Source organism: Ancylobacter sp. TW_SC_1, assembly GCF_056836805.1.
Map to the genome: position 1 here is coordinate 1,982,658 of NZ_CM166365.1, position 55,043 is coordinate 2,037,700.

54 protein-coding genes and 1 pseudogene (2 of these 55 cut by a window edge) are annotated in these 55,043 nt (G+C 68.2%); 25 read left to right on the forward strand and 30 right to left on the reverse strand.

Annotated elements, in window-relative coordinates; all coding sequences use genetic code 11:
* Together AC1PZ7_RS09110 and AC1PZ7_RS09115 are read right to left on the reverse strand one after the other, a co-directional pair.
* On the reverse strand, nt 1-91 hold the 5' portion of the coding sequence (locus AC1PZ7_RS09110) for an ABC transporter ATP-binding protein (RefSeq protein ID WP_482359146.1). The gene continues 995 nt to the left of window position 1, outside the view; only the first 91 of its 1,086 coding nucleotides appear in the window; its start codon is at nt 89-91; the stop codon falls past the left edge of the window.
* Between the two features lie 129 nt (nt 92-220).
* Nucleotides 221-1,732: an FGGY-family carbohydrate kinase gene (locus AC1PZ7_RS09115; protein WP_482359147.1), complete on the reverse strand. Its 1,512-nt coding sequence runs from the start codon at nt 1,730-1,732 to the stop codon at nt 221-223.
* Between the two features lie 348 nt (nt 1,733-2,080).
* Between AC1PZ7_RS09115 and AC1PZ7_RS09120 the strand changes: the two genes are divergently transcribed.
* Nucleotides 2,081-3,727 carry a glycerol-3-phosphate dehydrogenase/oxidase gene (locus tag AC1PZ7_RS09120; RefSeq protein WP_482359148.1) on the forward strand — a complete coding sequence of 549 codons (1,647 nt, stop codon included), beginning with the start codon at nt 2,081-2,083 and terminating at the stop codon, nt 3,725-3,727.
* On the forward strand, nt 3,724-4,533 hold the full coding sequence (locus AC1PZ7_RS09125) for a GntR family transcriptional regulator (RefSeq protein ID WP_482359149.1): 810 nt from the start codon (nt 3,724-3,726) through the stop codon (nt 4,531-4,533). Before AC1PZ7_RS09120 ends, AC1PZ7_RS09125 begins: the two co-directional genes overlap by 4 nt.
* 11 nt (nt 4,534-4,544) lie before the next feature.
* On the opposite strand, the gene AC1PZ7_RS09130 is transcribed toward AC1PZ7_RS09125, so the two are convergent.
* Nucleotides 4,545-5,525 carry a sugar-binding transcriptional regulator gene (locus AC1PZ7_RS09130; protein WP_482359150.1) on the reverse strand — a complete coding sequence of 327 codons (981 nt, stop codon included), beginning with the start codon at nt 5,523-5,525 and terminating at the stop codon, nt 4,545-4,547.
* A gap of 227 nt (nt 5,526-5,752) precedes the next feature.
* On the opposite strand from AC1PZ7_RS09130, the gene AC1PZ7_RS09135 reads away from it, so the two are divergent.
* On the forward strand, nt 5,753-7,525 hold the full coding sequence (locus AC1PZ7_RS09135; RefSeq protein ID WP_482359151.1) for a thiamine pyrophosphate-binding protein: 1,773 nt from the start codon (nt 5,753-5,755) through the stop codon (nt 7,523-7,525).
* A gap of 464 nt (nt 7,526-7,989) precedes the next feature.
* On the opposite strand, the gene AC1PZ7_RS09140 is transcribed toward AC1PZ7_RS09135, so the two are convergent.
* From AC1PZ7_RS09140 to AC1PZ7_RS09150, 3 genes are all read right to left on the reverse strand, one after another.
* Nucleotides 7,990-8,712: an ROK family protein gene (locus tag AC1PZ7_RS09140; protein ID WP_482359152.1), complete on the reverse strand. Its 723-nt coding sequence runs from the start codon at nt 8,710-8,712 to the stop codon at nt 7,990-7,992.
* A 13-nt stretch (nt 8,713-8,725) separates the two neighbouring features.
* Nucleotides 8,726-11,224: a glucan 1,4-alpha-glucosidase gene (locus tag AC1PZ7_RS09145; protein WP_482359153.1), complete on the reverse strand. Its 2,499-nt coding sequence runs from the start codon at nt 11,222-11,224 to the stop codon at nt 8,726-8,728.
* A 662-nt stretch (nt 11,225-11,886) separates the two neighbouring features.
* Nucleotides 11,887-12,312, reverse strand: a complete 426-nt coding sequence (locus tag AC1PZ7_RS09150; RefSeq protein WP_482359154.1) for a nuclear transport factor 2 family protein — start codon at nt 12,310-12,312, stop codon at nt 11,887-11,889.
* Between the two features lie 220 nt (nt 12,313-12,532).
* Between AC1PZ7_RS09150 and AC1PZ7_RS09155 the strand changes: the two genes are divergently transcribed.
* From AC1PZ7_RS09155 to AC1PZ7_RS09175, 5 genes are all read left to right on the forward strand, one after another.
* On the forward strand, nt 12,533-13,030 hold the full coding sequence (locus AC1PZ7_RS09155; RefSeq protein ID WP_482359155.1) for a DUF305 domain-containing protein: 498 nt from the start codon (nt 12,533-12,535) through the stop codon (nt 13,028-13,030).
* Nucleotides 13,031-13,040: 10 nt separating this feature from the next.
* A complete protein-coding gene (locus AC1PZ7_RS09160) occupies nt 13,041-14,498 on the forward strand; it encodes a YncE family protein (RefSeq protein ID WP_482359156.1) in 1,458 nt (485 codons plus the stop codon).
* Nucleotides 14,499-14,604: 106 nt separating this feature from the next.
* The gene (locus tag AC1PZ7_RS09165; protein WP_482359157.1) at nt 14,605-15,123 is read left to right on the forward strand and encodes an RNA polymerase sigma factor; all 519 of its coding nucleotides are present in this window, start codon (nt 14,605-14,607) and stop codon (nt 15,121-15,123) included.
* Complete coding sequence (locus AC1PZ7_RS09170; protein WP_482359158.1) at nt 15,120-15,899, forward strand: anti-sigma factor family protein; 780 nt, start codon at nt 15,120-15,122, stop codon at nt 15,897-15,899. The genes AC1PZ7_RS09165 and AC1PZ7_RS09170 overlap by 4 nt, the downstream gene beginning before the upstream one ends.
* A 16-nt stretch (nt 15,900-15,915) precedes the next feature.
* The gene (locus AC1PZ7_RS09175; protein WP_482359159.1) at nt 15,916-16,383 is read left to right on the forward strand and encodes a hypothetical protein; all 468 of its coding nucleotides are present in this window, start codon (nt 15,916-15,918) and stop codon (nt 16,381-16,383) included.
* A 120-nt stretch (nt 16,384-16,503) separates the two neighbouring features.
* On the opposite strand, the gene AC1PZ7_RS09180 is transcribed toward AC1PZ7_RS09175, so the two are convergent.
* From AC1PZ7_RS09180 to ssuD, 5 genes and pseudogenes are all read right to left on the reverse strand, one after another.
* Entirely contained in the window at nt 16,504-17,379 is an 876-nt protein-coding gene (locus AC1PZ7_RS09180; RefSeq protein WP_482359160.1) for an ABC transporter permease subunit, read from the reverse strand.
* Nucleotides 17,376-18,155, reverse strand: coding sequence for a taurine ABC transporter ATP-binding protein (locus AC1PZ7_RS09185; protein WP_482359161.1), 780 nt, complete (start codon nt 18,153-18,155; stop codon nt 17,376-17,378). The genes AC1PZ7_RS09180 and AC1PZ7_RS09185 overlap by 4 nt, the downstream gene beginning before the upstream one ends.
* Nucleotides 18,156-18,275: 120 nt before the next feature.
* Nucleotides 18,276-19,280, reverse strand: a complete 1,005-nt coding sequence (gene tauA, locus AC1PZ7_RS09190; RefSeq protein WP_482359162.1) for a taurine ABC transporter substrate-binding protein — start codon at nt 19,278-19,280, stop codon at nt 18,276-18,278.
* Between the two features lie 278 nt (nt 19,281-19,558).
* Nucleotides 19,559-21,007, reverse strand: a complete 1,449-nt coding sequence (locus AC1PZ7_RS09195) for an FAD/NAD(P)-binding protein (protein ID WP_482359604.1) — start codon at nt 21,005-21,007, stop codon at nt 19,559-19,561.
* Between the two features lie 9 nt (nt 21,008-21,016).
* A pseudogene (ssuD, locus tag AC1PZ7_RS09200) lies at nt 21,017-22,216 on the reverse strand (FMNH2-dependent alkanesulfonate monooxygenase); the annotation flags it as partial.
* 152 nt (nt 22,217-22,368) lie between these two features.
* On the opposite strand from ssuD, the gene AC1PZ7_RS09205 reads away from it, so the two are divergent.
* The 4 genes from AC1PZ7_RS09205 to AC1PZ7_RS09220 are packed head-to-tail and all read left to right on the forward strand — an operon-like array spanning nt 22,369 to nt 25,584.
* Nucleotides 22,369-22,953 (forward strand): NAD(P)H-dependent oxidoreductase, encoded by a 585-nt coding sequence (locus AC1PZ7_RS09205; protein WP_482359163.1) that lies wholly within the window; start codon nt 22,369-22,371, stop codon nt 22,951-22,953.
* Nucleotides 22,953-23,810 (forward strand): ABC transporter permease subunit, encoded by an 858-nt coding sequence (locus AC1PZ7_RS09210; RefSeq protein WP_482359164.1) that lies wholly within the window; start codon nt 22,953-22,955, stop codon nt 23,808-23,810. Before AC1PZ7_RS09205 ends, AC1PZ7_RS09210 begins: the two co-directional genes overlap by 1 nt.
* A gap of 4 nt (nt 23,811-23,814) precedes the next feature.
* Nucleotides 23,815-24,585, forward strand: coding sequence for an ATP-binding cassette domain-containing protein (locus tag AC1PZ7_RS09215; RefSeq protein ID WP_482359165.1), 771 nt, complete (start codon nt 23,815-23,817; stop codon nt 24,583-24,585).
* A gap of 48 nt (nt 24,586-24,633) precedes the next feature.
* Complete coding sequence (locus AC1PZ7_RS09220) at nt 24,634-25,584, forward strand: sulfonate ABC transporter substrate-binding protein (protein ID WP_482359166.1); 951 nt, start codon at nt 24,634-24,636, stop codon at nt 25,582-25,584.
* Between the two features lie 78 nt (nt 25,585-25,662).
* On the opposite strand, the gene AC1PZ7_RS09225 is transcribed toward AC1PZ7_RS09220, so the two are convergent.
* The 6 genes from AC1PZ7_RS09225 to AC1PZ7_RS09250 all read right to left on the reverse strand — a co-directional run bounded on the left by AC1PZ7_RS09225 (nt 25,663) and on the right by AC1PZ7_RS09250 (nt 32,099).
* The gene (locus tag AC1PZ7_RS09225; protein ID WP_482359167.1) at nt 25,663-26,385 is read right to left on the reverse strand and encodes a hypothetical protein; all 723 of its coding nucleotides are present in this window, start codon (nt 26,383-26,385) and stop codon (nt 25,663-25,665) included.
* Nucleotides 26,386-26,390: 5 nt separating this feature from the next.
* The gene (locus AC1PZ7_RS09230) at nt 26,391-28,961 is read right to left on the reverse strand and encodes a vWA domain-containing protein (protein WP_482359168.1); all 2,571 of its coding nucleotides are present in this window, start codon (nt 28,959-28,961) and stop codon (nt 26,391-26,393) included.
* A complete protein-coding gene (locus AC1PZ7_RS09235; protein WP_482359169.1) occupies nt 28,958-29,941 on the reverse strand; it encodes a hypothetical protein in 984 nt (327 codons plus the stop codon). The genes AC1PZ7_RS09230 and AC1PZ7_RS09235 overlap by 4 nt, the downstream gene beginning before the upstream one ends.
* Nucleotides 29,942-30,094: 153 nt before the next feature.
* Nucleotides 30,095-31,216 carry a YeeE/YedE family protein gene (locus AC1PZ7_RS09240; RefSeq protein WP_482359170.1) on the reverse strand — a complete coding sequence of 374 codons (1,122 nt, stop codon included), beginning with the start codon at nt 31,214-31,216 and terminating at the stop codon, nt 30,095-30,097.
* 67 nt (nt 31,217-31,283) lie between these two features.
* Nucleotides 31,284-31,649 (reverse strand): ArsR/SmtB family transcription factor, encoded by a 366-nt coding sequence (locus AC1PZ7_RS09245; protein WP_482359171.1) that lies wholly within the window; start codon nt 31,647-31,649, stop codon nt 31,284-31,286.
* A 54-nt stretch (nt 31,650-31,703) separates the two neighbouring features.
* Nucleotides 31,704-32,099, reverse strand: a complete 396-nt coding sequence (locus AC1PZ7_RS09250; RefSeq protein ID WP_482359172.1) for a hypothetical protein — start codon at nt 32,097-32,099, stop codon at nt 31,704-31,706.
* Nucleotides 32,100-32,204: 105 nt separating this feature from the next.
* On the opposite strand from AC1PZ7_RS09250, the gene AC1PZ7_RS09255 reads away from it, so the two are divergent.
* Together AC1PZ7_RS09255 and AC1PZ7_RS09260 are read left to right on the forward strand one after the other, a co-directional pair.
* A complete protein-coding gene (locus tag AC1PZ7_RS09255; RefSeq protein WP_482359173.1) occupies nt 32,205-32,930 on the forward strand; it encodes a cytochrome c biogenesis CcdA family protein in 726 nt (241 codons plus the stop codon).
* A 23-nt stretch (nt 32,931-32,953) separates the two neighbouring features.
* Entirely contained in the window at nt 32,954-33,511 is a 558-nt protein-coding gene (locus AC1PZ7_RS09260) for a SoxW family protein (protein ID WP_482359174.1), read from the forward strand.
* 8 nt (nt 33,512-33,519) lie between these two features.
* On the opposite strand, the gene soxX is transcribed toward AC1PZ7_RS09260, so the two are convergent.
* Nucleotides 33,520-34,146, reverse strand: a complete 627-nt coding sequence (gene soxX / locus AC1PZ7_RS09265; protein ID WP_482359175.1) for a sulfur oxidation c-type cytochrome SoxX — start codon at nt 34,144-34,146, stop codon at nt 33,520-33,522.
* 11 nt (nt 34,147-34,157) lie between these two features.
* On the reverse strand, nt 34,158-35,027 hold the full coding sequence (soxA, locus tag AC1PZ7_RS09270) for a sulfur oxidation c-type cytochrome SoxA (RefSeq protein WP_482359176.1): 870 nt from the start codon (nt 35,025-35,027) through the stop codon (nt 34,158-34,160).
* A 226-nt stretch (nt 35,028-35,253) separates the two neighbouring features.
* Here soxA and soxY point away from each other — a divergent pair, with 226 nt between their 5' ends.
* From soxY to AC1PZ7_RS09310, 8 genes are all read left to right on the forward strand, one after another.
* Complete coding sequence (gene soxY, locus AC1PZ7_RS09275; protein WP_482359177.1) at nt 35,254-35,718, forward strand: thiosulfate oxidation carrier protein SoxY; 465 nt, start codon at nt 35,254-35,256, stop codon at nt 35,716-35,718.
* Nucleotides 35,719-35,783: 65 nt separating this feature from the next.
* Nucleotides 35,784-36,113, forward strand: a complete 330-nt coding sequence (gene soxZ / locus AC1PZ7_RS09280) for a thiosulfate oxidation carrier complex protein SoxZ (RefSeq protein ID WP_482359178.1) — start codon at nt 35,784-35,786, stop codon at nt 36,111-36,113.
* 82 nt (nt 36,114-36,195) lie between these two features.
* Entirely contained in the window at nt 36,196-37,890 is a 1,695-nt protein-coding gene (gene soxB / locus AC1PZ7_RS09285) for a thiosulfohydrolase SoxB (RefSeq protein WP_482359179.1), read from the forward strand.
* Nucleotides 37,891-37,964: 74 nt separating this feature from the next.
* Nucleotides 37,965-39,242 carry a sulfite dehydrogenase gene (gene soxC, locus AC1PZ7_RS09290; RefSeq protein ID WP_482359180.1) on the forward strand — a complete coding sequence of 426 codons (1,278 nt, stop codon included), beginning with the start codon at nt 37,965-37,967 and terminating at the stop codon, nt 39,240-39,242.
* Nucleotides 39,226-39,906, forward strand: coding sequence for a c-type cytochrome (locus AC1PZ7_RS09295; protein ID WP_482359181.1), 681 nt, complete (start codon nt 39,226-39,228; stop codon nt 39,904-39,906). Before soxC ends, AC1PZ7_RS09295 begins: the two co-directional genes overlap by 17 nt.
* Nucleotides 39,907-39,961: 55 nt before the next feature.
* Nucleotides 39,962-40,483, forward strand: coding sequence for a DsrE family protein (locus tag AC1PZ7_RS09300; RefSeq protein ID WP_482359182.1), 522 nt, complete (start codon nt 39,962-39,964; stop codon nt 40,481-40,483).
* A 3-nt stretch (nt 40,484-40,486) separates the two neighbouring features.
* A complete protein-coding gene (locus tag AC1PZ7_RS09305; RefSeq protein ID WP_482359183.1) occupies nt 40,487-41,770 on the forward strand; it encodes an FAD-dependent oxidoreductase in 1,284 nt (427 codons plus the stop codon).
* Between the two features lie 35 nt (nt 41,771-41,805).
* Nucleotides 41,806-42,204 carry a CBS domain-containing protein gene (locus tag AC1PZ7_RS09310; RefSeq protein WP_482359184.1) on the forward strand — a complete coding sequence of 133 codons (399 nt, stop codon included), beginning with the start codon at nt 41,806-41,808 and terminating at the stop codon, nt 42,202-42,204.
* 54 nt (nt 42,205-42,258) lie between these two features.
* On the opposite strand, the gene AC1PZ7_RS09315 is transcribed toward AC1PZ7_RS09310, so the two are convergent.
* Nucleotides 42,259-43,596: an ATP-binding protein gene (locus AC1PZ7_RS09315; RefSeq protein ID WP_482359185.1), complete on the reverse strand. Its 1,338-nt coding sequence runs from the start codon at nt 43,594-43,596 to the stop codon at nt 42,259-42,261.
* Nucleotides 43,593-44,255 carry a response regulator gene (locus AC1PZ7_RS09320; protein ID WP_482359186.1) on the reverse strand — a complete coding sequence of 221 codons (663 nt, stop codon included), beginning with the start codon at nt 44,253-44,255 and terminating at the stop codon, nt 43,593-43,595. The genes AC1PZ7_RS09315 and AC1PZ7_RS09320 overlap by 4 nt, the downstream gene beginning before the upstream one ends.
* 116 nt (nt 44,256-44,371) lie before the next feature.
* On the opposite strand from AC1PZ7_RS09320, the gene dsbD reads away from it, so the two are divergent.
* Nucleotides 44,372-46,204 carry a protein-disulfide reductase DsbD gene (gene dsbD / locus AC1PZ7_RS09325; protein ID WP_482359187.1) on the forward strand — a complete coding sequence of 611 codons (1,833 nt, stop codon included), beginning with the start codon at nt 44,372-44,374 and terminating at the stop codon, nt 46,202-46,204.
* A 42-nt stretch (nt 46,205-46,246) separates the two neighbouring features.
* A complete protein-coding gene (locus AC1PZ7_RS09330; RefSeq protein WP_482359188.1) occupies nt 46,247-46,867 on the forward strand; it encodes a DsbA family protein in 621 nt (206 codons plus the stop codon).
* Between the two features lies 1 nt (nt 46,868).
* Here the strand turns inward: AC1PZ7_RS09330 and AC1PZ7_RS09335 are convergent, their stop codons facing one another.
* From AC1PZ7_RS09335 to AC1PZ7_RS09365, 7 genes are all read right to left on the reverse strand, one after another.
* Complete coding sequence (locus AC1PZ7_RS09335; RefSeq protein WP_482359189.1) at nt 46,869-48,188, reverse strand: NAD(P)/FAD-dependent oxidoreductase; 1,320 nt, start codon at nt 48,186-48,188, stop codon at nt 46,869-46,871.
* Between the two features lie 35 nt (nt 48,189-48,223).
* A complete protein-coding gene (locus AC1PZ7_RS09340) occupies nt 48,224-49,153 on the reverse strand; it encodes a 2-hydroxyacid dehydrogenase (RefSeq protein WP_482359190.1) in 930 nt (309 codons plus the stop codon).
* 17 nt (nt 49,154-49,170) lie between these two features.
* A complete protein-coding gene (locus AC1PZ7_RS09345) occupies nt 49,171-49,524 on the reverse strand; it encodes a cupin domain-containing protein (RefSeq protein ID WP_482359191.1) in 354 nt (117 codons plus the stop codon).
* 35 nt (nt 49,525-49,559) lie between these two features.
* Nucleotides 49,560-50,270: an ABC transporter permease gene (locus tag AC1PZ7_RS09350; RefSeq protein ID WP_482359192.1), complete on the reverse strand. Its 711-nt coding sequence runs from the start codon at nt 50,268-50,270 to the stop codon at nt 49,560-49,562.
* Complete coding sequence (locus tag AC1PZ7_RS09355; RefSeq protein WP_482359193.1) at nt 50,270-50,980, reverse strand: ABC transporter permease; 711 nt, start codon at nt 50,978-50,980, stop codon at nt 50,270-50,272. The genes AC1PZ7_RS09350 and AC1PZ7_RS09355 overlap by 1 nt, the downstream gene beginning before the upstream one ends.
* Before the next feature lie 77 nt (nt 50,981-51,057).
* Nucleotides 51,058-51,873, reverse strand: a complete 816-nt coding sequence (locus AC1PZ7_RS09360) for a transporter substrate-binding domain-containing protein (protein ID WP_482359194.1) — start codon at nt 51,871-51,873, stop codon at nt 51,058-51,060.
* Between the two features lie 65 nt (nt 51,874-51,938).
* Nucleotides 51,939-53,342, reverse strand: a complete 1,404-nt coding sequence (locus tag AC1PZ7_RS09365; protein ID WP_482359195.1) for an aminotransferase — start codon at nt 53,340-53,342, stop codon at nt 51,939-51,941.
* 170 nt (nt 53,343-53,512) lie between these two features.
* Here AC1PZ7_RS09365 and AC1PZ7_RS09370 point away from each other — a divergent pair, with 170 nt between their 5' ends.
* Nucleotides 53,513-53,986, forward strand: coding sequence for an Lrp/AsnC family transcriptional regulator (locus AC1PZ7_RS09370; RefSeq protein WP_482359196.1), 474 nt, complete (start codon nt 53,513-53,515; stop codon nt 53,984-53,986).
* Between the two features lie 89 nt (nt 53,987-54,075).
* Here the strand turns inward: AC1PZ7_RS09370 and AC1PZ7_RS09375 are convergent, their stop codons facing one another.
* A complete protein-coding gene (locus AC1PZ7_RS09375; RefSeq protein ID WP_482359197.1) occupies nt 54,076-54,768 on the reverse strand; it encodes a YoaK family protein in 693 nt (230 codons plus the stop codon).
* Between the two features lie 101 nt (nt 54,769-54,869).
* Nucleotides 54,870-55,043: the end of an ABC transporter permease gene (locus tag AC1PZ7_RS09380; RefSeq protein ID WP_482359198.1), read on the reverse strand. It continues 678 nt past the right edge of the window; 174 of the gene's 852 nt are visible here — the last part of the coding sequence; its start codon lies off the right edge, out of view — the gene reads right to left on this strand; its stop codon occupies nt 54,870-54,872.

Consider the following 55,043-nt stretch of genomic DNA (forward strand, 5'->3'; position numbering starts at 1 on the left):
TCACCGTGCCACGGTTCAGGGTCATTGCGATGGCGCGCAGGTGGTCCTGCCCACCGACCGTCAACGTGATATCCTCAAGCGACAACGACATCTGAGCCTCGTTACAGGGAGACGTTTCGGTGTGGACCAACCGGACGGGCCGATGAGTGAACTGTCTCTCGCCCGGCCTCGGCTCCGCTCGGTGGGAATGCCGGATCGCCGCAGGGGCGGGCCCTCGTGATCAGGCTTGCGGCCAGTCCTGTGCAAGGGCGCGGGTGAGGCCGAGGAAGCGGGCATATTTGCGGGTGTGGGCGGCGTGCTGCCCGGCCGCGGGTTCCCAGCGCTGGCGTACGCGCACCATGTGGTCGATGGCGGTGTCGAAATCCGTGTAGGCGCCGATCGCCACGGCGGAGGCAATGGCGACGCCGCGCGCCCCGAGTTCCGTCCCGTCGGTGACCTCGACCGGCAGACCGAGCACATCGGCGAAGATCTGCGCCCAGATCGCGCTGCGCGAGGCTCCGCCCGCCAGCCGGATGGTGGTGGGCTGGGCGGCATCATAGCCGGAGAGAAGCCGCTCGATGTCGACGCGGTGGGCGTAGGCGATGCCCTCGAAGATTCCGCGCAGCACGTCGCCAAGCTTGTCGGAGCGTTTGATGCCGAGAAGTCCCGCCGGTGCGCCCCCCGGTCCGCCGAACAGATAGGGGAGGAATAAGATGTCGTTCTCCCGGTCGAGCGCGTCGCGGACATAATCGTTGCACACGTCATAGACCGAGGAGCCGCTGGAGAGGGCCCTGGCGGCCTCGGCATCGAGAATCTCGCGGCAGAACCATTCGAAATTCGAGGCGGACGTGGCCGCACCCTCGGTGGCGAGGACCTGGCCGCCAACGGGGTAGGGCATCTGCAGAAATGGCGCCACCGAGAGCCGTGGCGTCGCATGCAAGGTCGAGTTGATGCTGAAGGTGCCGGCGATCATCGACAGGCGGTCGGGGGTCACCACGCCGGACGCCAGCGCCGCCGAAGCGACATCGGCCATGCCCCGCACCACCGGTGTGCCTTCCTTGAGCCTGGTCTGTCGCGCCGCCTCCTGCGTGACCCGCCCCACGACCTCGGCCGAGGGGCCGATCGGCGGCATCAGGTCGAGCCATGCACCGATGCCGAGGTCGCGAAACACCTCGCGGGCATAGCCGCCCTTCTCGACATCAATGGCCCCGGCGATGCCGGCGTCGGTCGGGTCGGTGGAGAAATCTCCGCACAGCCGCCCGCGCAGGAAATCCTTGCAGAACAGAACGCGCTCGGTGCGCGCCACCGTCTCGGGTTCGTGCCTGGAGAACCAGGCCATGAGCGCGATGGCCTGTCCCGGCCATATGCGCTGCTGGATGCGTCGGGCCGTCACGCCGGCGCGCCCGTTGCCTTCCCACTCCGCGACCATCTGTGCCGCGCGGCTGTCGGTGGAGACGACACCCGGCCGCACCGGGGTGCCGTCCCGGTCCGTGAGATAGATGCCGCTGCCATAACCGGAGCACGACACGCCGAGTACGTCGTCGGGGGACGTGCCGGTGGTCTCCAGCACCGAAGCGATGGATTCGCAGGTCGCCTGCCACATCCGTTCGGGATCGCGCTCGGTGTGGCCGGGCCCGGGAAACAGCATCTGGTTTGGTCGTCGTTCGCAGGCGAGTTCGCGGCCGTCCAGATCGAACAAGGCGGCCTTCGTCATCGTCCCGCCGGCGTCAATGCCGATCAGGCGTTCCCTCATGGCGTCCTCCCGGGGCCGGACTTTGCCGGCACGGCTTCGTTCATCGAAGCTCAACACGTAATTACATGTTAGATCATATCGGTCGCTTTTGCGCCGTCAACATCTTTCGTGATCCGGGAGAAACGCAGGAAATCGCCAAATTTTGTCCCTTAATGGATGGATTGACAGATTTTGTCCGATATGGTCGATCTAACTTGTAATTATAAGTTTGCGATGCGGGGCGACGGTTCGGAGGTCCATCTGTCGCTGGGCTTCTCGTCGCTCGTCCGAGCCTAATTGGAGTGCGCCATGCTGTCCCGCGACGCTATTCTCGCTGCCCTGCGACCGGCACCGGGTTCGGGCCAGGCCGTGCCGGAGGTGCTGATCATTGGTGCCGGCATCAATGGCGTTGGCGTGTTCCGTGATCTTGCGCTGCAGGGCGTGCCAGCGCTGCTCGTCGATATGGGAGACGTATGTTCGGCCACGAGCGCCGCCTCATCGCGCCTGATCCATGGCGGATTGCGCTATCTGGAGATCGGCGAATTCTCGCTCGTGCGGGAGTCGGTGGAGGAGCGCAACCGGCTGCTTCTGGATGCTCCTCATCTGGTCCGGCCGCTCCGCGTGCGAGTGCCGATCACGGACCGTTTCAGCGGCGCCATCGCCTCCGTGGGTCGTTTCCTCGGATGGGTCCAGACGCCGGGACCGAAGGGGGCGATGGTCGTCGCGCTCGGTCTGAGGCTCTATGACCTGTTCAACCGGCGTGACCAGACCATGCCCAACCACCGCATGGTGCCGGAACGCGAGTTCCGGGCCGAGATGCCGGCGCTGACCCCGGCGACCCGCTATGTCGCTGAATATCACGATGCGCGTCTCACCGCCCCGGAACGGCTCGGCGTCGAGCTCGTCGCCCAGGCCGAGGCGGCTTGCCCGGGGGCATGGGCGGCGACCTATCTGCGCGTGGCGGGCCGGGAGGGAGGGCGCGTCCTGCTGGCGGACGTCCTGACCGGCGAGCGCCTCGCGGTTGCGCCGAAATTCGTGGTCAACTGCGCCGGCGCCCGGGTCGACGAGGTAGACGGGCGCTTCGGCATCAACGAGCGGCTGATCGGCGGCACCAAGGGTTCGCATCTGGTGTTGCGGAACCGTGCCTTCGTCGAGGGTCTCGCCGAGTGCATGATCTATTTCGAGACACCGGACCACCGTATCTGCCTCGCCTATCCCCTGGACGAGACCCACGTGCTGGTCGGCACGACGGACCTGCGCACCGACGACCCCGGCGATACGGTCTGCTCGGAGGCCGAGATCGACTATCTTTTCGAGGTGATGGCGCTGGTGATGCCGACGATGCGGCTGGACCGAAGCCAGATCGTTTATACCTATGCCGGCATCCGACCGCTCCCCGCCAGCGAAGGCGTGGCCGGCGCCATCAGCCGTGATCATTCCATCCGCGGCTTTCCGCCTGAGGCCGATCGGCCGTTTCCGATACTGTCGCTGGTCGGCGGCAAATGGACAACGTTTCGCGCCTGCGCCGAGGAGATCGCGGACGAGGTGCTCGCTCATCTGGGCCACGCCCGTCGCTGCTCGACCGCCGGTATCGCCATCGGCGGCGGGGCGGGCTGGCCGCAGGATCGCGAGCTTTACATTACCGAACTGGCCGACCGCTTTGCGCTTTCGCCCGCGCGGGCTCGCGCGTTGTTCGACCGTTATGGAACGGATGCGCTGGTGAAGCTGGAAGGCTTCGCGCCGCAACATGAGATTCCGTTGACGACGCTTCCCGACTATTCGTATCAGGAGATTGTGGCCATTGCCCGCGAGGAGCGTGTCGTTCGGCTGGAGGACCTGGTGCTTCGGCGCACCCACATTGCGCTGCTCGGGCAGGCGACCGCGGAGGTCATCGCCGAACTCAGCGCGGTGGTCGGCGAGGCGCTGGGCTGGTCTGCGACGCGCATCGCGGAAGAAGTGGCCGCGACCACCCATGTGATCGCCACGCGGCATCGCCTGCCGGATGGGACCTTATGAGCCGACCACGCCGCCACGCTACCAGCCCCGAGGCCGATCTTCTGCCGACGCTGCGGCAGCTGGCGGAGCGGGACAATGGCCTGCGCGGCAACGCGTCCGGCCTGCCGCTCTGGTCGCAGGTGAAGACGGCACTGCTCAACCTCATCGTCACCGAGAAGCTGCCGGACAATGCCCGCCTGCCGTCCGAAGCCGAATTGTGCGAGAGCTTCGGCGTCTCCCGCACCGTGGTTCGCGAGGCGCTGAACCAGTTGGTCTCCGAGCGGGTGATCTACAAGCTGCAAGGCAAGGGTGCCTTCGTCGCCGCCAAGCGGGACGATCACGGCTTTCTCGGCTCCAATATCGGCTTTTCCGGTGAGCTTCATCACACCAATCATTCGGTGAGCCGCAGCATTCTCCGGCAAGAACTGGTGATGCCGACGAACCATGTGCGCCAGATGCTGCGGCTGGGTCATGAAGAGCCGGTGGTCGCACTCGACCGCATGCTTAGTGTCGACGGCATGCCGCGCATTCTCGTCTATACCTTCATCAGTCAGCGCCTGACGCCGGGCTTCGAGCAGGTGCCCATGCACAATCGCTCGCTCTACGACACGCTGGCCCGGCGCTACGGCATCACGATGAAGCGTGCCGAGCGCTGGCTTGAAGCCGCCACCGCGACGCCCCAGCAGGCGGAACTGCTGGAAATCCCGACGGGTTCTCCGGTGATCGCGATCGAGTCGGTCACCTACATGCAGACCGACGAGCCGGTGGAATATTACACCGCCGTCTACCGCACCGATCAGGCGCGGCTGCATTTCATCGTGAACTGAACGCGGCGGTTTCAGCGATAATGCGCCAGTATGGCGCGGGCCGTGGTCTCGTCCGTCACCAGCACATTGGCATAGCCGCCGCGCAGCATGGCGGCGATAGCCTCGACCTTCGAAGGTCCGCCTCCGACGCAGATCCGGGTCGGCACGGCGAGGAAATCCTGCCGCGGCATGGAGAGGTGGCGGTCATCGAGGTCGGTGTGCACGGGCTTGCCCTCCCGATCGAAGAAGTAACCTGAGACAAAACCGACCGCGCCATGGGCGCGATAATCGGCCAGCGTCGGCTCGGTCATGAAGCCGCTGTGCATCAGCGACGTGCCCTCGCCGAGATCGGTGACCCCGAACAGGGTGAGACTGCAACTGCGCAGCAGGGCGAAATGCTGGGCGACGATCGGTTCCGCCATAAGGCGCTGTTTCATGTCGGCGCTGGAGACGATGCCCGGGGCGAGCATGTTCACGCAGCGCCCTCCCACTTTCAACGCGATGTTGGTGGTGCACAGTTCCGGCGAGAAATCATAGGTGCCGATGGCGCTGCCGGTGATCTGCGCGATGGTGGTGCTTGGCAGATGCAGCGAGCCGAGAGACTGGGACAGTGCCATGACCGTGCGCCCCCAGGCCACGCCCAACACGCTGTCCGCCCCAATGCGCCGCTCCAGCAGCCTGGCGCCAAGCGCGGCGATGCGTTCGGCCACCGGCCGGTCGCCGCCAATGGCGGGGACGATGTAGCACTCGTCGAGGCCGGTCGCCTCGCTCAGCGTCCGGGCGAGGCGTAGCGCCCGGATCCGGTCGATGTCGATGGACACGCTCACCACGCCCTCATCGCGGGCCTTTTGCAGCAGATTGAACACGGTGGCGCGGGAGATGCCGAAACGGGCCGCGATCTCGTCCTGCTTCAGGCCTTCCTCATAATAGAGCCAGGCCGCGGTCAGAACCGGGTCGAGGGCGAATTGCGTCCCGTCCTGCGCCTTGCCGTCGCGCTCCATCCTCTTCGCCATGCCTCACCTGACCCCTCTGCCGATTTTTCCGCCGGATCATACGATCTCGGCCATCGGCAATATACGTCATGGCATATGCCAAGTGTAGATGAAATACGTCATTGACGAAAGTCATCCGATGGTGAATTATGCCAGACATTGAGGTGGGGCGCTGCCTTGCCCGTGCGTGGAAGCCGGCTCCGCCAGAGCGGCCGCGCGTTCTCACCGTCGATCCCAAGGAGAGTTTCATGGCCCATATGGGTGACCTGGTCGCCGAAATGCTCGCGCGTTATGGCGTCGAACTGGTGTTCGGCATGCCGGGAGGGCAGACCACGGCGCTGCATGATGGCATCTCCCGTCGTACCGACCGCATCCGCCATGTGCTGATGCGCGACGAGCGCAACGCCGCTTATGCCGCCGACGCCTATGCCCGCCTCACCGGCAAGCCCGGCGTGTGCGACGTGACTGTCGGGCCCGGCGCCAACCTGTTGCCGGCCGGCTTCATCGAGGCGTTGAACGCCTCCGTGCCGATGATCGGGATCGTGGGCGAACTGCCGCTCGATTGGCTGTCGCTGAAGGAAAAGGGAATCGCCTCCCAGGGCTTCGACCAGCTGTCCTTCTTCAAGACGATCACCAAGGACAGCTGGCTGGTGCCCTCGCGCGCCGCCCTTCCGGAGCTGATCCGCACCGCCTTCCGGGTCGCCACCTCCCCGCGTCCCGGCCCGGTTGCACTGATCATTCCGCACGACATCTTCGACGCCGATTGGAACGAGGAGGAGATCCGGATCGGCATCGACGAACGCGCCATCCAGGCTCCCTTCCTCCGCTCGGCACCCGTGGCGTCCTCGGTCGCCGACGCAGTGGCACTGATCGGACGGGCGAAGCGCCCGGCCGTCGTCTTCGGCGGCGGTGTCCACGGGGCGCTTGCCTGCACCGAAGCGAGCGAGTTTGCCGAGAGGCTCGGCGGCCTTGCCGTCACCAGCCTCACCGGCCGCGGCGCTGTGTCGGAACTGGCGGACTACGCGGCTGGAACGCTCAATCCGCTCGGCTCCTGGGCGGCGATCGAACTGATCAAGGAAGCCGACCTGGTCATCTGGTGCGGCTCCAAGGCCAGCCAAAACACCGCGATGAACTGGACTTTGCCACTGCCCGAGCAGGCGACCATCACGATCGACTGCGATCCCAACGAGCATGGCCGCACCTTCCTGCCCACGGTGGCGATGCTCGGCGACGTGCGCGAGGCGCTGACCCTGCTCAACGCCGGGCTGGAGCCGCAATCGCACCCCGGCTGGCTGGCGCGCATTGCCGAGCTGAAGGCGGAAGGCGAGCGGCAGAAGCGGCTCGAGATCGAGAGCGAGCAGCTTCCGCTGCACCCGGCGCGGGTAATGGCAGAAGTGGCGGCGCGGCTCGGCGCCGACGATATCGTGGTATCCGATGCCAGCTTCTCGGCCGGCTGGATCGCCAACTACATCCCGGCACGCCGGCCTGGCCGGCAGTTCCTCTATGCCCGCGGGCAGGGCGGCCTCGGCTATTCCACCCCCGCCGCCGTGGGTGCGGCGGAGACCCGGCCGGATACCCGCATCGTCACCGTCGCTGGCGACGGAGCGTTCTCCTACACGATCGGCGAACTGGCGACGCAGGCGCAACGCAACCAGAAGGTCGTCAACGTCGTCCTGAACAATGGCCGGCTCGGCTGGATCCAGCTCTGGCAGGACATCTTCTTCAAGAATGTGCAGTCCGCCCTTTTGGAGAGCCAGAGCTGCCATCCCAATTTCGCGGCGGCGGCGAGCGGGCTGGGACTGAAGGGAATCTATGTCGAGAAGCCGGACGAGCTCGGCCCGGCACTCGACGCCGCCTTCGCCTATGACGGCCCCTCGGTGGTGGAGGTGCGGGTGGATGACCTCGCCACCCCCATCCACAGCTTCAAGCGGCGCCTGCGCGAGGGCGGCGACACGCCCCGCCCGCGTCCGGGCACGGTGTACAAGCTGCGCGACTGGAAGGTGAGCCCGAATCTGCCGTGAGCGGGAGGTGGGACGAGCACCGGGTGCCAGGACTCGTGACGGCGGACCGTGCGGGATTCGAACTGACGTCGCGCTATCAGTCTGCGGCTCGGTCTTCCGGGGAATGACGGTTAGCGAGTGCTCGACGCGGGTCGACTCCAGAGCGGCGTTCGGGCCAATTCCTGGAGGCTGTCTGGACCATGCAATTTCCGCGACATCGGTGAGCGCAGTTTCGGTTTGGCCGCCGCGCGGCGCTCCTTCGGTTCGGCTTCTACGACGGCGGCGTCGAACTCGCGCGGCGAGCGCCACTGGTAACGCGGCAGCGGCGTGGTCCCTTGGCGCGTTTCCGACCCAGGGAGCGCCACGCGATCATTCGCGGCTCGTCCACCAGAGCTTGCCAGCACTCCCCGGCTTCGGTCGGCGGAATCCGGGCGATTGCCAGGCAAAAACGACTTCCCGGTTCCAAGCCGCCCGGCTGCCGCCGCTCAGCGCTTGCGCCAGAGCGCGGCGCCGCCGGTGAGGCCGGCATCGTTGGAGGCGAGGCTGACATTGGCCGGCAGTTCGATCTCGACATGCTTGGCGTTGCCGCCGCCGAGATAGAGATGATCATAGTGCAGCAGCACGTAGAGCAGCTCGATCACCCGCTGGACGTGGTGGTTCCAGTGGTGCCTGCCATTGGTCTCATAGGCGGCGACGCCGAGATATTCGTCATAGGTCAGGTTGTCGTGCACCGGATGGTGCGCCAGCTCCATATGCGGCATCAGATCGCCGTCGCGGAACAGCGCGGTGCCGGCGCCGGTGCCGAGCGTGAGCACCATTTCCAGCCCCTTGCCGGAGACGATGCCGTAGCCCTGCATCTCGGCGTCGTTGATCAGCCGCGCCGGGGCGCCAAGGCGCGCCGACATGGCGTCGGCCAGCGCGAAGCCGGCCCACAGCTCGGTGCCGAGATTGGGCGCGGTCAGAACCTTGCCGTTGCGCACCACGCCGGGGAAGCCGATGGAGATCCGGTCGAAGGCTGGATGCTTCGCCGCCATGCCGGCATAGGCGTCGAGCAGCGCCTCCGGGTGGCAGGGATGGGGCGTGTCGACCCGCTCGCGCTCCGAGATCATGGTGCCCTGGTCGTCGATCACCGCGCATTTCAGCCCGGTGCCGCCGATGTCGACCGCGAGAATGCCCGCCGCGCCGCTGCCCGCCGTCTTGCCTGTCATGTGGTTCTTCCCTTCAACTCGACGCCTGCGCCGGCTCGGCGACCCGCCGGCTCACCTCGTGCTCGTCCTCGTCGGCGCTGGCGTGGAACAGCGATCCGTCGCCGTCGACCGCGACGGCGAAGTCCTCGCCCTCCCATGTGCCGGGCTCGGTCCAGTAGAGCGTGAACCGCAGGTGCCGACCGTGCTGCGCGATGGTGGTCGGCAGGTCGGCGATGTGGAGACCAAAGCCGGTGGGGCGTGTCGGCGTGTCCTGCGTGGTGGTCCAGCCGTCGAGCGACCAGTGGATGAGCGCCGGCGCCGGCAGTTCCACCCGCAGGGAGAGCCCGGCGGGGAGGGAGCGGAGCTTCTGGTTGAAGTGCCAGAGGCGGCGCGGCGACGTCACCTTGTTCACGAGATAGCGCTGCACGGTCTGCGGCGGCGTGTCGAACACCTTGCCGTCATGCAGCGAGCGCATGAGCTTGATGTGCTCGGAATGCGCCCAGACCAGCGGCATCGCGCTGCCCGAGGGGCGCCCCTTGAACAGTTCGCGGGCGGGAATGTCGTCCTGGTCCCACACCTGCTCGGGCAGCAGGCCGCCCGGTCCGGCGCAGTCCTCCAGCGTGACGAGAAGCTGCCCGGCGCGCACCAGATTGCCGGCGGCGATCTCGTAATGGGCGCGCTCGCCGGTGAGCAGCGGCCAGGCGCGGCCGATGCCGGTGCCGTCGAAGGGCGCGCCGTCCTCGTGCTCGCCATAGCCGTCGCCATTGTAGCGGTACCAGACCGGGCCCTGCGGCAGCTCGACCTTCAGTATGGCGTCGATGGCCTTGATGGTGGCGAGGATGCGCGGGTCGTCCGGCGCGCGCAGGCCGAAGCGCACCAGCGCCAGCGCGTCCGGCGAGATGAGCTGCGCCGCCGGCTGGTCGGTGTCGCCCGGCGGGCGGTTCTTCACCGGCACGAAGCCGTCGAGCGGGGAGGCCGCGTCCGCCGTCTCGGGCGGGGCGACGCGCACATAATAGCCCTCGATGCCGAGCCGGTCGGCGAGGTCGGTGCCGGTGGCGAAGGTCCAGTGTTCGATGGAGTCGTTCCAGGCGTCGGCCTTCTCGCGCAGATACTGCGCCTCGTCCTTGCGACCGAAGAGGTCCATCATGTCGGCGGCGGCCAGCAGGGCGGCGATTTCCGCCGCCAGGGTGAAGGGCGAGTAGCCGGCATCCTCCTCCCAGCGGTCCTGGCCGGTCACCGGGCCGTTGAGGACGATGAAGCGCGCGGCGCGCTCGATCATGCCCATGTAGCTGTCGAGTTCTCCGTGGGCGAAATGGCCGCCACGGCGGATCATGTCGGCGAGCAGGATGGGGAAGGCGCATTCGTCCATCTGCACGCCGCCCCAATAGGGCACGCCGTCGAGCCAGACATTCTGCGACCAGTGGCCGTCCGCCTCCTGGATGGTGCGCAGATAGCCGAGCACGGACTTCGCCTCGTCGACCGCGCCGGCCGCCAGCAGGCCGCCGGCATTCTCCACGAGATCGCGCGGCCAGACGAGATGGTAGCCGCCGAGGTCCTCGTCGCCCTTGTTGAAGCCCCAGGGGATGGAGAGGCTGGCGATGATGGCGCCGGGCATCGAATAGGGCTGGTGGGTGGCCAGCACGATGGTGCTGGCGCGGTAGGTGTTGATGTTGGAACGGCTTTGCGGATGGTCGAGCGGCAGCAGCGTGCTCTGCCAGGCGCGCCAGCCCTGCACATAGTTGCGGCGCAGTTCCTCGAAGCCCTCGTGCAGACTGGCGACCGCGCGGAACCCGGCCTCCTCCGGCCGGGCGCCGAAGCCGAGCGCGACCAGCATCTCGCCCTCGCAGGCGGCAAGGTCGATTTCCGCGCTCAACGCGACATTGCCGCAATCGGCACGCTGGTAGCGCTCGTCCAGGGCGCCGGTGCGGCTGAGCTGCTGCCAGCCGTCGGAGGTGCCGACATAGCCCACCGAGCGGGCCTTCCACGGCACGGAGCAGGCGAGCGCCAGCGACTGGCCGCGCCGGCCGGAGGCGAACAGCATCGACGTGCCCTTGTAGTCGCCGACCCAGGCGGTGTTGTCGGCCCCAGCATTGATGAGATGCGGCGCCAGCAGCGCGAACAGCCGGTAATCCGAGATGTCGCCGATCAGCGCCTCGAAGGTGACCTTCTGGATCAGCACTTCCCGGCGCGGATCGGCAAGGATCTGCTTCTGGATGCGCCAGCGCCCGTCATTGGCGGTGTTGAGCAGGTGATAGGCCGGCACGCCGTGCTCGAGCACGCCGACCTCGTGCTCGGCGTCGCGCTTCTCCTCGGCGAAATAGCCGTCCGGCCCGGTGACGAGGAAGCCGAAGTCGCGGGTGCAGGCGGTGTCGACGCGGGGATAGTAGATCTCGTTGAGGATGCCGTGGCTCAGGGTGAACCAGAGCCGGCTCGCCGCGGTGCGGGCTGTGCCGACGCCCACCTTGGCGCTCGATGTCCAGCGTGCCGGACCGCCGGGCCCGCCCGGCGGCGTGATGGCGTTGTCCTCCGTCATGGATGGTTTCCCCCTAGATCATTGGGCCGTCGATCCTGGTCGCGGCCGGGGCGTAGACTGGGACCACTCGAGCCGGCTGCCAAGCCCGCAGAGGAATTACGCAGAGGCTTTATTCCCGAGATCGCCGGCGTCGGGTCGCTCAGGGCCCGTTGGCCGCTGGAACTCGCCCGCGATGCCGAACGGGCCGGCGTACCGGATGGACGTCCCGTTCTACTGGGCTGCGGCCCGTCTCCACGCCCGCCGCGCTGGGGGCTGACGCTGGCCGTTCGCGTGGCGGCCGGCGCGGTCCCGGTGACCGGTGAACAGGCGCAGGGCCACGGAGATCTCTGACATCGCAGGAAAGTTCAGCCCCAAGTGGCGAATGCTGAGTGTCGGCTCCGCCGCCCATGGGACATGCCGTTCCACGGTGCGATGTTCGCGTTGGCAGGCGGGAAAGCCCTGTCTGTTCGACAGCATCATCCGTTGGCGATCGGCCTCCGTGAACCGGGGACGGGACGTTTCCTGCCCTGAGTCCTCAACGACGGCGTGGGCTGCCGCGGGGCGCCGCGAAGCCGCCGTCACTCCGTGTCGACTTCGGAAATGGGAGCCTGTCCGGTCCTGCCGTTTCGGTCGTTGAGTTCCTGTGGGAACCGCACGATGGCCGCCCCCACAGGATCAGCCGCTCAATAGGCTGCGGCCGGATTGACCTGCCAGATCTCGTCGACGAGCTTCCCGTCGCGATAGAGCAGCACGTAGCGCACCTTGACGGTGTTCTTGCCGACGAAGGCGATGTCGGCCGTCACGGTGCCGCCCTTGGGATTGACCGCCTCGGACGTCGCGGCGACGGTCGCCGTCTGGACGCCCTGGGCGGCGAAGAATTTCGACCAGACCTCCTTGATCTTGCCCGGCTGGCTGTAGCTGCCGTCGAGCGGACCGCCGACCCAGTGCAGGGTTGCGGCAGGGCCGTAAGCGGCGGTGACGGTGGCGAGGTCGCCGCCGGCAATGGCATCGATACGGGATTTCGCAAGGTCTTCGACGGGGCCCGCCAGCGCGGCCGAGCCGGAAGCGGCGATGAGGGCGAGGGTAGCGGCGAAGGTTGAAAGGCGCATGTGCGGGTATCTCCAAATGTGGGCTGCACACGGGAGACACGCGCCGCGCCGATTTATTCCGCCCGGTGGGACCGACGGCTCCGACTTTCTCGCCGCAGGGCGTGGGCGTCGGACGTGTCGATGCAACAGCCGGAGAAAAATCCGTGCAGGGCCGGAATAATCCGGGCGGCGCGCCGTCCAACCTCGTGAAGGCGCCATTGCGCCCGAAGGAGAAAAGCCCATGCGACAACGACATTTCGCCTGCATCGGCGTTCTGCTCGTGGCGTGCCTGGCTGGCCCCGCGGCTCAGGCGCATGACCACGGCCAGGGAGCCGATGGCGCCGCCGCCGCGAGCGAAGAAACACCGTTCCTCACCGAGAACGCCGCCGCGATGGACAGGATGATGGCGAACATGGACGTGAAGCCGACCGGCGACATCGACGCCGACTTCACGGCAATGATGATCCCGCATCACCAGGGCGCCATCGACATGGCGGTCGCCTATCTGCGCTATGGCAAGAACCCGCAATTGCGCCGTCTCGCGCAGGAGATCGTGGTCGAGCAGCAGCAGGAGATCGCCGCGATGCGGCTCGCGCTCGGCCAGCCGCTGCAGCCCTCTTCGCCGGCACCGACCTCGCCGGATGCCGCCCCCGTCCACGACCATTCCGTCATGCCTCACAGCACGATGTCCGCCGGCAACATGACGATGTCGCCCGCCATGTCGATGCCGACGAAATAGGAGCCGACCGATGACCAAGCCCTTCCTGACGGGTCTGCTCGCCAGCAGCCTGCTCGCCTGCGCGATGCCGGCATTCGCCGGACAAGCGCCGTTCGCCGCCTCCGCCCCCGACATCCCGCTGAGCAGCCGCGACCGCATCTATGCCGCCGAGCAGTTCTCCAACACTGTTTCCGTCACCGATCCCGCCACCAACAAGCTGGTCGGCGTCATCCGCCTCGGCGATCCGCAGCCCGGCAATTTCAGCCCGCTCTACAAGGGGCAGGTGCTGGTGCACGGCATGGGCTTCTCGCCCGACCGCAAAACCCTCGCGGTGGTGTCGATCGGCTCGAACGCCGTCACCTTCATCGACACCGCGGCCAATGCGGTGAAGCACACGACCTATGTCGGCCGCTCGCCGCACGAGGCGTTCTTCACGCCGGACGGCAAGGAGGTCTGGGTGACGGTGCGCGGCGAGGACTACATCGCCGTGCTGGACAGCGCCACCTATGAGGAGAAGGCCCGCATCAAGGTGCCGAACGGGCCGGGCATGCAGATCTTCTCGCCCGACGGCAAATACGGCTATGTCTGCTCCTCCTTCATGCCGGAGACGGTGGTGATCTCGGTCGCCGACCACACGATTGTCGGCCATGTGAAGCAGGCGAGCCCGTTCTGTCCGAACATCGCCGCGACGCCGGACGGCAAGCAGGTCTGGCTCACGCTGAAGGACATCGGCAAGACGCAGGTGTTCAACGCGCAGCCGCCCTTCGACGTGATCAAGACCATCGATACCGGCCCGATCACCAACCACGTCAACTTCGCCCATAACGCCGACGGCACCTTCGCCTATGTGACGGTCGGCGGGCTCAACGAGGTGAAGGTGTTCCGCACCGACGACTTCTCGCTGGTCGCGACCATTCCCGTCGGCAAGCTGCCGCACGGCCTCTGGCCGGCGGGCGATGGCTCGCGGGTCTATGTCGGGCTGGAGAACGCCGATGCGCTGGCCGCCATCGACACGCTGACCAACAAGGTGATTGCCACCATTCCCGTCGGCCAGGCGCCGCAGGCGGTCAACTACGTGCCCGGCGCAGTACCGGAGGGCGACGGCACGCAGAACCTCCAGCCGCTCGGCGTCGCCGGGCAGGCGGCCCATCTCAGCCTGGCGAAGGGCGGGAAGGTCGGCGAGAAGGTTCCGACCAGCGTCTCGCTGTTCGACCAGGGCCTGATCCAGATCCTGCAGGCCTCCGTCACCGGCCTCGAGCCGAAGAAGCCCTATATTCTGGCGTTGGCCAGCCAGCCGGACGGCAAGGGCACGCTCGAGCCGCTCTCAAGCTTCATGACCAATCCGGCGGGCTCCGCCATCGTCAATGCCGCCGGACCGATCCGCCAGATCGTCCAGGGCGACGCAAAGGCGGCGCGACGCTATCTCGTCATCGCCGAGGGCACGACGGCCCAGCCGGGCGCGGTGGTGCAACGCCAGACGTTCGACTGACGAGGGATCGCCTCTCGTCAGCCTCTCCAGAATGGCACCAGGGCGGGCCGCTCGCACAGGCGCGAGCGGCCCACCACTCCCGAAAGGAGACACCGTGAATCAGGAGATGGTGGGCCTGATCGAGCCGCTCATTCCGGCGCTGAGGCGCTATGCGCGGGCGCTGATGCGCGAGCGCGCGGCGGCGGACGATCTCGTGCAGGATTGCCTGGAACGCGCCATCAGCCGCTGGCACCAGCGGCGCCAGGACGATAATGCGCGGGCATGGATTTTCACCATCCTGCATAATCTTGCCATGACCCGGCTGCGCCGCTCGGCGCGGCGTCCCGTCCATGTGGCTCTGGACGATGTGGAGGCGACGGGCCTCTCCATCGCTGCGCCACAGGAGGATGGGCTGCGCCACCGCGAACTGCTCGCCGCGCTGGCGCAGCTTCCCGACGAGCAGCGCACGGTGCTGTTGCTGGTCACTGTCGAGGGGCTTTCCTATGCCGACGCGGCGCGGGTGCTTGACGCACCGATCGGCACCGTCATGTCGCGGCTGTCGCGCGCGCGCGAACGCCTTGCCAGACTTATGTCGGCCGAACCGCGGGCGAACATGTCGCCACCTTATCTTCGGAGCGTGAAATGAGCTCTCGTCCCATCACCGAAGACGATCTCAACGGCTTCGTCGACCACACGCTCGATCCCGCCCGCCGTGCCGAGGTGAGCGCCTGGCTGCAGGCCCATCCCGAAATGGCCAGCCGCATCGCCGTCTATGGCGAACAGCGTGACATGCTGCGCGCCGCCTTCGCGCCGGTGATCGAGGAGCCGGTGCCGACGGAGCTCGACCTGTCGCGCATGATCGAGGAACGCCGTCGTCCGCGGCCCGCGCCGCGCTGGGCGATGGTCGCGGCGGCCGTTCTGATGCTCTGCGTCGGCGGTCTCGGTGGCTGGTCGCTGCGCGACCTGACGATTCCGCCGTCCGGCGGCGTACAGGCGCTCGCCCGCGAGGCGGCGGCGAGCTACGCTGCCTATGCGCCCGATCAGGTCCGCCCGGTCGAAATCCGCGCGAACGATCGCGACGTGCTCGCCGCCTGGACGACGAAGCGTGTTGGCCGCCCGGTCGCCATTCCGGACCTGACGGCGGCGGGCTATCGGCTCATGGGCGGGCGGGTGGTGCCGACCGAGCACGGGCCCGCCGCGCTGTTCATGTATGACGACGATCGCGGGACGCGGCTCGTGATGCTGGCGCGACCGATGCGGAGCGAGCCTGACATGCCGATGGCGCCGCACGCGGAAGGCGACCTCAACGGCTTTGCCTGGGCTGACAACGGTCTCGGCTACAGCCTCGTCGGTGCGGTGGCACCGGACACGCTGCACCCGCTGGCGGACGAAGCACGCCGCCAGATCCGCACCGAGGCGTGAGCGCGGGAAGACCGTCATGCTTGCCACCTATCTCAGAGCGCTGCTCGCGAGCATGATCGCGCTGGCGGTCAATTTCCTCCTTCTCGGCTTCGCCGACCGGCTCGGCATCGTGACCGCACGCGGCGGTTTCCAGCGGCTGGTCAAGCTGTGGACCGGGCCTGCGCTTCATATGCTTGGCATCGATCGCGCCTGGGCCGCGCTCCATCTTCCCGATCCCAATGGCGCGCTCTTCACCAATGGCTTCAAGGTCGCTGTGGGGCTCGCCATGGTGGTGATCTATCTGCGGATCAAGCCGTTCCTGCCCGGATCGGCCCTTGAGAAAGGGCTCGTCTACGCAGCGCTGGTCTGGCTGGTCAACGCCGCCATCGTGCTGCCCGCCCTCGGCCAGGGATTCGCCGGCGTCAGGACGCTGAGCGTGATCGGGATCGTCGCCTTCGCGATCGCCCACACCGCGTTCTTCGTGGTGCTCGCGGGACTGATCTAGGAGCCGGAGGGCCGGCGCGCCCGATTCCGCAGGCGTGCCTGTCACCGACGACAGCCCGTCGAGCGTTCCGAACATCTCAGGGTGTCGGCCCCGCCCGGGCGCGGCGACGGCTGGATCGGTTCACGTCGAGTGGCTCCAGGACACGAAGAGCCGCTCGGCCAGGCGGATCAGGCATTCGAACGCAAAAGCGACGGCGGCGATGACGAGGATGCCGGCGAGGACCACGTCGGTGGCGAGGAAATTGGCGGCCGACTGGATCATGAAGCCGACGCCGCGCGTGGCGGCGACCAGTTCGGCGGCGACCAGCGTCGACCAGCCGGCACCGAGCGCGATGCGGGTGCCGGTGAGGATGGCGGGCAATGTGGACGGCAGGACGACGAAGCCCAGCAGTTGAACGCGTGTCGCGCCCAGCGCCCGGGCGACGTTCAGGCGGCTGCGGTCAACCGAGCGCACGCCCGAGGCGGTGGCGATGATGATCGGCGGCAGCATGGCGAGCGCGATCACCAGCACCTTCGCCGTCTCGCCGATGCCGGCCCAGATGATGACCAGCGGCAGGTAGGCGAGCGGCGGGATCGGCCGCAGGAACTCGACGACCGGATCGAGAATGCCGCGCCCCACCGTCGTCAGGCCGATGGCGAGGCCGACGGGTATGCCGATCGCCAGTGCCGCGGCGAGCGCCAGGAAGACGCGCAGCAGGCTGGCGCCCAGATGCTGGGCGAGCGTGGCGTCGATGAAGCCTTCGGTGGCGAGGCGGCCCAGGCGGTTCAGCACGGTTCCGGGCGAGGGGAGGAAAAGCGGCGTCACCAGCCCGCCGGCGCTGGCCGCCCACCACAGAAGGACGACGCCGGTGATGGTTGCCGCCGATATCCAGGCGCGTTTCGGGATGGCGGGCAGCGTGAGCGCGGACGCCGGCGCGAGATGGTGGGGCACGCCCTCCGCCGGCACGACCAGCGGAAGAGCGATGTCGGGAACGGGAATGGGTATCGCCTGACTCATGTGGGGGCTCCGGCAAAGATGACGTCGCGCAGCCTTTCGCGCGCGGCGGCGAAGTCGGGGGTGGACTTGATGCGGCCGCCGATCGCCTCGTCGAGCACGCGGCGGCCGAAGCCGGAGGGCTCGTCCAGCACGATGCGCCCCGGCCGTCCGCCGATCACGACGATGCGCGTGCCGAGATAGAGCGCCTCGTCGAGGCCATGGGTGACGAAGACGATGGTCTTGCCGGTGCGGCGCCAGACATCCAGCACGAGATCCTGCATCTGCTCGCGGGTCAGGGCGTCGAGCGCGCCGAGCGGCTCGTCCATCAGCAGGACCTCGGGATCCGCGACCAGGGCGCGTGCCAGGCTGACGCGCTGGCGCTGGCCGCCGGAAAGCTGCCACACGGCATGCTCGCCCTTGCCGGCAAGGCCGACCAGCGCGAGCGCCTCCTCGGCCCGGGCGTCGCGCTCGGGCCGGCCGATCCCGCGCAGCCGCAGACCGAAGCCGACATTCTCGCGCGCATTGAGCCAGGGGTAGAGCGCATCCGACTGCAGCACCACGCCGCGGTCGGCACCGGGCCCCTCGATGCGCCGGGCGTCGACCCATGCCTCGCCCTCGGAGGGCGGGGTGAAGCCGGCGATGGCGTTGAGCAGGGTGGACTTGCCGCAACCCGAGGCGCCGAGCAGAACCACCAACTCACCCGCCGGAATGGCAAGGCTGATGTCCTCGATCACGCGCGCCTCGCCGCCGGCCGGGAGGGGAAAGCGGACGCCGAGACGAAAGAGGGTCAGTTTCATGGCGCGGACCAGACTCGGGGGGAGAGAAAATGGCCCGGCAGGACCTGCCGCCGGAGCGGCGCATCGGTGCCGGGCCTTCAAGTTCGTCGCGGTTCTCACCAACCACGACGCTCGGGAACGTCAGTTCAGCTTGGCGGCCTGCTCGGCGGGCGTCCGGCTGACATAAGGTCCGTAATCCTTCAGCACGGCGTCGATGCGGCCCTGCTCCTTCAAGAAATTCGACGTGGCGACGATGGCCTCGACCGAACCGCCGCCGAGCAGTCCCTCGGAGAGCTGGTCGGCGAGCAGCGGGAATCTGTTGCCCTTCAGCAGTTCGGGAATTTCCTCGGGCTTGGCGCCGGTGAGCTTGGCGATGGCGAGGACCTGCGGCGAGGACGCGGTCCAGGAGCCGCCGTTCTTCGCGTAATCGGCGTAGGAATCCGCCGTCACCTTGACGAACTCGGCGACGATCTCGGGGTGCACCTTGGCGAAGTCCTTGCGCACGATCCAGGCGTCGAAGGTCGGGGCGCCCCATTTGGCGACATCCGCCGAGGAGGCGAAGACCTTGCCGGTCTCCTTGATCCTGCCCAGCGCCGGATCCCAGACATAGGCGGCGTCGATATCGCCGCGGGTGAAGGCGGCGGCGATCTCCGGCGGGCGCAGATTGAGGATCTCGACGCTCTTGGGATCGACACCCCAGTGCTTCAGCGCCGCCAGCAGCGAGTAGTGCGTGGTGGAGACGAAGGGCACGGCCACCTTCTTGCCCTTGAAGTCCTCGGGCTTCTCGATGCCCGCGCCATTGCGCACCACCAGCGCCTCGGCATCGCCGAGCAGGGCGGCGATGTAGATGGTTTCGATCGGCACTTCGCGACTGGCGGCGGCGGCGAGCGGCGAGGAGCCGACATAGCCGATCTGGATGGCGCCGGAGGCGATGGCGGCGATCACGTCGGCACCGCTGTCGAACTTGCGCCAGTCGATATTGGCCTTGGTCGCCTTCTCATAGGCGCCATTGGCCTGCGCCACCTTGGCCGGATCTGCGCCGGTCTGGTAGCCGATGGTGACGTCCGCGGCGAAGGCGGGGGCGGCGATCAGAAGGCCGAGCGCGGCCGTGGCGGCGAGAAGGCCGCGGCGGGAAAGAGCGGTCATTGGTCATATCCATAGACAGGCCGTCGGGGCGCGCTGCGCCCGCGTTCAGGCCGTTGAGATGTCGGGTGAAGCTGGAGAGGCCGCGATCAGCGGCGTCGACAGGTCCAGGTCATGTGCGCCCCCTTGGGTCGGACGCCGGCAGGCTGGCGAAGGCGCAGCGGCAGCGTCGGTAGGGTCATCAGAGCAGAGCGGGGAGGGGTGGTCAATAGAAATCTAGTTATTGAGTAGATTATTTTCTGAAGATCGCGTACCTCACGTCCGGCGGCGGCGGCGCATCGTCAGGCAGAGGTGTAACGCCTTGCCGATACGTCGGAAACGTCACGGGCGCCGAGCTGCCGGGCGACATTCTCCGCCACCCGGATCGCGTAGTTGGTGACGTCGGGCAGCCCCATCAGCTCACCCACCGTGCCGCGCGCCAGCGGGCCGGCGACATAGAGGCCCCCCTGCGGCGTGCAGTCCGCGCCGATGGTGCGCCCGTCCACCGCTACCTCGATGCCGAGCCGCAGCGGATCGGGACGGGCGAGGCCCGCCACCCTTAGGCCGGCGAGGACCGGATTGTCGGCGAACACCCGCCCATGCGCCGGGCCGGTGGCGGTGATGACGGCGTCGAAGGTCTCCTGTGTCACCGCGCCGGTCCGGCGCACGCGCAGGCTCACCTCGATCGCGTCGCCTTCGCGCCGAACCTCTTTGAGCGAGGCGGCGCGCAGCGCGAGGGTGCCGGCCGCGAGACGATCGTCCAGCCCCTGCTCCACCTGCGGGGCGATGCGGAAGCGGTGCACGTCCCAGAAGGGACGCAGATGGCGCAGCAGGCGCTTTCTCTCCGCGAGCGGCAGGGCGTTCCAGATCGTGCTGCCCTGCAGCCGCACCTGGTCGAGCACGCAGTGCCAGCTCCTGCCCTGCGCCTGCGCGGCGCGGATGGTCGCGCGGATCCGGCGCACCAGCTCGCGCACGGTGCGCGCCGGCGCGGCGGCGAAGTCGCCAAAGGGCTCGTGCAGGACGGCCGGATGGCCGCGCGAGCGCAGTCCGCGACGGGAGACGGCGACGATCTCGCCGCGATGGCCGAGCCGGTCGAGGCTGGCGACGATGTCCGCCATGGTGAGGCCGGTGCCGACGATCAGCACGCGGTCGCGTGGACGGATCGCCGCCAGCGCCTCGGTCTGCCAGGGGTCGGGCACGAAGCGCGGGTGGCCGGCGAGGGCGGTGGCGAGAACGGGGGGCGGGCTCGGCGGGGCATGGGCGACCGCCAGCACGACGAGGTCGGCATGGACGGTCGAGCCATCCGAGGAGCGGATGCGATAACCGCCTTTGATGGCGTCCACCGCCTCGGCGGCGGCCCGCACATGCACCACGCGCGGGCCGAGCGTGGCCAACTGCTCAGCGACATAGGCGCCGAAGACCGAGCGGGCGGGGAAGTTCCGCCCGTCGGCCATCCGCGCCGCCGGGTCGGCGTCGAGAGCGCCGGACGCCTCCAGCCAGTCGTTGAAATGGGTCGGCTGGTCCGGCAGCAGCGACATGCGCGTCGCCGGCACGTTGATGCGGTGGCTCGGGTCGCCGGCGCTGTAGGCCAGGCCGCGCCCGATCTCGGCGCGCGGCTCGATGATGACGACCCGCTCCAGGTCCGGCCGCAGGCGCAGCAGGTGCCAGGCCACAGCGGCGCCGGAGAAGCCGCCGCCGATGATCGCCACCGGGACGTGAAGTTCCCGCCCTTCCACGTCTGCCGCGCTCATGAGGCGGAAGCGCGCGGCCGGGCGGTAGTCATTGGCGATGGTCTCGCCGAACGGGCCGGTGTTCACGCCGGCGGGGCCCTGCGCGATGCCGTGATTGAGCTTCAGGCGCGGCAGCACCAGCTCGGCCACCCGGTAGGCCTCTTCGAGGTGCGGGTAGCCGGAGAGGATGAAGCTGTCGATGCCGAGATCGGCATATTCCTGCATGCGCGCCGCCACCGTCTCGCCCGAGCCGACCAGTGCGGTGCCGGCACCGCCGCGCACCAGCCCGACGCCGGCCCACAGATTCGGGCTGATTTCGAGCTTATCACGGCGTCCGCCATGCAGCGCCTGCATCCGCGACTGGCCGACCGAATCGAGCCGCGAGAACACTTTCTGCGCCGCCGCGATGGTGTCGTCGTCGAGATAGCGGATCAGGTCCTCCGCCGCCTCCCACGCCTTGGCGTCGGTCTCACGGGCGATGACGTGGAGACGGATGCCGAAGGAGACCTTGCGGCCCTCGGCCTCGGCGAGCGCACGCACTTGGCTGATCTTGGCGGCGACCGCCGCCGGCGGCTCGCCCCAGGTGAGGTATTTGTCGACATGCTGGGCGGCGACCTTGTTGGCTGCGTCCGAAGAGCCGCCGAAATACAGCGCCGGACCGCCCGCCTGCTGCGGCGGGAACAGCAGATGGGCGTCGTCGACCTTGATGTGCTTGCCGCAATAGCGGACATGCTCGCCGGCCAGCAGGCGGCGATAGACGGTGAGGAACTCGTCCGTCACCTCGTAGCGCTCGTCATGATTGAGGAAGATGCCGTCGCCGGCATTCTCCACCGGGTCGCCGCCGGTGACGATGTTGATCAGCAGCCGCCCGTCGGAGATGCGGTCCAGCGTCGCCGTCATGCGGCCATAGAGAGTGGGCGAGGCGAGGCCCGGACGCACCGCCACGAGGAAGCGCAGCTTCTTGGTCACCGGCGCAAGCGCTGAGGCAACCAGCCAGGAATCCTCGCAGCTCTTCCCCGTCGGGATCAGCACGCCGTAATAGCCGAGCCGGTCGGCCGCCTGCGCCACCTGCCTGAGATAGTCGATGTCCGTCTCGCGCGCCCCGAGGCCGGTGCCGAGATAGCGCCCGTCGCCATGGGTGGGCAGGAACCAGAGGACGTTCAGGCCGTCGTGCTGTGGCGCCGTAGTAGAAGGCGGAGAGACCTTGGACAGGTGGCCTGTGTTGGACATGGGAGTGGCTTCCTTCTGGTGGGTCGGCGGCGGCGTCTGCGCCGTCACGCCGGAGATGCTCGACCTCAGCAACTCTATAATCGATATTTTCTATAGACAATGATATTTTTCATGTGCAGGCTCTTGAAGAACGTTTTGCGAGGCATTGGCCTATGGAAGAAATCAGCATCACCGGCCTGAGCGGAGGGCTTTCCTCGCCCTCACGAACCCTTTCGCTTGTGCAGCTTGCGGCGGCCCGAATAGCCGATGCGGTGGCCGGGGCAGGGGTGAGGGTCGACACCAGAATTGTAGATGTGGCGTCACTCCCCGGTCTCGGGGCGATGCGCGGGCGTGACGATGCTGGCCCGGCGGAAGAGGCCGCCCTGCTGGCCGTGGAACGCGCCGACCTGCTCGTCGTCGGCTCGCCGGTCTACAAGGGGGCGTATTCGGGCTTGTTCAAGCATTTCATCGACTTCGTCGATTATCGCGGACTGGACGGCGTTCCCGTGGCGCTGCTCGCCACCGGCGGAAGCGACCGTCATGCACTGATGGTCGAACACCAGTTGCGGCCGCTCTTCGCCTTCTTCCAGGCCCAGCCGCTCGGCACCGGCGTTTTCTTCACCGATCGCGAATTTGCCGAGGGCCGCGTGGCCGACGGGGCGCCGGCGCAGCGTTTTGAACGGCTGATCGAAGAGGCGACGCAGGCGCTAAGCCTCCGGCGTCGCCCCGCGCGTAGGTTCACAGGAGCGGCGGCCTGATGTCACTCGTCGAGTTCGGGGCCCGGATCGGCCAGTCTCTCATCCGCAGGCCGGCGTCCGCGAGGCCGCGCTCGCGCCGCCTCGCGGCGCTGGAGAGCCGCGTCGCCGGCTGGATCTTGCCGGCCGCCCTCGTCGTGACGTGGGAGATGTTCTCGCGCAGCGGCGCCCTTGCCGCCAACGTCCTGCCCGCGCCCTCGGCCATCGCGCTCGCCGGCTGGGCGGCGCTGAAATCCGGTGAATTGCTGCACAATATGGGTGTGAGCGCGCTGCGCGCCGCCGCCGGCCTGCTGGTCGGCGGCATTATCGGGCTCGCCTTTGGCATCGCCAATGGCCTCTCCGACCTCGCGCACCGCTACACCGACACGACACTGCAGATGGTCCGCAACGTGCCGCATCTGGCGCTCATCCCGCTGGTCATCCTGTGGTTCGGCATCGACGAGGAGGCCAAGCTCTTCCTCGTGGCGTTGGGGGTGTTCTTCCCGATCTATATCAACACGCTGCACGGCGTGCGCACGGTCGACCCGCAACTGATCGAGATGGGCCACGTCTACGGCATGTCGTCCACGGAACTGTTTCGTCGGGTGATCCTGCCGGGGGCGTTGCCCTCCATCTTCGTCGGGCTGCGTTTCGCGCTCGGCATCATGTGGCTGACGCTGATCGTCGCCGAGACCATCGCCGCCTCTTCTGGCCTCGGCTACATGGCGATGCAGGCGCGCGAGTTCCTGCTGGTCGACATCGTGGTGCTGGCGATCCTCATCTACGCGCTTCTCGGCAAGCTGGCGGATGTGCTCACCCGACAGCTGGAACGCGCCTGCCTGCAATGGCATCCCGCCTTCCAGACGCTGACGCGGAGCTGAGCCGATGACCAAGCTCTCCGCCCGCCAGAGGTTCGATGGATCCGCCATCACGGCGCGCGGCGTCGGCCTGAAGCTTGATCGACTGGCTCGGCACTTCGGCGATGCGCGCGTGCTGGACCATATCGATCTCCACATTCCGCCCGGACAGTTCGTCGCCATCGTCGGCAAGAGCGGCTGCGGCAAGTCCACGCTGCTGCGGCTCGTCGCCGGGCTCGACCGGCCAAGCGCGGGACGGATCGTGTTCGAGGGCCCGCACGACAGCGAGGCGGTACGCATCATGTTCCAGGAACCGCGCCTGCTGCCCTGGGCGCGCGTGCTGGCCAATGTCGAGGTCGGGCTTCCGGCCTCGGTGGCGGGTGAGCAGCGCCCGGCGCGCGCCCGCGCTCTTCTCGACGAGGTGGGGCTGGCGGACCGGGCGGGCGAATGGCCCTCGGTGCTCTCCGGGGGGCAGCGCCAGCGCGTTGCGCTCGCGCGCGCACTTGCCTCTGGCCCGCGGCTTCTGGCGCTCGACGAGCCGCTCGGCGCCCTCGACGCGCTGACCCGCATCGAGATGCAGGCGCTGGTGGAGCGCATCTGGCGCGAACAGGGCTTCACCGCGATCTTCGTCACGCACGACGTTTCCGAGGCGCTGGCGCTCGCCGACCGGGTGCTGCTGATCGACCATGGGCGCGTGGCGCTCGACCTCGCCGTCGATCTTCCCCGCCCGCGCCGGCGCGGGTCGGCCGAACTCGCCGAGCTGGAGGGGCGCATCCTCGCCCAGCTCTTCTCCTCCTGACCTCCTGACCCCGCGCCACATGCGCCGCGTCCTGCGAAAGGCCCCGCTATGACCATGCTTTCCCGCCGCATTGTGCTCGCCGGCCTCGCCGTCACTCTCTCCGCGCCGGCGCTGAAACCGGCTTTTGCCGCCGGCAGCGAGGTGCGCGTCGGCTTCCAGAAATACGGCACGCTGGTGCTGCTGAAGGGGCGCGGCATCCTGGAGAAGAAGCTGGAGCCGCTCGGCGTGTCGGTGAAGTGGGCGGAATTCGCCGCCGGCCCGCAGATGCTGGAAGCCTTGAACGCCGGCGCCATCGACATCGGCCAGACCGGCGAGACCCCGCCGATCTTCGCGCAGGCGGCGAGCGACAATCTCGTCTATCTCGCCAATGAGCCCCCGGCGCCGAAGGGCGAGGCGATCCTGGTGCCGCACGATAGCCCGATCCGGTCGGTGAAGGACCTGAAGGGCAAGACGGTGGGTCTCAACAAGGGATCGAACGTCCATTTCCTGCTGGTGAAGGCGCTGGAACAGGCCGGCCTCGCCTATTCCGACATCACCGTGAAGTTCCTGCCGCCCGCCGACGGCCGCGCGGCATTCGAGAAGGGCGCGATCGACGCCTGGGTGATCTGGGATCCTTTCCAGGCCTCGGCCGAGGTGGCGAGCAAGGCGCGCGTACTGACCACGGCGGAGGGCATCGTGCCGAACTACCAGTTCTATCTCGGCACGCGCGGCTTCGCCTCGGCCAATCCGAAGCTCATCGAGGCGCTCATCGGTGCGATCCACGAGACCAATGCGTGGATCCAGAAGGACCCGGCCGCGGCGGTGGCCGAACTCGCGCCGACGACGGGCATCCCGGCGCCGATCCTCTCCATCGCCATCGGCCGCCAGAGCTTCGGCGTCGGCCCGCTGACCGAGAAGGTGATCGCCGACCAGCAGCTCATCGCCGACACCTTCTTCGAACTGGGCCTGCTGCCGAAGCGGATCAGGGTGGCCGACGCCGTGGTGCGGCCGGGTCTGTGAGGCGTGCCGCCCATGTCGACCGCCACTCCTTTCAGTGATCAGGCCTCCATCGCTTGTCCGGAGCGGCGTTGCCGTGCGTCACTTGCCCAGACGCCTGAAGTCATAGACGGCCAGGGTCCGGCAATTGGCCATGCCGGCGGCGGCGAGTATGGCCGCGTTGGCTCCCTTCGCCGCGCCGATGCGCAATTGCATCGTGGCCGTCGCGCGTTCGGGGGTCAGCAGCGTCGACGTCAGGTCCGCGCTGACCTCCAGAACGCCGTTGGACGGGATGTCGAGCCGCCCTTTGAAGCGGCCCGGCGCCACCTCGGTCCATTGCACGATCGGTGCCGATGCGCCCCCCGACAGGCGCTCCGGATGGAAGCGTCCGTTCCAGGTGACGGGCACCGTGGCGCCCATATCGTCGACGATGGGAGGCGCCATCTGCGCCACCTGCGGCAGGCAGCCGGACATGGAACTCACTCTCACCGAACTCCGCCACAACCCGTCCCTGGGAGTCATGGATTCGAACAGCTGCACCTCGCAGCGACCCGTGCCCCCGGCCGCGCGATGCACCTCGTCGGCGTTGCGCGGCGAGAGATAGGTCTTGCCGCCCATCGACACCAGCGTCATGCGCGTCGCATTGGCGGGGATGTCGGGCCCGAGCAGGAACGCCAGATCGTCCTGACTGATGTCCACCAGCGCACAGGTGCAGCCGCCCGGGCCGCAGCGCGCCACCATGAGTTCCTCGCCACTGTTCTGCTGGGCCTGCGCCATGACCGGCAAAAGGGCCGTCATGGCGGTGATCAGGAGACGTCGTATCAAGAGGCCTACTCCGTTCCAGACAGCTGCGGGGCGAGGATTTCGAGCGGGTCGAGCCCGTCGGGGAGCTTCACCTCGATGCCGCCGATCGCCTTGATCATGCCGGTGGGCACGTTCCCCGGTGCCGTCCGGGTGTTGGGCGCACGCGACGGGCCCGCGGGCGCCGCGACCTCCAGTGTCGCCGCCAGGATGCGATAGGCCTGCAGGTCGGGTCCCGACATCGGCTCGGTGCGGCAGAGCGTGCCGATCGCGATATCCTCGCAGGGGCCGAGCATGGCGTCCCATTGGCGGGAGTTCAGCGCGATCATCGTCTCGTTGCGGTCCGGCCGCAGCGGCAGGAAGACGGTCGAGGGGTAGCGGGCGGCGACGCCGGCCGCGGTTTCCATCACCAGCGGGGCTTCCATCCCCCAGCCGCTGGGCAGCAGCAGGTCGAGGCCGGTGGCCGCATCGCGATCAAGGCAGGGCTCCGGGGCGTCGCAGGCCCGCGCGAGACCGTCGATCTCGACCGCCTCGCGGGCCGTGTAGGCGGGAGGCCCGACGGCGATATCGAGAGGTACCGGCGATGCGGAAAGCTGCTTCAGCGCCATATGGGTTATGCCCGCGCCGTCGGCCGGCTTGCCGGTGATCAGCCACAGGCCGGGGTCGATCCGCGTCTGCCAGGGCCCGGCGACCGGATCGGTGCTGGCAACGGCAAGGGTATCCTGACCGCCGACGGGGGAGGCGAACCAGCGGATGGAGCCGCCGGCGGGGGCGCCTGCGAGCCGCAGCGTCACCAGGCCGTCGTCGGCCCGGGCGTCGTCCTCGCCGGCGGGACTGAGTTCGCGCGAGGGCGGGATGACGAAGCGGTTCGCGGCCCCCGCAACCACGGTGATCCGGCCCGCGAAGACATTGTCTCCCGCATCGCCGACGACATCGTACTGGCCGGGGAAGAAGTCCGCCTCGACCGGATCCGGCGTGCCCTCATTCATCGCCCAGGCTTCGGGCGGCAGGTTCTGTCCCGGAACCGGGGTCGCCGACCACACGATATTGAACCCCATCGTCCCCATGTCGGCCTGAAGCGTGATCGGCACGAGATCCTGCGGCGTCAGCGAAGAGCCGTCCTGCGAGGCGGGTGAGGCCGCGGTCTCGATCCGGTTGGGCGCGGGCGCGGGAGCGGCCTCGACCTTCTCCAGCACCACGGTGATCGGCCGGCGGGCGATGACGTCCCTGTCGCCGAAGACATAGAGGAACTCGTAGATCCCCGGCTCGTCCGGCATGCGGAAGCTCAGCGGGTTGCCGCTCTTCACATAGTCGTAGGTGACGCGGTCGCCATCGCTCTGCCGCACCAGCTGGATGTTGTCATAGTCCGCGGCGGGACCGGTCCACGCGACGGCGACCTCGGAGCCCACCTGCGCCCTGTCCGGGGCTGTCAGGGCGACCTTTGCCTCCGTCAGGCTGATCGGGCGGGAGAAGATGACGTCCTGATTCTTGAAGGCATAGACCAGGGTGAAGCGTCCGGGAGCGAAGGGCAGGCGCAGCCTGACCGGGTTTCCATCGCTGACGGCCGCCTCGGCGACGCGCTCGCCCCTGGCGTCGAGAAGCTGGATGTAGTCGTGCTCCGCCGAAGGCCCGGTCCAGCCGACCTCGATGAGCGCGCCGGCCGGCGCGCTGTCGGGCGCGCTCAACATGACCTCCGCCTTCGTCACGGTCAGCGGGCGGCGCGCGATGATGCCGGCGGCGCGCTGGGAATAGACGAGTTCGTAGCGCCCCAGTTCGAAGGGCAGGCGAAGGGAAAGCGGGTTCTCGTTCCCGACGGCGGCTTCGGCGACACGTTTGCCCTTCCCGTCGAGAAGATGGATGTAGTCGTAATCACCCTTCGGCGCCTCGAACCCGACCTTGAGTACCGATCCGGCCGGTGCGCTGTCCGGTGCGCTCAGTCTGGCGGTGGGCAGTGCCGGCTTGGGCGCCGGTGGCGGTGCCGGAGCCGCGACCGTCGAGGCGAGGGCCTCGCGCAATGCGTTCGCGTTGGAGGCCTCGATATAGCGTCCGCCAGTATTCTCCGCGAGGCACGCGACCTGCGCGCCTTCCGCCTTGGTCAGGCCGAAACCGATGACATGGGCGGTGAAGTTCAGCCCCGCCGCCTCCAGTTCCCGGCCCAGCGCGCACGGGTCCGCATTGCAGGTCTCCAGCCCGTCTGTCACCAGCACGACGGTCGCCGCCTCCTCGCCGTATCGCAGCGCCTCTGCGGCCTGGCGGACCGCGTCGGACAGCGGCGTCTTGCCGAGGAAGCGCATGGTGCTCACCCGCTCGCCGATCGCCCGGGCGGTGCCCTTGGCGGGCGCGACCATCAGCTCGATGTCGCGGCAATCGCCCTTGGTGCGGTGGCCATAGGCCATGAGGCCCAGCTCCTGATCGGCCGGCACCGTGCCGAGGACCTTGGCGACGGTTTCGCGGGCCACTTCCAGCTTGGTTCGCCCGTCGATCTGGCCCCACATCGAGCCCGAACCGTCCATCACGATGATGGTGCGCGGCGCCTCGGCCTGCGCCAGTCCGGCCGACAGGAGAATCGCGGCCAGTGCGTGTTTGAGCGGGGACCTCATGTCGGTTTTCCTTGTGTGTCGAAGCCGATGCGCGTGCTCACCCAGGCTCCGGCGCGCCGGCCGAGGGCCTTGAATTTGTCGGAAGCGCGGTCGAGCCTGGCTTCCCATTCGGGATTGGGTGTCTGGCCGGCGGTCAGCCTGAAATAGGCCTGCAGCATGCAGGCGATGGCGAAGGGTTCGATGATGGCGACCTTGAACGCCCACGCGAACAGGACGGCGAAGACGAAGCCGCCCGCGGAGACCTGGCCCGGCATCAGCCAGACCACGGCGCCCGCCGGAACCAGCATCACGAGAAAGACGAGCAGCGAGAACAGCCAGACCCAGGCCGTCACCCAGGCCGCGCTCATCATCAGCGGCCGGGCGTTCTGGGCATAGAGCACCAGTGCCGCGCGCGAGGCGGTGTAGGGATCCTGCCCGCGATTGTTGAAGCAATAGGCGAGCATCACCTCGTCCATCAGCCCCACGGCAATCTTCAGATAGGCGCGCAGGATCGACGCCAGCTTGTCCAGCCCCGGAACAGGCAGGAGCGACAGCACTCCTTCCAGAAGCCCGGTCACGGCACGGATCGTACCCTTGATCAGATGGTCGATGCCGAACAGCACGTTCGAGGTGCCGAAACGCTCCGTCACCATCATCTGTGCGTAGGCGATCTGGCCCTGGCCATGCGGAATCTCGCGATTCTGCAGCAGCTCGACCATGACGGCGATATGGCCGGCCTTGACGATGTACAGGATGTATTCGCGCAGCAGATACAGCACGGCGCCGACGAGCCCGAAGCCGGCAGCTGCGCCGTAAAGTCCAGCGGATAGCCGGGTCTCATCCTCCCAGAGGGCGCCTATTCCATAGCCGACCCCGGCGCCGATGCCGGTCGCCAACACATAGGCGGCGGCGATGCCGGCATAGACCAGCAGGCGAAAGACAAGAAAGGGAGCGGTCCTGCGCATGAGCGCGAGCGAGGTGGAAACCTTGAAGGCTGACACTCTGAAAATCCCGATATGGCGGCGCAAGCGAGCCTATGGGCATCAGAGAACCGGCAATACTACCATATGGTAGTCGCGGCTTCCCCACCGGCAGGATCGGTCTTTCCCGATGGGGTGCCGCATCCTCGGCGCGGTTCGTTCCGTCGCGACGCCTCAGGGACGCGAGCGCCGGCCGCCCGGAACGCGTGGCCGCGCCGCTGCCCGGCGAGGATGGAGGAAGAAGAACGCGGTTCCCTCCACCAGGAACGCGATGCCGAGCCGAGCGCCGACCACCATGCCCGTCACCGCCAGCGGAAAGGACAGCGCGAGCAGCGAGCCCGCCGTTATGCCCTGGCCGATGGTGCATCCCCCGCACAGCACGCCGCCGACCCCCATCAGCACGGCGCCCGCCAGATGGCGCTTCATCTCGCGGGCATCGTCGAACGCCTCCCAGCGGAATTCGTCGCTGGCGCGCGCGGCGGCAAAGGCGCCGATGATCACGCCGGCAATCGAGGCGGTACCGAAATTGACGAGAGTGCCGGCATCGAACAGCAGGCCCTGCAGCGTGTTTGCCGCGGGCGCCACGAAGGTGAGGCTCTGCGGTCGCGCCGCCTGCGCGAACTCGTCGACCAGATGCTGCGTGGCCAGCCAGCCGCCGATCACGCCGAGCCCCATGACGGCGCCCGCCGTGAGCAGGCGCCGGGCCTTGCGCAGGCGAATGTCGGTCAGCGCCAGCGCGATCAGCACCGCGGCCGCCGCCGCCGCCAGGACGGCGCGGCTGGAGACGCCGAGAACCGGGTCGACGAGGCCGGGCAGATCCGCTTGCCCCGAGACCGGAATGACGAGAGCCATCGCCTCGCCGACATTGATCCGGTAGACCGCCAGCGTGCCGCGCAGCACGGCATAGGCGGTGGCGGCGAAGACCAGCAGCACCACGAGGCTGCGCAGGTCGCCCGAGCCGAGCTTCACGCAGCTGCCGAAGGCGCAGGTTCCCACCAGCGCCATGCCGAGGCCGAACATCAGCCCGCCGAGCGCGATGCCGATCCACGGCAGCGCGCCGGGGACGTAGGAAGTGGCCTGCGGATCGAGCAGGTCGGCGAGGATGAGAAACTGCGTCCCGGCAATGGCGATGCCGAGCGCCAGCCCGAAGACGCGCAGACGGCGGGTGTCGGAACCCACCAGCGCGTCCTCGATGGCGCCGAAGCTGCACAGGCGCGCACGGCGGGTGGTGAAGCCCACGGCGACACCTATGGCGAGGCCGGCCAGGGCGGCCCACCACGAATTGAAGTCGTCCATCGCGCCCGGTCCTCCCGTACCACGCCATCGCAGGCTTCTGCCCGTCTCGGCCGGCGCTTTTGTTTTTTCAGTCTTCCTTGCTTCCGCAGAAGATGTCGTAGATCACCCCGATCAGCTGCCGCACATCGTCGTCGGCGAGGCTGTAATAGACTGTCTTGCCGTCCCGGCGCGTGGTGACGAGATCGTCCAGCCGCAGGCGGGCGAGCTGCTGCGACACGGTCGGCTGGCGCAGCGACAGGATGTTCTCGAGCTCGGTGACGGAACGCTCGCGCTCCGCCAGCAGGCACAGCACCAGCAGCCTGTTTTCGTGCGACACGGCCTTGAGGAAATCGCTCGCCGCGCGCGCATTGCGCATCAGTCGGTCGAGCTCGGGCGAGACTTCCGGTCCATCCCGGAGCTCGTCTTCTATGCGTTTCGAAACGATTCCAGCCATTACCACGTCGCTTTCACCTCCAGCTTACCGAAACCGATGACCCCCGCAAAAGCCTCAGGGAGTTCGGGACAGTTTTTTCGTCAGATCGGCAAGCAGGCCCCACATCGCATCCTCGCCAGCATAGCCCAGGATGCGTCCCACTTCGCGCCCATCTTCCACCAGCACGAAGGTCGGCGCGAGCCGGACCGGCGTGGCGAGAACCAGACCGGACATGTCGCCCTCGTCGATGTCGATCCGTCGCATCGGCGCCAGCCGGCCTTCTTGCGTCTTCGGATAGATCGGCGCGACCTCGCGGTCGAAGTGCAGGCACCATACGCAGCCTGGCCGCTCGAACACCAGCAGTTCCGCCGCCCGCGCGGGCAAGGCGAGCATCAGCAACACGCCCAGCAGGCCGAGCCCGAGGCCGACGGCCGAACGGGTGCTCATCTTCGCGTGATCGTGGGCGTCCATTGAACCTGTCCGATGACGTCGGGGCACGCTTGTTATATATACGCATTCGAATATGAATACGACGGTCAATCCGCCGCAGAGCGGGTGCCGATCGGAGGAAACGCCGTGTCGCTGGACATCACGCTGCCGGGGGCCTTCGGGGCTGGCCTCCTGTCGTTCGCCTCGCCCTGCGTGCTGCCGCTGGTGCCGGCCTATCTGGGCTTTCTCGGCGGCGCGGGCCGGGGCCTGTCGGGCGAGGGCGCGACACGCGGGCGGCTGGTTTCGCTCTCCGTCATCTTTGTCGCCGGCTTTGCCAGCGTCTTCATCCTGCTCGGCGCCACGGCTTCGCAGCTCGGCCAGTGGCTCGCCGTGCATGCGCCGGTGCTCACCATCGTCGCGGGGGCGATGCTGATCCTGTTCGGCCTGCATTTTCTCGGCCTGCTGCGCATTCCGCTGCTGTACCGGCGGGTGGCGCCGGATGTCGCGCGCGCCCCGGCCGGATTTATCGGCGCCTATCTCGTCGGCCTGGCCTTCGGCTTCGGCTGGACGCCCTGCGTCGGACCGATCCTGTCGATGATCCTGATCCTCGCCGGCACCGAGGATTCGCTGGCCAAGGGCGTGCTGCTGCTTGCCGCCTATGCTGCCGGGATCGGTTTGCCCTTCATCGCCGCGGCGGCGTTCTCGACCGGCTTCCTGCGCTGGTCGGCGGCGATGCGCTCGCGGCTCGGCCTGGTCGAGAAGGCGTCCGGCGTGCTGCTTGTCGCCACCGGCTTCGTCTTCATCGGCGGCTGGATGCCGCAATTGTCCGCCTGGCTGCTCGACGCCTTCCCCACACTCGGCGCGATCGGATGAGCGCGCCTGCGATGGAGCCGATCATGGATGTTCGCCTGACACGCCGCGCGCTTGCTCTGGGCGCAGGCGCGCTCCTGCTGCCCGCCGGCCCCGCCCGCGCGGCGGCCCGCCTCGGCGATGACGGGCTCTATGTGCAGGACTGGTATGTGGAGAGCTTCCTCGACCTCGCCGACGATGAGGCGACGGCGCGCGGGAAGGGGAAGATCCTCGCCCTGCAGTGGAGCCAGCGCGGCTGCCCGCTCTGCAAGCGGCTGCACACCGAGTACTTCGCCGATCCGACGATCGAGGCCTATGTGCGCGACCATTTCGACGTCGTGCATCTCGACATCTACGGGTCGCGGGAGGTGACGGGCTTCGACGGCGCGTCCCTCACGGAGAAGGCGCTGGCCGGCCACTACGCCGTGCGTGCCACGCCGACCTTCCAGTTCTTCGGGGTGCGCGAGGGCAGGGTGGTCGAGGTCGCCCGGCTGCCGGGCCTGCTGCCCAAGCCGGAATTCATGGCCATGTTCAGATATGTCGAAGCCGGCGCCTATGACAGCACCGGCTTCGAGGCCTGGATGGCGGCGCAGAAGGCGCCCTAGGCGCGCGCCTATTTGTTGACCGGCGAGTCCGGGTCGAACAGATAGGCGACGACGTCCTTGATCTGCTGTTCGGTCAGCACGCCGTTGACGCCGAAGCGCGGCATGCTGGAGCAGGCCAGCGTGGCCTGCGCGTCATAGACCTTGGCGAAGGCGGCCTTGGCGTCTTCCGGGTCGAACTTGCGCTCGCGGCCGTAGCCGACAAGGCTCGGGCCGAGCGTGCCGTAGCTCACTTCCTTCGGGTCGAGCTGGTGGCAGGCATAGCAATTGCCGCCGCTGACCGTGCCGGGCGGATCGCTGAACTGCCCGCCGCGCCCGTTCTGCGCGACCTTGGCGCCGTCCTTCCAACTGCCGAGGACGGAGCCTTCCGGGAAGGTGATCCGGACCTCCTCCAGCTTCATGATCGTCGCGGCCTGTTCGGGCGAGGGATTGTTGCGCGTCAGCGAGCAGATGCGCTGCGTCTCGTCCTGCTGCAGGCGGGACCCCCAGCCCTCCGGCAGCTTGGTGAAGCCCGCCTTCACGACCGCATCGACGCGGGCCGGATCGACGGTGGTGCCCTCCTGGGCGGTGGCGGCCAGCGGCAGGGCGGTGATGACGGCGACCTGCGCGACGCGTTTCATGAGCGATGTGAATGACATGTGCGCCTCCCTCAGCGTTTGATCGACGGGACTTTGAGCTCGCCACCCTCGGCCTGCTTGGTCAGATAGAGGGTGAGGGCGGTCACGACGTCCGAGCCGTAGTCGGGGGGCGGCATGCGCATCTGCCGGTAACAGTCCCACATGCGGTGCTGCATGGTGCGCAGCGCGCTCTGCGACACGCGGTAGGTCGGCCAGGTGCCCATGGTGAGCTGAGCGTCCTTGCCGGGGATGTCCAGCTGCGGCAGCGCCTGCAGCCGGATGCGCTTGCCGGCGGCGCCGTGGCAGGTGGAGCAGGAGAAGTCGTTGATCGAGGAGCGGCGGAAGAACAGCGCCTCGCCGATGGCGTACATCTCCTTTTCCTGCGGCGTCGCCAGCTCGACATGAAGCTTCATGCCGTCGGACTTGTTGGCGACGAAGGCGACGAGGTCCTCCATGTCCGAGGTGCGCCCCGGGCCGGAGAACGGCTTGGCGACGATCGGCTTGGTGTCGAAGCCCTGGATCGTCTGCATGCACCACAGCAGGCGCTGTTCGAGGTCCATCACCTTGCCGGAATCGGCGAAGTAGCGGGGCAGGTGGGCATAGGCGCCCTCCAGCTTGCCCGGCCCCTCGCCGAGATCGCAGGTCTCCAACGAGACGTTCTTGGTGCCGCGCGGCTCGCTCCACAGCACCTCGCCGCGGTCGACGTTGAGGTAGCCCGGATTGGCCATCGGGTCCTCGATCATCTGGCGGTAGCGTTCGATCTCCTTCTCGCTCTCGTCCTCGGCGCCCTGCGCGGTGGTCAGGATGAAGGGCAGCGCGATGAGGGCGAGGGTCAGGCATCCGGCGACGAAACGCCGCGTCGGTTGGGCGTGTTCCTTGGGTCGGATCGGTTCCTTGGGCATGTGCTTCCCCAGCTGTTGAGCCGCGTCTGCACCCTTCTTGCGAGGGTGTTGAAGCGGTCTCAGTGGCGAGCGATGATAGGCTTTGGCGATCGCTCGATAGCCCACTTTACATTCAAAAAATTTAATATCACAATATGTATGTTCGTCACCGGCAAAAAAGATCGCTGACGACATAATCAAAGCAAAAACAAAACGTTGGCGCTCGACGCCAGCAGGAGGACGCCTGATGCAACTTCGCAGTTGGACTCCGTCGCGACGGGAAACCATGGGGATTGGCCTGGCCGCCATGCTGGCGGCGGTGCTCGCTCCGCGGCTCGTCATGGCGAGCGAGGAAGCCGTCGCGGCCGAGCTCAAGAAGCTCTACGGCGACACGTCGATGGCCGAGGGCAAGATCAAGCTCGACCTGCCCGAAATCGCCGAGAACGGCCTCGTCGTGCCGCTCAACATCGACGTCGACAGCCCGATGACCGAGCAGGATTACGTGAAGGCCGTCCATGTCTTCGCGGATGGCAACCCGCTTCCCCAGGTCGTGACCTACAAATTCACGCCCCAGTCCGGAAAGGCGGCGGCCTCGGTGCGCATGCGCCTCGCGCAGACGCAGAACGTCATCGCCGTGGCCGAGATGTCGAACGGCGCGCTCTACACGACGAAGGCGCAGGTCAAGGTCACGATCGGCGGCTGCGGCGGCTGAGCGCTGCGTCCGGCCTCCCGTGCCGGCGCCGACGACACCTGGGGAAACGACAAGGAAACGCCAACATGGCCATCAAGTCCAAGCCGCGCATCAAGGTGCCTTCCGAAGCGAAGGCCGGCGAGATCATCGAGATCAAGACGCTCATCTCGCACGAGATGGAAAGCGGCCAGCGCAAGGATTCGTCCGGCAAGCCCATTCCGCGCGCCATCATCAACAAGTTCACCGCCAGCTTCAACGGCAAGCCCTTCTTCGAGGCGGACTGGTTCACCGCGGTTTCGGCGAACCCCTATCAGGCCTTCTTCTACAAGGCGTCCGAATCGGGCGAGTTCACCTTTGTCTGGAAGGACGACGACGGCTCCGAGCAGACGGCGACCGCCAAGCTCACCGTCGCCTGATCCCGCCGCCGCGCCACGCGCCGGCGTCCGGCAGGCATGGCCTGCCAGCAGGGATGCGTCTCCAGCAGGGAAGACTTGCCAGATGATTTCACGCCGCGATTTCGTGATCGCCGCCATGGCCGCCGGGATGCTCGCATCCGGTGCCCGCGGCGCCTTCGCCCAGGCGGCCCGCTCGGGAAAGATGACGCAGGACGACATACTGCGCTTCGATCCCGTGGGCACGCTGACGATCCTGCACACTACCGACCTGCACGCGCAGCTCGAGCCGATCTATTTCCGCGAGCCTTCGGTCAATATCGGCGTCGGCGAGGCGCGCGGCGTGCCGCCGCATCTCGTCGACGAGGCGTTCCTCGCCTATTTCAAGCTCGCCGCTGGCGGCCCGGACGCCTATTCCCTCACCAGCCTCGACTTCGACGCGCTCGCGGGAGCCTATGGCCGCATGGGCGGCGTCGACCGCATCGCCACATTGGTGAAGGCCATCCGTGCCGCGCGCGGGGCGGACAACGTCCTGCTCCTCGATGGCGGCGATGGGCTTCAGGGAAGCTGGAGCTCGCTCAAGTCGAATGGCGAGGACATGGTGCGCGTCTTCGGCGCGCTCGGCACCGACGCCATGGTCGGCCACTGGGAGTTCACCTACGGCGCCGAGCGCGTGCAGGAGATCGCCGAGAAGGCGCCCTTCGCCTTCCTGGCGCAGAACATCCGCAGCGCCGAGTGGCAGGAGCCCGTCTTCGAGGCGCGCAGGATGTTCGAGCGCGGCGGCGCCAAGGTGGCGGTCATCGGCCAGGCCTTCCCGCGCACGCCGATCTCCAATCCGCGCTGGATGATTCCCGACTGGGAGTTCGGCCTGCGCGAGGAGGATGTGCAGAAGCAGGTGGACGAGGCCCGCGCCGCCGGCGCCGATGTCGTCGTGCTGCTGTCGCACAATGGCTTCGACGTCGACCGCAAGCTCGCCGGTCGGGTGAGGGGCATCGACGTCATCCTCACCGCGCATACTCATGACGCGCTGCCGGCGCCGGTCACGGTCGGTTCCACGCTTCTCATCGCGACCGGCTCGCACGGCAAGTTCATCTCCCGTCTCGATCTCGACGTGAAGGATGGCAAGGTGGCGGGCTTCCGCTACGGCCTGCTGCCGGTGTTCTCCGACGCCATCGCCCCCGATGCGGACATGGCCGCGCTGGTGAAGGAGCTTCGCGCGCCCTACGCCGCCGAACTCGGGCGCGTGGTCGGCCATGCCGAGAGCCTTCTCTACCGGCGCGGCAATTTCAACGGCACGTTCGACGACCTGATCTGCCAGGCGATGCTTGCCGAGCGCGACGCCGAGATCGCCCTCTCGCCCGGCTTCCGCTGGGGCGGTACGCTGCTTCCGGGCGACCCGATCACCTTCGAGGCGATCTCCAACGCCACCGCCATCACCTATCCCGCCTGCTACCGCAACATGATGACCGGCCAGCAGCTCAAGGACGTGCTGGAGGACGTGGCCGACAACATCTTCAACCCCGATCCCTATTTCCAGGGCGGCGGCGACATGGTGCGCGTCGGCGGCGTCGGCTACTCGATCGATGTCGGCCAGGCCATGGGACGGCGCATCACCGATCTCGTCTACCTCAAGACCGGCCAGCCGCTCGACCCGGCCAAGACCTACGCGGTCGCCGGCTGGGCCAGCGTCAATCAAGGGGTCGAGGGGCCGCCCATCTGGGAACTCGTCGAGCGCTACGTGGCGGCGAGTAAGGCGGTGCGCATCGCGCCCACCGATTCCGTGAAGGTGTCCGGCGCCTGAGGCCGCTTCGGGGCGCGGTTTCGCGCCAATTACATTCATTAATTCGAATTTGAATATCCATCCGGGAGGATGCGATGGACCAGACCAAGCCGGGGGCGCGTTTCGATCGACGGCGCTTCCTCAATCTCGTCGGCCTCGCCGGCGCCGGGGCTGCCGCCGGCATACGGCCTGCCGCTGCCGGGGCGACGCCCGACCCCGACATCGTCAACATCCCCGAGTGGACGCAGTCGCTCGGCGCCGGGGTGAACAACCACCCCTATGGCATTCCCTCGCCCTTCGAGAAGGATGTCGTCCGGCGCGAGGTGACGTGGCTCACCGCCAGCAGCGAAAGCTCGGTGAGCTTCACCCCGCTCTACGCGCTCGACGGCATCATCACGCCGAACGGCCTGTGCTTCGTGCGCCATCATGGCGGCGAGGCGGAGATCGACCCGGCCCGCCACCGCTTCATGATCCATGGACTGGTGGACAAGCCGCTGGTGTTCACCATGGAGGACATCAAGCGCATGCCGGGGCGCACCAACCGCGTCTACTTCCTCGAATGCGCCGCCAATAGCGGCATGGAATGGCGCGGCGCCCAGCTCAATGGCTGCCAGTACACCCACGGCATGATCCACAACGTCGTCTATACCGGCGTTCCGCTGCGCGCCTTCCTCGACGCCGCGGGAGTGAAGCCGAAGGGCAAGTGGGTGCTCGCCGAGGGCGCCGACGCTTCCGCCATGACGCGCTCGATCCCGATCGAGAAGGCGATGGACGACTGCCTCGTCGCCTGGGCGATGAATGGCGAGGCGCTGCGCCCCGAGCAGGGCTATCCGCTGCGCCTCGTCGTCCCCGGCTGGGAAGGCAACATGTGGATCAAGTGGCTGCGCCGGATCGAGGTCGGTGACCAGCCCTGGGGCCAGCGCGAGGAGACGTCCAAATATACGGACCTGCTCGCGGATGGCCGCTCGCGCCGCTTCACCTTCTTCATGGACGCCAAGTCGGTGGTGACCAGCCCGAGCCCGCAGGCGCCGCTCAGGGCCAAGGGGCCGAACGTCGTCTCCGGCGTCGCCTGGTCCGGGCGCGGCACCATCACCCGCGTCGACGTCACCCTGGACGGCGGCAGGAACTGGACGACGGCCCGCATCGAGGGACCGGCGCTGCCGCGCTCCATGACGCGGTTCTATGTCGATTTCGACTGGAACGGCGAGGAACTGCTGCTGCAGTCGCGCGCCATGGACGACACCGGCTATGTGCAGCCGACCAAGGCGGAGCTGCGCGCGGTACGCGGCGAGAACTCGATCTACCACAATAACGGCATCCAGACCTGGCTGGTGCGGAGCAACGGGGAGGCCGAGAATGTCGAGGTCAGCTAGGTCCGGTTTCGTCGCGGGGACAGCGCTGCTGGCGCTGGTCGCGGGGCTCGGTGCCGCCGCCGCCGATACGGTCCGGCTCGGCCGGCCGGCGCTGCCGGAGGAGATCAAGGCGTGGGACATCGACGTGCGCCCGGACGGGCAGGGCCTGCCCGAGGGCAAGGGGTCGGTGTCGCAGGGCGAGGAGCTGTTCCAGAACAATTGCGCCATGTGCCATGGCGAGTTCGGCGAGGGCGCCGGGCGCTGGCCGGTGCTGGCCGGCGGGCAGGGGACCTTGAAGTCCGAGCGGCCGGAAAAGACCATCGGCTCCTTCTGGCCCTACACCTCGACCGTCTTCGACTATGTGCATCGCGCCATGCCCTTCGGCGCCGCCCAGACGCTGCCGCCGGACGATGTCTACGCCATCGTGGCGTATCTGCTCTATCTCAACGACGTCGTTCCGGACGACTATGTGCTGTCGAAGGAGAATTTCCCGACCGTCGAGCTGCCCAACAATGCCAATTTCTACGACGATGATCGCGAGACCACGGAAAAGGCCTTCTGGAACAAGAACCCGTGCATGAAGGACTGCAAGCCGAAGGTCGAGATCACCAGCCATGCGCGGGTGCTCGACGTCACGCCCGACGCCGGGAAGGAAGGCGACAAGCCGGCCGGCGCCGTCGAATGAGGCCGCGACAGGCCGACATACCGTCACGATAAAAACAGTCGACGAGGAGGACGCCATGCCCAAGCTCGAATTCAACCGCCGGTCCGTGATGGCGGGCCTGGCCGCCGGCGGTGCCGCGCTCACGGTCGACAGGGCCGCCGCCGTTCCCACGAAGGTGACGCTCGACGACATCGAGAAGGACGCGGAAGTCGCCTGCCTCTACCACTGCGACTACGGCGATCCCGACCGTTTCGCCCAGACGCTGAACAATATCGGCAACCACTACTCGGTCTACGGGGCGGATCCCTTCGCCCTGCAGATCGTGCTGGTGGTGCATGCCGGTGGCATCAAGTTCTTCCTCGACAGTCTCGACGGCACGATGTGGGCCGACGAGAAGCTGCCGCCGGAGCTGTTCGCCCGCGCCGAGGCGATCTCCAAGAACGGCCTCAAGGTCTATCTCTGCGAGATCACCTTCAAGCGCAATCAGCTCGACCTGTCGCGGGCGCGGCAGGCCGATTTCGTCTCGTTCGTGCCCTCGGGCGTCGCCACCTGCGCGGCCCTTCAGGGGAAGGGCTTCGCCTATATGAAGGTCGGCTGAGCCGTGACGGGCCTCAGCCGGCGCGCATTGCTCGGCGGCCTCGCCCTCGGCACCGCGGCCAGCCCCACACTTGCCAGCCCCGCCGTGGGGCGGGGCGCGCGGCCGAGAGTGGCGATCATAGGCGCGGGTTTCGCCGGCGCGTCGCTGGCCAGCTACCTGTCGCGCGCCGCCGGCGACGGGCTCGATATCCTGCTCATCGAGCCCGAGCCCGGCTATTTCGCGCTCTGCCGCTCGAATCTGGTGCTCGGCGGCGTGCTCGCCGGCGACACGATCTGGATCGGCTACGAGGCGCTCGCGCGTCGCGCCGGCATCCGCCTCGTGCCGGCCCGGGCGGGGCGTATCGACGCCGAGCGCCGGACGGTGCGGCTCGAAGATGGCGCCACGATTTCCTATGACGCGGCCGCGGTGGCGCCGGGCATCGGCCTCGACTATGCGAGCGTGTCGGGCTGGAGCCGCGCGGCGAGCGTGGCCATGCCGCATGGCTGGATCGGCCGCGCGCAGTTCGCGCTTCTCGACCGGCAGCTCGATGCGGTGCCCAATGGCGGCCTGATCGTTCTGTTGCCGCCGCCCGATCCCTCGCGCTGCCCGCCCGCTCCCTATGAACGCGCCTCGATGATGGCGCACCGGCTGCGAACCACCGGGCGCGGCGACTGCCGGATCGTCATCCTCGACGCCAAGGAACGCTTCGCCAAGATGGCGCTCTTCCTCGACGGGTGGGAGCAGTACTATCCCGGCATGATCGAATGGCTGCCACCGTCGATCCATGAAGGGGTCGAGCGGGTCGATCCCGCCACGATGACGGTGTGGACCGGCTTCGGGACCTTTCGCGACTGCGCGCTGGTGAACGTGATCCCGGCCCAGTCCGCCGGGCGCGTCGCGCTGGAATCCGGTCTGGCCGATGCGACCGGCTTCTGCCCGGTGCGGCCCGAGGACATGAGCTCGTCCCGGGTGCCGGCCGTGTATGTCCTCGGCGACGCGGCGCAGGCGAGCCCGGTTCCGAAGGCGGCTTCCGCCGCGGTGAGCCAGTCGGATGTGGTGGCGGCGGCGCTGCGCGCGCGCCTGCTGGGCGAGGAGCCCCGCGCGGGCGCTTATGCGAGCCGCTGCTGGAGCCTTCTGGCGCCGGGCGACAGCGTCGCGACGACCGGAGAATACGTGCCCGCCTCGGGAGAGTTCCAGGAAGTCGGAAGCTTTGTTTCAGAATTGGCGGAGACGTCTACGCTGCGTCGCAAGAACGCGGATGATTATGACGCATGGTTTCGTGCGCAGACGCGACGTATCTTCGACTAGTGCGCGGCCGGGAAATGTCGATTTTGGAGTCGCGAATGACCAGGATGCAGGACGCCCGACCGTTGCGCGTGGCGCCGGCGATCGAAATGCGGGAAGACGCGAGCGTCGAGCAGGTCGCGTCGATGATGAACTTCGCCGGACTGCCCGCCATCATCGTCCTCGACGCGGGCGGGGAGCCCGCGGGCGTTCTGAGCCGGTCTGAATTGCTGTCGCTGATGGTGGACGGTCGGAGCCAGGGCCGGTCGCTGTGCGAGGCGGCCGTCGCGATGGAGGCCTTTCCCCGGATCGCAGGCGACGCCTCCGCTTCCGCCTTGCTCCGTCTGGCTTTGGCCGCCGACCGTCCGATCGTGATGGTGATGCGGTCTGATCGGGACATGGGCTTTGTCGACATGGTCGACATGCTCGACGCGCTGGGTCCCCGGGACGGGGCATAGCCGTCCTTTGCCGCGACGATGAGGAGGCCGGATCGAGGCGCGCACGCCGGCGGCTCATGCCGTGCCGCTTCCGGGAGGGCGGAAGCGGATGACGGCACGCAGTCCCGTCCGATCGCTCCGGTTGGCAAGCTCTACGCGGGCGCCGATGCGGGTTGCGGCGGCCTCGGCGATGGCTAGGCCAAGCCCCGAGCCGGCTCCGGCGGCGGCCCGGCCGCGATAGAAGCGCTGGCGCACGAGGCCGAGTTCCTCCTCGGGAATGCCTGGGCCTTCATCCTCGATCACCAGGCTGTCCGCCCCTTCCGCGAACCAGCGCACCGTGCCGGCCGGCATATGCTGAACGGCATTCTCGTGGAGGTTGCGCAGCAGCAGGGTCAGCGCATCGGGATCCAGCGCGCGTACCCTGTGCTCCAGATCGGCCTCGACGGTCACTGCGACGCCGTCCGGCCGGGGGACGGCGTCTACCACCTCCCGCAGCACCTGGCCGATCGAGGTCTCCCGCGCCGCGCCGACGGCCTCCGCGTCGAGACGCGCGAGGGCGAGAAGCTGGCGCACGAGGCGGCTGGTGCGGTCCACCGAGAGAATGATCTGGCGCAGGGCGTTCTCGCGGATTCCCGGATCGCGGGCGGCAAGCGCCACCTGCGCCTGCGTCCTCAGGCCCGCCAGCGGTGTGCGCAGCTCGTGCGCGGCGAAGGCGGTGACGTCCCGTTCATGGGCCCGCGCCGCTTCGACCTTGGCGAACAGCCCGTTGAGGGCACCGATCAGCGGCAGGATTTCCGACGGCGCGCCGTCGGTGGGCACCGGCCGCATGTCGTCGCCCTCGCGCGCCGCGATCTCTTCCGCCGCGCTGTTGAGGGGGCGCAGCCCGCGTCCGAGGCTCCACCAGATCAGCAGTCCCAGAAGCGGCATGACCAGCAGTGCCGGCGCGGCCAGACCGGCGACGAGGTCGCGCACCAGCCTGTCGCGCAGCCCGATCCGGTCGCCGACCACCACGCGAACGTCCTTTTCCGGGTCAACGATGGTGTAGACGCGCCATGTCTCGCCGTTCACCTCGCGGTCGGAGAAGCCTTCGCCCTCATCCGCCAGCGTCGCGTCCGGCGCGCCGGAGGAGCGGGCGAGAAGACGTCCGTCGAACGACCAGATCTGGCAGGAAAGCTGGCGCTCATAGCCGCCCGGCGAGGCTGGCGGAAGGCTGGCGGCCGCCCCGGCCGTCCCCATCCCGCCCCCGGCCATGACCAGCGAATGCACCATGCGGGCGGCCTCCTGCAGCCGGGTGTCGAGCACCCGCTCCAGCTCGCCGCGGCTGCCGATGCTGATCCACGCCACGGCGCACAGCCAGATGAGCCCGGTGGCGGCGAGCAGGATGAGGAAGAGGCGGCGGCGCAGCGAGGTCATGCCGGCATCCGCAGGCGATAACCCAGCCCGCGCACCGTCTCGATCACCTCGCGGCCGAGTTTCGCGCGCAGATTGTGCACGTAGACCTCGACCGTGTTGCTGTCGACTTCCTCCTGCCAGCCATAGAGCCGGTCCTCGATCTCGCCCCTGGCCCGGATCATTCCCGGCCGCTCCATCAGCATGGACAGGACGGCGAACTCGCGCCGCGACACAGGCACGGCGTTGCCGTCGAGACTGACGGTGAGCATGGCGGGATCGAGCGCGATGCCGCCATGGCGCAGAAGCGGGCTCGCCCGCCCGCATCCGCGACGGACCAGGGCGCGCAGGCGGGCGGCCAGTTCGTCGAGATCGAAGGGCTTGCCGAGATAGTCGTCGGCACCGGCATCCAGCCCGCGTACGCGGTCCGTGGTTTCGTCCAGCGCGGTCAGCAGCAGCACCGGCGTCGCGTCCTGCCGCGCGCGCAGCGCCGCCAGAATGTCGAGGCCCGAGCCGTCCGGCAGCATCAGGTCGAGCACGAGGGCGTCGAACCGGGAGGAGCCGAGCGCAGCCCGCGCGTCGGCGCAGGTGGTCACGGCATCGACGGTCAGGCCGGCGAGCCCCAGGCCGGCGCGAATGCCGTCCGCCAGCACCGGATCGTCCTCGACCAGAAGGATACGCATCACGCCCTGTTCATCTCCGTTCCGTCCGCCCGTGCCATCGTCCGCCGCCAGCTTAAGGCTGGCTTAAGGTGAGGATAAGAGCGCTGCGCCGCGACAGTGAAGGAGCGGCGAATCCGATGACATGGCGATCCTGGGCGACGGCAAGTCGATCGGCGTTTCTTCTTCTTGCATGCCTTTGCTCCTTCGGCATGGCGGCCGCCGAGCCCGCGCCGGCCTTCGCACCGCTCCTTGCCCGTCCGGCCTCCGCCGCGCCCTTCACGCTCGCCGCCGCGCGCTCCCCTTCCGGCGCGCTGCTGCTGCGCTGGACGATCGCCCCCGGCACTTATCTCTACCGCGACAGCCTGCAGGCCCGCTACGACGGCCGGGCCGTCTCGCTTGACCGGCCAGAAGGCGAGGCCAAGGACGATCCCAATTTCGGCGTCGTCCACGTCTTCCATGGGGATGTCGAGGCCAGCGCCGGAGCGCTCGACCGCACCGGCCAGCTCAGGGTCACCTATCAGGGGTGCTCGGAGCGGGGCATCTGCTTCCCGCCGCAGGCGCGCCTCGTCGATCTGGCGACGCTCGACATCCGCGCGGCACCCCTCGTCATGGACGCGCCAGTCGGCGAGGCCCCGCAGGGCGCTCCCGCCGCATTGGCGGGGCCGGTGCGGGCCACCGCCGGGGGGGAGGGTGCCGGCGTCGAGGCGCTGTTCGCAGGTAATCTCGGCTGGACCATGCTGGCCTTTCTCGGCTTCGGCCTGCTGCTCGCGCTCACGCCCTGCGTGTTCCCGATGATCCCGATCCTCGCCGGCATGCTCACCCGCTCGGGCGAGGCGCTGACGCGGCGGCGCAGCCTCCTGCTCACCGGCACCTATGTGCTGGCCATGGCCGGTGCCTACGGGCTGGTGGGCGCCGTCGCCGGCTGGTCGGGGGCGAACCTTCAGGCCGCGCTGCAGACCCCGCTCGCACTTGGGCTGACCGCCGCGATCTTCGTCGCGCTGGCGCTCTCGATGTTCGGCCTGTTCGATCTCGCTCTGCCGGCGGGTCTGTCCGCCCGGCTGGCGGGAAGGGGTTCCGGCGGCTCGCTCGCCGGGGCGGCACTGCTGGGCTTCGGCTCGGCACTCGTCGTCGGTCCCTGCGTGACGCCGCCGCTGGCCGGCGCCATGCTCTACGCCGCGACCACGGGCGACGCCGCCACGGGGGCGGCGGCGCTGTTCATGCTCGGGCTCGGCATGGGATTGCCGCTGATGCTGGTCGGGCTGTTCGGACCGAGCGTTCTGCCGCGCGGCGGCGTCTGGCTGGTGCGGGCGAAACAGGCGTTCGGCCTCGTCTTCCTCGGCGTTGCCATAGGGTTGGCCGGGCGGCTGCTGCCGCCGCCGGCCACGCTGGCCATGCTGGGCGTGCTGCTGACGGGGGCGGCGGCGTTCTTCGGTGGCTTCGATCGGTTGACGGCGTCGAGCGGCCCGGCCGCGCGGCTCGCCCGCGGCGGCGGCATGGCGGCGGCGCTCTATGGCGCGACGCTCATCGTCGGGGCTGCCGGCGGAGCCCAGGACCCGCTGCGCCCGCTGGCCTTTGCCGCCGCCCCGGCAACGGGTCAGGTGGAAGGCTCGGCCTTTCGCGTCGCCTCGGCCGCCGCCTTCGACGAGGCGGTCGCCGGGGCCACCGTCCAGGCGGAGGGGCGTCCGATCCTCGTCGACTTCACCGCCGACTGGTGCACCGTCTGCAAATCGAACGCGAAGGTGATGGCCGCGCCCGAACTGCGTGCGCGGCTCGCTGCCCTGCCGCAGGTCATGGCCGACGTCACCGACTACAACGCGGCGACCCGCGCTTTGATGGAACGGTTCCGCGTGGTCGGCCCACCCGCGCTGTTCCTCGTCGATGCGCAGGGGCGCGAGATTCCGGGCACCCGTATCGTGGGTCCCGTGACCGTCGAGGACATCTCCCGCCGGCTCGATGCCGCCGGCGCCTGAACCTCCTTCGCCTCCCTCCCTCTTGAACGCTCAGGAACTCTCATGCAGCGCCGCCACTTCCTCACGCTCGCCGGCGTCCTCACCGCTGGCGCGGTTCTCCCGGTCTCGCCGCTCCTCGCGCAGGGCGTCGATGTGGAGGCGATCCTGCGCGATCCCGCCGCGCCGACCGCCGGCAACCCCAAGGGCGACGTCACCGTCGTCGCCTTCCTCGATTACAACTGCCCGTTCTGCAAGAAGTCCGCGCCGGACCTGGAGCGCGCGGTGAAGGAGGACGGCAAGATCCGCCTCGTCTACAAGGACTGGCCGATCCTCACCGAGGCCTCGGTCTATGGCGCGCAGATGGCCCTCGCGGCCAAGTACCAAGGTGGCTACGACAAGGTCCATCACGCGCTGATGGCGATCCCCGGACGCCGCGTCGACAAGGAGCAGATGCTGAAGGCGGTGCAGAAGTCGGGCATCGACCTCGCCCGGCTCGACGCCGACCTCAAGGCGCATGCGGGCGACATCACCACGCTGCTGCGCCGCAACCTCGCGCAGGCGGAATCGATCGGCCTGCAGGGCACGCCGGCCTATCTCATCGGCCCCTTCCGTACCTCGACGCTCGACTATGCCGGCTTCAAGGAGGCCTTCGCCGAGGCGCGCCGTCGCCAGGCGGCGGAGTGATTCAGCGTGTGACGCCGCCCCGGCGCATCGCCTTCCGGTCCTGTGCCTCGTAGAGCGCATAGACCAGCGGAATGAACCACGGCGTGCCGCGATAGAGCGGGATGGCGGGCGGCGGCGCGAATTCGAAGGCGGAGGGCGGTTCGCTCGTGTCGCCGAGAAGCCTCAGCGCCGCCTTGCGCGCCACCCAGCGCGCCCACACCACCCCGGAGCCGCAGAAGCCGGTCGCATAATAGATGCCGTCATGCACGAACAGGCGCGGGATCATGTGACGGTTCATCGCCACATGGCCGAACCAGCTATGCGACAGCGCGACGTCGGCAAGCGCGGGGAAGATGCGGGCGAACTCGGCGCGAAGGTGGTCGGTGGGGGCCTGCGGATCGCCGGCCGTCGTGCCGTCGCGTCCGCCGAAGAGGATGCGCGTCCCGTCGGGAGAGGGGCGGTAGTAATAGCTCAGCTTGCGGGTATCGACATACATCATCCGCGTGGGCATCGCCTTGGCCATCTGTTCGGGCGTCAGCGGCGCGGTGGCGATGATGCGGCTGCGGACCGGCACCAGGCGGCGACGAAGCCAGGGATCGGCACCGTCGGTGTAGCCATTGGTGCAGACCAGCAGCTCGCGGCTCCGCACGGCACCGCCGGAGGTCGCGAGTTCGAAGCCGTCCGCCTCGCGCCGCACGCCTTCCACCGCCGTCATCTCGTGGACACCGGCGCCGGCGGCCAGGGCCCGCTGGAGCAGGCCGGCGAGGAACTTCGCCGGATGCAGGCCGCCAATGTCACGGCGCACGCTGCCGCCATGGTAGAAATCCGTGCCGATATAAGCGTGCTGCTCGCCGCGCGGCACGGCGAAAGTGTCGATGCCGAGCAGCTTCCGGCGCTCGTCGGCCTCGCGGGCGAGGTCGTCATAGTCGCCGGGATTGACGGCGCCGTCGAACAGGCCGGAAAGCTGGAAGTCGCAGTCGATCTTCTCCTCGGCGAGGAAGCGGTACAGTTCTTCGCGCGCTTCCTTGCCCTCCTTCATGATGGCGGTGGCGCGCGCGTGGCCGAAGTTGCGCTGCAGTTCGGCGAAGCTCGGCCGGAGCGAGGCGCTGGTCATGCCGCCATTGCGGGAGGAAGCGCCTTCGCCGACGCGCTGGCGCTCGAACAGCGCGACGCTGCGTCCGGCGCGCGCGAGCGTCAGCGCCGCGCCCAGTCCGGCATAGCCGCCGCCGATGATGGCGACGTCGACGCGTGCGGGGAGGGGCGCGCGCGGTACACGCGGCGGCGGCGCCTCCTCCCACCAGAAGGGCGCGGCGACGATGGGAGAGGAGATGGTAGCCGGCATGTCTGTGTCCTGCCCGGATCGGTGAATGCGTGGGTTCAATAGCCGTGCGCGCGGTCGACCCGGCCGAGCATGGGCTGGCCGGCCCGATGGCGGCGTAGATTGTCGAGCACGACGGCCGCCGCCGTGTCGGGCTGCGTCATGCTGGCGATATGCGGGGTCAGCAGGATGCCGGGATGACGCCAGAACGGATGCTCCGGCGGCAGCGGCTCGGGGGCGGCGACATCCAGCACGGCGGCGCCGATCCGTCCGCTGTCGAGCGCGGCGACGAGGTCGTCGGCGACGAGATGGCCGCCGCGTCCGACATTCACCAGCATCGCGCCGCGCGGCAGGGCGTCGAACAGCGGCGCGCCGAGCAGGCCCCTTGTTTCCTCGGTGAGCGGCAGCAGGCAGATCAGGATGTCGGTGCGCGACAGGAAGGCGTCGAGCTCCCCGCTGCCGGCGAAGGTCGCGACGCCGTCGACGGCATGGGGCGAGCGGCTCCAGCCGGCCAGCGGGAAGCCGAAGGGGGCGAGGGCCTTCAGCACCGCCCGCCCGAGCACGCCGAGCCCCAGCACCCCCACCCGCCGCTCGGCAGCCGCGGTCAGCATCGCTTCGGGTTGCCAGAGACCCCGGCGTTGCTGGTCGAGATAGCGCGGCAGGTGACGGTGCAGGGCGAGCACGGCCATCGTCACATACTCGACCATCCCGTTCACGATGCCGGGCTCGATCATCCGCACCACGGCGAGATCCGGCGGCAGTGCCGAAAGATCGAACTGGTCGATTCCCGCGCCGATCGAGAACAGAACCTCGAGCGCCGGATAGCGCGCGGCGAGATCTTCCGGCGGCTCCCAGGTGACGAGGTAGCGCACCTCGCGCGGGTCGCAGGCGCACGGGTCCATGTGAAAGGCGATGTCCGGCGCATGGTCGGCGAAATGCCGGGCCCATGTCGCGCCGCGCGCGGGATCGGACAGGTAGAGCAGGCTCATGCGTCGGCTTCCCCGGTTCAGTCCCGCGAGACCCAGAGCTTGGTCGTGGTCTCGATCACCCGCCAGATGCCTTCGAAGCCGGGATGCATCACGAAGCTGTCGCCGGCGGCGATGCGGCGCGGCGGCTTGCCGTCCTCGATCAGCTCGGAGACGCCGGACAGGATCGAGCAGAACTCCCAGCTCTCGCCCTTGATCGAGCGATAGGCGCCGGGCGTCGCCTCCCAGACGCCGGCCCGCACGCCCTCGTCGGGCGTCGCCGACAGATCCCAGGTGCGGAAGCGTGGATCGCCCTCGACCCAACGTTCGGGAAGCGGGCCGCTCTCGCGGGGAGTGGGGAGATTGGCGAGGTCGAAGAAGGTGAGGAGCGACATGAAGCTATTCCTGTTCGAAGGGACGTCGCGCGCGCTCAGCGCCGGCGCGCCGAGGTGTGACCGGGAATGCGCAGCCGCACTTCGGCGAGCCGCACGAGGCCGAGAACGGCGAAGTTGATGACGAGGTAGAAGACCGAGGCGATGACGAAGATCTCGATGATCGCGAAGGTCTCGCTCATCAGCCGCTTCGCGTAGCCGGTGATCTCCAGCACGGTGATGGTGGAGGCGAGGCTGGATTCCTTCACGATGATCGCCGCCTCGTTGCCATAGGAGGGCAATGCCTGGCGCACGGCGATCGGCAGGCGGATGAGGAGAAAGGCATGCAGGCGCGACAGGCCGCAGGCCTCGGCGGCCTCCATCACGCCACGGGGCACGGAGAGGAAGGCGGTGCGGAAGATCTCCGATGTATAGGCGGCGGTGTTGAGGACGACCGCCAGCATGGCGCAGCGCAGCGCGTCGCTGATCAGCCACCACAGCATCGGCGTCTGCCGGATGACGCCGATCTGCGCCAGGCCGTAATAGAGCACGAAGACCTGCACCAGCATCGGCGTTCCGCGGAACAGCGCGGCATAGCCGTCGGCCAGCTTGACGAGGAAGCGCAGGCGCCGGTTGCGTGAGGCCCGCAGCATGGCGAGCGCGATGCCGGCGGGCAGGCCGACAAGGACGCCGACCACGCTGATGAGAATGGTGAGCTGAGCGCCCTTCAGCAGCAGCGGGAACGCTTCCTTCAGAAGCTCGACATCCATCATCGGGCTCCGAAACTACGTTCCAGCCGGCGCTCCAGCCGGGCGAACAGCCATTGGCTGACGCTGGTGATCGCCAGGTACATCAGCGCGGCGATCACGTAGAACACCAGCGGGCTGCGGGTGATGCCGGAGGCGACGGCGGCCACGCGCATCACTTCCTGAAGGCCGACGACCGAGACCAGCGAGGTGTCCTTGATCGTCATCTGCCACACATTGTTCAGTCCGCCCGCCGCCGCGCGCAGGGCGAGCGGGGCCATGATCCGGAAGAAGGCCACGTATGTCGGCACGGCAAGGGCCCGCGCCGCCTCGATCAGGCCTTTCGGTATCGTCTCCAGCGCGCCGCGCAGCACCTCGGTGGAATAGGCGCAGGAGATCGCGGCGATGGAGACGAGGCCGATGAAGAAGGGATAGGCGTCCCTCGTCCCCTGAAACCCGAAGGCGCCCGCCACGCGCTCGAAGCTCTGCACCGAGCCGAAGAACAGCAGGTAGATCACCAGCAGCCCCGGTATCGAGCGTACGAGGATCGAATAGACGTCGATCAGCGGCGAGAGCAGCGTCACGCCCTGCCATCGCGCGATGGCCATGGGGGCCGCGATGATCAGGCCGAGCACCATGCCGAGCCCACCGACCAGCACGGTCATCAGCCCCCCGCGCAGCAGCGCGAGCGCCCAACCCTGCGCGAACAGCATGGTCCATAGGTCGTTCGTCATTCATGAGCCCGTCAGGGCCGCCGCGATCCAGTCGTCGCGGCGGCTCCGCCATCGGAGGATGCGCAATGCCGCACAGGTTACTGGCTGCAGGAAAGCGCGTAATCCTCCTTGAACCACTTCATGCTGGCGGCCGTCACCCCGCCGGTGGTGATCATGTTGCACAGCGCCTTGTCGAGCTTGGCCTTGAGTTCGGCATTGCCCTTCTTCAGGCCGACGCCCATGCCGTAGCCGAGGCTTGCGTGGTCGTCGGAGGGCTTCACGCGCACCTCGATCCGGGCGAAGCCGGCGCCTTCCGGTGTTGCCAGGAACTCGGCCCAGGTCGGGGAATCGCTGAAGCCGGCATCGATCCGGCCCGCCGCAAGGTCGGCGAGCTGGGCCGTGGTGGAATCATAGGTCTTCAGGTCGACATCCGGCACGTTCTTGGCGACGAACTTGGCGTAGGTGGTGCCGTTGACGACGCCGACGCTCTTGCCGGACAGCGCCTTGAGGACGGATGGCAGGTCCTTCAGCCCCGCCGCCGGCGAGTCCTTGGCGACCACGAAATATTGCGGGGTCGAGGCATAGGGGATCGAGTAGTCGATCTTCTTGCGGCGCTCGTCGGTAATGCCGAGGCCGGAGATGATGACGTCGAACCGGTCGCTGTCCATGGACGGCACGAGGGTCGAGAAGGTCTGCACGACGAATTCGCACTTCACCTTCAGTTCGGCGCACAGGCCGTTGGCGATGTCGGCGTCGAAGCCCGTCACGTTGCCATTGGCGTCGGCCATGCTGAACAGCGGGGCGTCGCCTTCGGTACCGATGCGCAGCACGCCATCCGTGGCATGGGCGGCGCCGGCGAGAAGGCCGAGGGAGAAAGCGCAGGCTAAGATCGAGACGGTGCGGTTGAGTATCATCTTGGTCCCCTGTGTTTCTGGAAGCTGGGCTTTGCCCGTTATGGTGATCTTGCGGGTGCGCGCCGTCAGGCCGGCGCGTGTCCGGCTGCCGCCAGTTCGTCGGTAACCTGGCGCAGGGCGGCGCGGGTGATGTCGACCATCTCGTCGATTTCCGCCTCGTTCATCACGAGCGGCGGCGCGAAGCCGAGAATGTCGCCATGCGGCATGGCCCGGGCGATCAGCCCGCGGTCGCGGGCGGCCTGCGAGATGCGCGCTCCGACCTTGAGCGCCGGATCGAAGCGGGTCTTGTGCGCGCGGTCGGCCACGAACTCGATGGCGGCCAGCATGCCGACGCCGCGAATCTCGCCGACGATCGGGCTCTGCTCGAATTCCTGCTTGAGGCGTTGCAGCATGTAGGCGCCGCGCGTCGCCGCCTTGCCGGCGAGATCCTCGCGCTCGACGATATCGAGCGCCGCATTCGCCGCCGCCGCGCCGATCGGATGGCCGGAATAGGTGTAGCCGTGGGAGAAGGAGCCGACTTTGTCGGTTGCCTCCTCCATCACCGCATAGACCTTCTCGCCGACCAGGCAGGCGGAGAGCGGCACATAGGCGGAGGTCAGGCCCTTGGCGACCGAGATCAGGTCGGGCTCGATCCCGTAGAGATGCGAGCCGAACGGCGCGCCGACGCGGCCGAAGCCGCAGATCACCTCGTCGGCGATCAGCAGCACGTCGTATTTGCGCAGCACCGCCTGGACCGCCGGCCAGTAGCCCGCCGGCGGGGGAATGATGCCGCCGGTGCCGAGCACGGGCTCGGCGATGAAGGCGCCGACCGTCTCGGGCCCCTCGGCGAGGATGAGGGCTTCGAGCTCGTCCGCGCGGCGCGCGGAGAATTCCAGCTCGGTCTCGCCGGGCACCGCGCCCCAATAGTGATGCGGGACGCCCGTGCGCAGGATGCCGGAGACCGGCAGGTCCATGTGATCGTGGTAGAAGCTCATCCCGGTCATCGAGCCGGAAATGATCGAGCAGCCGTGATAGCCGCGCTCGCGGGCGATGATCTTCTTCTTCTTCGGCATGCCGCGCAGGTTGTTGTAGTACCAGACCAGCTTCGCCTGGGTCTCGTTGGCGTCGGAGCCGGACAGCCCGTAGAACACCTTCGACATCCGGCCGGGCGCCATGCGCACCAACCGGTCCGACAGGCGTGCCAGCTCCTCGGTCGTGTGGCCGGCATAGGAATGGTAATAGGCCAGCTTGTAGGCCTGCCGGGCGATCGCCTCGGCGACTTCCGTGCGGCCATAGCCGATATTCACGCAATAGAGGCCGGCGAAGCCGTCGATGAACTCGTGCCCCCGGGCGTCGCGTATGCGCACGCCCTTGGCCCCTTCGATGATGACGGGGGCCGGGCCCTCGCCGCTGGCGTGGCCCTTCAGATAGGTGAAGGGGTGGAGTACCGACTTGCGGTCGAGTTCGGCAACGGTGTCGAAATGGTCCATGCGTCCTGTTCCTGCGTGGGCTCGGATGGCGGGCGGGCGACCCGCCGAAAGCCTCCGACGCCTTCAGCCTAGCGGCAGCACAGAAACGGGTGGCGGCATTTGCGATAGAGTCTCCGTCGGATTTGTGCTCATTTTCCGTCTATGCGCAGAAATTCATCAGACGGGTCCCTATGAAGCTCGATCGGTTCGACGCCAAGATTCTCTCCCTCGTCCAGAGCAACAATCGAATGGGTTCGGAGGAGCTGGGCGCCATTGTCGGCCTGTCCGCGACGGCGGTGCAGCGGCGGCTGAAGCGGCTGCGCGCGGAGGGCGTCATCGAGGCGGATGTCTCCATCGTGCGTCCGCGCGATGTGGGGCGTCCCATCGCGATGTTCGTCTCGGTCTCGCTGGAGCGCGAGCGGGCCGACATCGTCGACCGCTTCAAGCAATCCATCCGCCAGACGCCGGAGGTCATGAACGGCTATTACGTGACCGGCGAGACCGACTTCATCCTGATCGTCACCGCCCGCAGCATGGAGGACTACGAGGCCTTCACCCGCAAGTTCTTCTACGAGAATCCCGACATCAAGGGGTTCAAGACCATGGTCATCATGGACCGCGTGAAGGCCGGCTTCGCCGTGCCGATCGAATGCGACGAGCCGTGATGCGGGGGGAGGAATGAACGCGCCCGCCCCGTCATGCGCGGGGGCGTGCCGAATCCGGCCGCTGCCGCGGGAGGGGGCTCACCGGCCGTTCAGCCCTTGGCCTTGACCGGCGCCGCCGGGCCGGCCGGCAGGACGAAGATCTCGGCCACCGCCACGAGCGGGGGCACCAGGAAGCACCACACGCCGGCCATCAGATAGAGCAGCGCCGCCGCGGCGCAGCCGGCGCAGAAGCTGGCGAGGAAGACGCCGAAGCGGCGCAGGCGTTCACGGACCGGGGCCGGATCGGCCCCCGCCCGTGGCCTCCAGACATGGGTGATGTCCAGCAGAAGCTGGGTGATGGTGCCGGTCATCACCGTGGAGGGCGGTGCGTCGGTGAGGTGGGTGCGGTGCAGCGCATTCTGCAGCGCCATGGCGCTCACCAGCGTCATCCCCATCATCACGGCATTCGCGCTGTCGGCCGCCAGGGGCACGCCCATCTGTATGGCGACCAGGGCGGCATGGGCGAGCAGGATGAGCTTGGCCGCCATCAGGATGCGGAAGTCGTCGAAACCGCGCTCGACCAGGGCATGGCTGAGCAGCCGGGCCGCGATCACCACGAAGCAGAACACCGGCACTGCGATGATCTTCGAGATGGAAGGCATGCGGCCGTCGGCCAGCGCGGCGGCGAAGGTGACGATGTTGCCCGTGACATGCGCCGTGAACAGGCCGTGGAGAGTCACGAAGCCTGCCGTGTCCACGAAGCCTGCATTGAAGCAGAGCAGGCCGGGCAGAACGTATTTCATGGGTGGAATCCAAGCCGAATGTCGCCTGGACGGCATAGCTCATGCCGGTCGAGTTGCAAGGCCGGTTTATCCCGTCAGGGCACCGCCTTCGTCCGTCGAGGCTACCGGTCGGTCCCGCGCCCGAAGAGCAGCCAGAACGAAACGCCGATCAGTGCGAGGCTGACGAGCAGCACCAGCGTGGCGAGGGCGAAGATCAGCGGCACGTTGGAGGAGTGCGAGGTCGCCTGCGCCCATTCGAACAGCGGCAAGGTCGTCGCCGTGCCGCGCAGCAGGAT

Bases quoted from the DNA above. Each gene is read 5' to 3' on its own strand.
- AC1PZ7_RS09150 (WP_482359154.1), bottom strand. From the start codon at position 12,312: ATGCGCCTTTCAACCTTCGCCGCTACCCTCGCCCTCATCGCCGCTTCC.
- AC1PZ7_RS09345 (WP_482359191.1), bottom strand. From the start codon at position 49,524: ATGTCGCTCCTCACCTTCTTCGACCTCGCCAATCTCCCCACTCCCCGC.
- AC1PZ7_RS09375 (WP_482359197.1), bottom strand. From the start codon at position 54,768: ATGAAATACGTTCTGCCCGGCCTGCTCTGCTTCAATGCAGGCTTCGTG.
- AC1PZ7_RS09340 (WP_482359190.1), bottom strand. From the start codon at position 49,153: ATGAGCCTGCTCTACCTGTCCGATCCCGCGCGCGGCGCGACATGGGCC.
- AC1PZ7_RS09360 (WP_482359194.1), bottom strand. From the start codon at position 51,873: ATGATACTCAACCGCACCGTCTCGATCTTAGCCTGCGCTTTCTCCCTC.
- AC1PZ7_RS09355 (WP_482359193.1), bottom strand. From the start codon at position 50,980: ATGACGAACGACCTATGGACCATGCTGTTCGCGCAGGGTTGGGCGCTC.
- AC1PZ7_RS09260 (WP_482359174.1), top strand. From the start codon at position 32,954: ATGGATGTTCGCCTGACACGCCGCGCGCTTGCTCTGGGCGCAGGCGCG.
- AC1PZ7_RS09175 (WP_482359159.1), top strand. From the start codon at position 15,916: ATGCTTGCCACCTATCTCAGAGCGCTGCTCGCGAGCATGATCGCGCTG.
- AC1PZ7_RS09165 (WP_482359157.1), top strand. From the start codon at position 14,605: ATGGTGGGCCTGATCGAGCCGCTCATTCCGGCGCTGAGGCGCTATGCG.
- AC1PZ7_RS09130 (WP_482359150.1), bottom strand. From the start codon at position 5,525: ATGGCGAAGAGGATGGAGCGCGACGGCAAGGCGCAGGACGGGACGCAA.
- AC1PZ7_RS09295 (WP_482359181.1), top strand. From the start codon at position 39,226: ATGTCGAGGTCAGCTAGGTCCGGTTTCGTCGCGGGGACAGCGCTGCTG.
- AC1PZ7_RS09205 (WP_482359163.1), top strand. From the start codon at position 22,369: ATGGAAGAAATCAGCATCACCGGCCTGAGCGGAGGGCTTTCCTCGCCC.
- AC1PZ7_RS09310 (WP_482359184.1), top strand. From the start codon at position 41,806: ATGACCAGGATGCAGGACGCCCGACCGTTGCGCGTGGCGCCGGCGATC.
- AC1PZ7_RS09160 (WP_482359156.1), top strand. From the start codon at position 13,041: ATGACCAAGCCCTTCCTGACGGGTCTGCTCGCCAGCAGCCTGCTCGCC.
- AC1PZ7_RS09115 (WP_482359147.1), bottom strand. From the start codon at position 1,732: ATGAGGGAACGCCTGATCGGCATTGACGCCGGCGGGACGATGACGAAG.
- soxB (WP_482359179.1), top strand. From the start codon at position 36,196: ATGATTTCACGCCGCGATTTCGTGATCGCCGCCATGGCCGCCGGGATG.
- AC1PZ7_RS09125 (WP_482359149.1), top strand. From the start codon at position 3,724: ATGAGCCGACCACGCCGCCACGCTACCAGCCCCGAGGCCGATCTTCTG.
- AC1PZ7_RS09370 (WP_482359196.1), top strand. From the start codon at position 53,513: ATGAAGCTCGATCGGTTCGACGCCAAGATTCTCTCCCTCGTCCAGAGC.
- AC1PZ7_RS09240 (WP_482359170.1), bottom strand. From the start codon at position 31,216: ATGGACGACTTCAATTCGTGGTGGGCCGCCCTGGCCGGCCTCGCCATA.
- AC1PZ7_RS09210 (WP_482359164.1), top strand. From the start codon at position 22,953: ATGTCACTCGTCGAGTTCGGGGCCCGGATCGGCCAGTCTCTCATCCGC.
- AC1PZ7_RS09140 (WP_482359152.1), bottom strand. From the start codon at position 8,712: ATGACAGGCAAGACGGCGGGCAGCGGCGCGGCGGGCATTCTCGCGGTC.
- AC1PZ7_RS09300 (WP_482359182.1), top strand. From the start codon at position 39,962: ATGCCCAAGCTCGAATTCAACCGCCGGTCCGTGATGGCGGGCCTGGCC.
- AC1PZ7_RS09155 (WP_482359155.1), top strand. From the start codon at position 12,533: ATGCGACAACGACATTTCGCCTGCATCGGCGTTCTGCTCGTGGCGTGC.
- AC1PZ7_RS09315 (WP_482359185.1), bottom strand. From the start codon at position 43,596: ATGACCTCGCTGCGCCGCCGCCTCTTCCTCATCCTGCTCGCCGCCACC.
- tauA (WP_482359162.1), bottom strand. From the start codon at position 19,280: ATGACCGCTCTTTCCCGCCGCGGCCTTCTCGCCGCCACGGCCGCGCTC.
- soxZ (WP_482359178.1), top strand. From the start codon at position 35,784: ATGGCCATCAAGTCCAAGCCGCGCATCAAGGTGCCTTCCGAAGCGAAG.
- AC1PZ7_RS09245 (WP_482359171.1), bottom strand. From the start codon at position 31,649: ATGGCTGGAATCGTTTCGAAACGCATAGAAGACGAGCTCCGGGATGGA.
- AC1PZ7_RS09365 (WP_482359195.1), bottom strand. From the start codon at position 53,342: ATGGACCATTTCGACACCGTTGCCGAACTCGACCGCAAGTCGGTACTC.
- AC1PZ7_RS09230 (WP_482359168.1), bottom strand. From the start codon at position 28,961: ATGAGGTCCCCGCTCAAACACGCACTGGCCGCGATTCTCCTGTCGGCC.
- AC1PZ7_RS09330 (WP_482359188.1), top strand. From the start codon at position 46,247: ATGCAGCGCCGCCACTTCCTCACGCTCGCCGGCGTCCTCACCGCTGGC.
- AC1PZ7_RS09135 (WP_482359151.1), top strand. From the start codon at position 5,753: ATGGCCCATATGGGTGACCTGGTCGCCGAAATGCTCGCGCGTTATGGC.
- soxX (WP_482359175.1), bottom strand. From the start codon at position 34,146: ATGTCATTCACATCGCTCATGAAACGCGTCGCGCAGGTCGCCGTCATC.
- AC1PZ7_RS09320 (WP_482359186.1), bottom strand. From the start codon at position 44,255: ATGCGTATCCTTCTGGTCGAGGACGATCCGGTGCTGGCGGACGGCATT.
- AC1PZ7_RS09215 (WP_482359165.1), top strand. From the start codon at position 23,815: ATGACCAAGCTCTCCGCCCGCCAGAGGTTCGATGGATCCGCCATCACG.
- AC1PZ7_RS09180 (WP_482359160.1), bottom strand. From the start codon at position 17,379: ATGAGTCAGGCGATACCCATTCCCGTTCCCGACATCGCTCTTCCGCTG.
- AC1PZ7_RS09350 (WP_482359192.1), bottom strand. From the start codon at position 50,270: ATGGATGTCGAGCTTCTGAAGGAAGCGTTCCCGCTGCTGCTGAAGGGC.
- AC1PZ7_RS09335 (WP_482359189.1), bottom strand. From the start codon at position 48,188: ATGCCGGCTACCATCTCCTCTCCCATCGTCGCCGCGCCCTTCTGGTGG.
- AC1PZ7_RS09170 (WP_482359158.1), top strand. From the start codon at position 15,120: ATGAGCTCTCGTCCCATCACCGAAGACGATCTCAACGGCTTCGTCGAC.
- dsbD (WP_482359187.1), top strand. From the start codon at position 44,372: ATGACATGGCGATCCTGGGCGACGGCAAGTCGATCGGCGTTTCTTCTT.
- AC1PZ7_RS09185 (WP_482359161.1), bottom strand. From the start codon at position 18,155: ATGAAACTGACCCTCTTTCGTCTCGGCGTCCGCTTTCCCCTCCCGGCC.
- AC1PZ7_RS09145 (WP_482359153.1), bottom strand. From the start codon at position 11,224: ATGACGGAGGACAACGCCATCACGCCGCCGGGCGGGCCCGGCGGTCCG.
- soxY (WP_482359177.1), top strand. From the start codon at position 35,254: ATGCAACTTCGCAGTTGGACTCCGTCGCGACGGGAAACCATGGGGATT.
- AC1PZ7_RS09220 (WP_482359166.1), top strand. From the start codon at position 24,634: ATGACCATGCTTTCCCGCCGCATTGTGCTCGCCGGCCTCGCCGTCACT.
- soxC (WP_482359180.1), top strand. From the start codon at position 37,965: ATGGACCAGACCAAGCCGGGGGCGCGTTTCGATCGACGGCGCTTCCTC.
- AC1PZ7_RS09250 (WP_482359172.1), bottom strand. From the start codon at position 32,099: ATGGACGCCCACGATCACGCGAAGATGAGCACCCGTTCGGCCGTCGGC.
- soxA (WP_482359176.1), bottom strand. From the start codon at position 35,027: ATGCCCAAGGAACCGATCCGACCCAAGGAACACGCCCAACCGACGCGG.
- AC1PZ7_RS09195 (WP_482359604.1), bottom strand. From the start codon at position 21,007: ATGAGCGCGGCAGACGTGGAAGGGCGGGAACTTCACGTCCCGGTGGCG.